Source organism: Azohydromonas lata, from assembly GCF_034427735.1.
Lineage (GTDB): Bacteria > Pseudomonadota > Gammaproteobacteria > Burkholderiales > Burkholderiaceae_C > Azohydromonas > Azohydromonas lata.
This window is the reverse complement of sequence record NZ_JAXOJX010000045.1, coordinates 1-57,671: the sequence shown is the minus strand read 5'-3', so window position 1 is coordinate 57,671 and position 57,671 is coordinate 1. Positions and strand designations below refer to the sequence as shown.

The 57,671-nt window shown below is 67.0% G+C and carries 48 protein-coding genes and 1 pseudogene (1 of these 49 running past the window's edge); 24 read left to right on the top strand and 25 right to left on the bottom strand.

Annotated elements, in window-relative coordinates; genetic code table 11:
- The 5 genes from SM757_RS23430 to SM757_RS23410 all read left to right on the top strand — a co-directional run.
- On the top strand, positions 1-551 hold the 3' portion of the coding sequence (locus SM757_RS23430) for a protein-disulfide reductase DsbD (protein ID WP_322467247.1). The gene continues 424 nt to the left of window position 1, outside the view; only the last 551 of its 975 coding nucleotides appear in the window; its start codon lies off the left edge, out of view; the stop codon is at positions 549-551.
- Positions 548-1,387, top strand: coding sequence for a TlpA family protein disulfide reductase (locus SM757_RS23425; RefSeq protein WP_066335508.1), 840 nt, complete (start codon positions 548-550; stop codon positions 1,385-1,387). The genes SM757_RS23430 and SM757_RS23425 overlap by 4 nt, the downstream gene beginning before the upstream one ends.
- Positions 1,384-2,025, top strand: a complete 642-nt coding sequence (gene dsbG, locus SM757_RS23420; RefSeq protein ID WP_322467246.1) for a thiol:disulfide interchange protein DsbG — start codon at positions 1,384-1,386, stop codon at positions 2,023-2,025. Before SM757_RS23425 ends, dsbG begins: the two co-directional genes overlap by 4 nt.
- A gap of 179 nt (positions 2,026-2,204) precedes the next feature.
- Positions 2,205-3,167, top strand: coding sequence for a c-type cytochrome (locus SM757_RS23415; protein WP_322467245.1), 963 nt, complete (start codon positions 2,205-2,207; stop codon positions 3,165-3,167).
- Between the two features lie 192 nt (positions 3,168-3,359).
- Positions 3,360-4,199, top strand: coding sequence for an OBAP family protein (locus SM757_RS23410; protein WP_322467244.1), 840 nt, complete (start codon positions 3,360-3,362; stop codon positions 4,197-4,199).
- Positions 4,200-4,319: 120 nt separating this feature from the next.
- Here SM757_RS23410 and SM757_RS23405 read toward each other — a convergent pair whose 3' ends face one another.
- The gene (locus tag SM757_RS23405; protein ID WP_322467243.1) at positions 4,320-5,075 is read right to left on the bottom strand and encodes a DUF3106 domain-containing protein; all 756 of its coding nucleotides are present in this window, start codon (positions 5,073-5,075) and stop codon (positions 4,320-4,322) included.
- 350 nt (positions 5,076-5,425) lie between these two features.
- Here SM757_RS23405 and SM757_RS23400 point away from each other — a divergent pair, with 350 nt between their 5' ends.
- Entirely contained in the window at positions 5,426-6,151 is a 726-nt protein-coding gene (locus SM757_RS23400) for a hypothetical protein (RefSeq protein WP_322467242.1), read from the top strand.
- Positions 6,152-6,516: 365 nt separating this feature from the next.
- Entirely contained in the window at positions 6,517-8,601 is a 2,085-nt protein-coding gene (locus tag SM757_RS23395; RefSeq protein ID WP_066335495.1) for an AAA family ATPase, read from the top strand.
- Between the two features lie 48 nt (positions 8,602-8,649).
- Here the strand turns inward: SM757_RS23395 and SM757_RS23390 are convergent, their stop codons facing one another.
- The 10 genes from SM757_RS23390 to SM757_RS23345 all read right to left on the bottom strand — a co-directional run bounded on the left by SM757_RS23390 (position 8,650) and on the right by SM757_RS23345 (position 20,264).
- The gene (locus SM757_RS23390; RefSeq protein ID WP_322467241.1) at positions 8,650-8,892 is read right to left on the bottom strand and encodes a hypothetical protein; all 243 of its coding nucleotides are present in this window, start codon (positions 8,890-8,892) and stop codon (positions 8,650-8,652) included.
- A gap of 18 nt (positions 8,893-8,910) precedes the next feature.
- A complete protein-coding gene (locus SM757_RS23385) occupies positions 8,911-9,951 on the bottom strand; it encodes a WD40 repeat domain-containing protein (RefSeq protein ID WP_322467240.1) in 1,041 nt (346 codons plus the stop codon).
- Entirely contained in the window at positions 9,948-10,964 is a 1,017-nt protein-coding gene (locus tag SM757_RS23380; protein ID WP_322467239.1) for a CobW family GTP-binding protein, read from the bottom strand. Before SM757_RS23380 ends, SM757_RS23385 begins: the two co-directional genes overlap by 4 nt.
- A 283-nt stretch (positions 10,965-11,247) precedes the next feature.
- Positions 11,248-12,243 carry a transporter gene (locus SM757_RS23375; RefSeq protein WP_322467238.1) on the bottom strand — a complete coding sequence of 332 codons (996 nt, stop codon included), beginning with the start codon at positions 12,241-12,243 and terminating at the stop codon, positions 11,248-11,250.
- 242 nt (positions 12,244-12,485) lie between these two features.
- Positions 12,486-13,895, bottom strand: a complete 1,410-nt coding sequence (locus tag SM757_RS23370; protein ID WP_322467237.1) for an Nramp family divalent metal transporter — start codon at positions 13,893-13,895, stop codon at positions 12,486-12,488.
- Positions 13,896-14,085: 190 nt separating this feature from the next.
- The gene (gene groEL / locus SM757_RS23365) at positions 14,086-15,723 is read right to left on the bottom strand and encodes a molecular chaperone GroEL (RefSeq protein WP_322467236.1); all 1,638 of its coding nucleotides are present in this window, start codon (positions 15,721-15,723) and stop codon (positions 14,086-14,088) included.
- Between the two features lie 256 nt (positions 15,724-15,979).
- The gene (locus tag SM757_RS23360; RefSeq protein ID WP_322467235.1) at positions 15,980-16,336 is read right to left on the bottom strand and encodes an MmoB/DmpM family protein; all 357 of its coding nucleotides are present in this window, start codon (positions 16,334-16,336) and stop codon (positions 15,980-15,982) included.
- A 24-nt stretch (positions 16,337-16,360) separates the two neighbouring features.
- A complete protein-coding gene (locus SM757_RS23355; protein WP_322467234.1) occupies positions 16,361-17,446 on the bottom strand; it encodes a ferritin family protein in 1,086 nt (361 codons plus the stop codon).
- Positions 17,447-17,466: 20 nt separating this feature from the next.
- Positions 17,467-18,528 carry an NADH:ubiquinone reductase (Na(+)-transporting) subunit F gene (locus tag SM757_RS23350; RefSeq protein ID WP_322467233.1) on the bottom strand — a complete coding sequence of 354 codons (1,062 nt, stop codon included), beginning with the start codon at positions 18,526-18,528 and terminating at the stop codon, positions 17,467-17,469.
- A gap of 68 nt (positions 18,529-18,596) precedes the next feature.
- Positions 18,597-20,264 (bottom strand): aromatic/alkene/methane monooxygenase hydroxylase/oxygenase subunit alpha, encoded by a 1,668-nt coding sequence (locus tag SM757_RS23345; protein WP_066335467.1) that lies wholly within the window; start codon positions 20,262-20,264, stop codon positions 18,597-18,599.
- A gap of 489 nt (positions 20,265-20,753) precedes the next feature.
- Here SM757_RS23345 and SM757_RS23340 point away from each other — a divergent pair, with 489 nt between their 5' ends.
- From SM757_RS23340 to gloB, 4 genes are all read left to right on the top strand, one after another.
- Positions 20,754-22,742 carry a sigma-54-dependent Fis family transcriptional regulator gene (locus SM757_RS23340; protein ID WP_322467232.1) on the top strand — a complete coding sequence of 663 codons (1,989 nt, stop codon included), beginning with the start codon at positions 20,754-20,756 and terminating at the stop codon, positions 22,740-22,742.
- Between the two features lie 342 nt (positions 22,743-23,084).
- Complete coding sequence (locus SM757_RS23335; protein ID WP_322467231.1) at positions 23,085-23,717, top strand: tat (twin-arginine translocation) pathway signal sequence; 633 nt, start codon at positions 23,085-23,087, stop codon at positions 23,715-23,717.
- 68 nt (positions 23,718-23,785) lie between these two features.
- A complete protein-coding gene (locus SM757_RS23330; protein ID WP_322467230.1) occupies positions 23,786-25,354 on the top strand; it encodes a GMC family oxidoreductase in 1,569 nt (522 codons plus the stop codon).
- A gap of 102 nt (positions 25,355-25,456) precedes the next feature.
- Complete coding sequence (gene gloB / locus SM757_RS23325) at positions 25,457-26,227, top strand: hydroxyacylglutathione hydrolase (RefSeq protein WP_322467256.1); 771 nt, start codon at positions 25,457-25,459, stop codon at positions 26,225-26,227.
- 290 nt (positions 26,228-26,517) lie between these two features.
- On the opposite strand, the gene SM757_RS23320 is transcribed toward gloB, so the two are convergent.
- The 3 genes from SM757_RS23320 to SM757_RS23310 form a co-directional block, all read right to left on the bottom strand.
- Positions 26,518-26,763 carry a hypothetical protein gene (locus tag SM757_RS23320; protein ID WP_322467229.1) on the bottom strand — a complete coding sequence of 82 codons (246 nt, stop codon included), beginning with the start codon at positions 26,761-26,763 and terminating at the stop codon, positions 26,518-26,520.
- 128 nt (positions 26,764-26,891) lie between these two features.
- A complete protein-coding gene (locus SM757_RS23315) occupies positions 26,892-29,888 on the bottom strand; it encodes a hypothetical protein (protein ID WP_322467228.1) in 2,997 nt (998 codons plus the stop codon).
- Between the two features lie 799 nt (positions 29,889-30,687).
- Positions 30,688-31,620 carry a LysR family transcriptional regulator gene (locus tag SM757_RS23310; RefSeq protein ID WP_322467227.1) on the bottom strand — a complete coding sequence of 311 codons (933 nt, stop codon included), beginning with the start codon at positions 31,618-31,620 and terminating at the stop codon, positions 30,688-30,690.
- Between the two features lie 124 nt (positions 31,621-31,744).
- Here SM757_RS23310 and SM757_RS23305 point away from each other — a divergent pair, with 124 nt between their 5' ends.
- The 3 genes from SM757_RS23305 to gcvA all read left to right on the top strand — a co-directional run bounded on the left by SM757_RS23305 (position 31,745) and on the right by gcvA (position 33,958).
- Positions 31,745-32,206: a VOC family protein gene (locus SM757_RS23305; RefSeq protein WP_322467226.1), complete on the top strand. Its 462-nt coding sequence runs from the start codon at positions 31,745-31,747 to the stop codon at positions 32,204-32,206.
- 26 nt (positions 32,207-32,232) lie between these two features.
- Entirely contained in the window at positions 32,233-32,910 is a 678-nt protein-coding gene (locus SM757_RS23300) for an SDR family oxidoreductase (RefSeq protein WP_322467225.1), read from the top strand.
- Between the two features lie 154 nt (positions 32,911-33,064).
- Complete coding sequence (gcvA, locus tag SM757_RS23295) at positions 33,065-33,958, top strand: transcriptional regulator GcvA (protein ID WP_322467224.1); 894 nt, start codon at positions 33,065-33,067, stop codon at positions 33,956-33,958.
- Here the strand turns inward: gcvA and SM757_RS23290 are convergent.
- The 6 genes from SM757_RS23290 to SM757_RS23265 form a co-directional block, all read right to left on the bottom strand.
- Positions 33,921-35,171, bottom strand: coding sequence for a CaiB/BaiF CoA transferase family protein (locus SM757_RS23290; protein WP_322467223.1), 1,251 nt, complete (start codon positions 35,169-35,171; stop codon positions 33,921-33,923). The two genes, gcvA and SM757_RS23290, sit on opposite strands and share 38 nt — an antisense overlap.
- 70 nt (positions 35,172-35,241) lie before the next feature.
- Entirely contained in the window at positions 35,242-36,225 is a 984-nt protein-coding gene (locus tag SM757_RS23285; RefSeq protein ID WP_322467222.1) for a tripartite tricarboxylate transporter substrate binding protein, read from the bottom strand.
- Positions 36,226-36,251: 26 nt separating this feature from the next.
- Complete coding sequence (locus tag SM757_RS23280; protein WP_322467221.1) at positions 36,252-37,055, bottom strand: enoyl-CoA hydratase/isomerase family protein; 804 nt, start codon at positions 37,053-37,055, stop codon at positions 36,252-36,254.
- An 11-nt stretch (positions 37,056-37,066) separates the two neighbouring features.
- Positions 37,067-37,831, bottom strand: a complete 765-nt coding sequence (locus tag SM757_RS23275) for an SDR family NAD(P)-dependent oxidoreductase (RefSeq protein ID WP_322467220.1) — start codon at positions 37,829-37,831, stop codon at positions 37,067-37,069.
- 2 nt (positions 37,832-37,833) lie between these two features.
- Complete coding sequence (locus SM757_RS23270; RefSeq protein ID WP_322467219.1) at positions 37,834-38,979, bottom strand: thiolase family protein; 1,146 nt, start codon at positions 38,977-38,979, stop codon at positions 37,834-37,836.
- Positions 38,980-39,000: 21 nt separating this feature from the next.
- On the bottom strand, positions 39,001-39,354 hold the full coding sequence (locus SM757_RS23265) for a Zn-ribbon domain-containing OB-fold protein (RefSeq protein WP_322467218.1): 354 nt from the start codon (positions 39,352-39,354) through the stop codon (positions 39,001-39,003).
- A 431-nt stretch (positions 39,355-39,785) separates the two neighbouring features.
- Here SM757_RS23265 and SM757_RS23260 point away from each other — a divergent pair, with 431 nt between their 5' ends.
- The gene (locus SM757_RS23260; protein WP_322467217.1) at positions 39,786-39,944 is read left to right on the top strand and encodes a hypothetical protein; all 159 of its coding nucleotides are present in this window, start codon (positions 39,786-39,788) and stop codon (positions 39,942-39,944) included.
- A gap of 13 nt (positions 39,945-39,957) precedes the next feature.
- Here the strand turns inward: SM757_RS23260 and SM757_RS23255 are convergent, their stop codons facing one another.
- The gene (locus SM757_RS23255) at positions 39,958-40,182 is read right to left on the bottom strand and encodes a hypothetical protein (RefSeq protein ID WP_066335462.1); all 225 of its coding nucleotides are present in this window, start codon (positions 40,180-40,182) and stop codon (positions 39,958-39,960) included.
- Between the two features lie 209 nt (positions 40,183-40,391).
- Positions 40,392-43,373, bottom strand: coding sequence for a CHASE domain-containing protein (locus SM757_RS23250; protein ID WP_322467216.1), 2,982 nt, complete (start codon positions 43,371-43,373; stop codon positions 40,392-40,394).
- A gap of 424 nt (positions 43,374-43,797) precedes the next feature.
- Between SM757_RS23250 and SM757_RS23245 the strand changes: the two genes are divergently transcribed.
- Positions 43,798-45,717 carry an ATP-binding protein gene (locus tag SM757_RS23245; RefSeq protein ID WP_322467215.1) on the top strand — a complete coding sequence of 640 codons (1,920 nt, stop codon included), beginning with the start codon at positions 43,798-43,800 and terminating at the stop codon, positions 45,715-45,717.
- Between the two features lie 51 nt (positions 45,718-45,768).
- Here the strand turns inward: SM757_RS23245 and SM757_RS23240 are convergent, their stop codons facing one another.
- Positions 45,769-46,581, bottom strand: coding sequence for a DNA-binding transcriptional regulator (locus tag SM757_RS23240; RefSeq protein WP_322467214.1), 813 nt, complete (start codon positions 46,579-46,581; stop codon positions 45,769-45,771).
- Between the two features lie 81 nt (positions 46,582-46,662).
- Between SM757_RS23240 and mhpA the strand changes: the two are divergent.
- The 8 genes and pseudogenes from mhpA (at position 46,663) to SM757_RS23195 (ending at position 54,622) form a co-directional block, all read left to right on the top strand.
- Positions 46,663-48,498, top strand: a pseudogene (mhpA, locus tag SM757_RS23235) (bifunctional 3-(3-hydroxy-phenyl)propionate/3-hydroxycinnamic acid hydroxylase MhpA).
- Positions 48,495-49,445 carry a 3-carboxyethylcatechol 2,3-dioxygenase gene (locus SM757_RS23225; protein WP_322467212.1) on the top strand — a complete coding sequence of 317 codons (951 nt, stop codon included), beginning with the start codon at positions 48,495-48,497 and terminating at the stop codon, positions 49,443-49,445. The pseudogene mhpA and the gene SM757_RS23225 overlap by 4 nt, the downstream one beginning before the upstream one ends.
- Positions 49,446-49,462: 17 nt before the next feature.
- Positions 49,463-50,251, top strand: coding sequence for a 2-keto-4-pentenoate hydratase (gene mhpD / locus SM757_RS23220; RefSeq protein ID WP_322467211.1), 789 nt, complete (start codon positions 49,463-49,465; stop codon positions 50,249-50,251).
- A 33-nt stretch (positions 50,252-50,284) separates the two neighbouring features.
- On the top strand, positions 50,285-51,265 hold the full coding sequence (locus SM757_RS23215; protein ID WP_322467210.1) for a Bug family tripartite tricarboxylate transporter substrate binding protein: 981 nt from the start codon (positions 50,285-50,287) through the stop codon (positions 51,263-51,265).
- 11 nt (positions 51,266-51,276) lie between these two features.
- Positions 51,277-52,221: an acetaldehyde dehydrogenase (acetylating) gene (locus SM757_RS23210; protein ID WP_322467209.1), complete on the top strand. Its 945-nt coding sequence runs from the start codon at positions 51,277-51,279 to the stop codon at positions 52,219-52,221.
- 14 nt (positions 52,222-52,235) lie between these two features.
- Positions 52,236-53,279, top strand: coding sequence for a 4-hydroxy-2-oxovalerate aldolase (gene dmpG, locus SM757_RS23205; protein ID WP_322467208.1), 1,044 nt, complete (start codon positions 52,236-52,238; stop codon positions 53,277-53,279).
- Positions 53,280-53,307: 28 nt separating this feature from the next.
- Complete coding sequence (locus SM757_RS23200; protein ID WP_066335440.1) at positions 53,308-54,171, top strand: alpha/beta fold hydrolase; 864 nt, start codon at positions 53,308-53,310, stop codon at positions 54,169-54,171.
- A 130-nt stretch (positions 54,172-54,301) separates the two neighbouring features.
- Positions 54,302-54,622, top strand: a complete 321-nt coding sequence (locus SM757_RS23195) for a hypothetical protein (protein ID WP_157118875.1) — start codon at positions 54,302-54,304, stop codon at positions 54,620-54,622.
- Positions 54,623-54,861: 239 nt separating this feature from the next.
- Here the strand turns inward: SM757_RS23195 and SM757_RS23190 are convergent, their stop codons facing one another.
- Both SM757_RS23190 and SM757_RS23185 read right to left on the bottom strand, forming a co-directional pair.
- On the bottom strand, positions 54,862-56,739 hold the full coding sequence (locus SM757_RS23190) for a tandem-95 repeat protein (RefSeq protein ID WP_322467207.1): 1,878 nt from the start codon (positions 56,737-56,739) through the stop codon (positions 54,862-54,864).
- Positions 56,740-57,228: 489 nt separating this feature from the next.
- Positions 57,229-57,671: hypothetical protein (locus SM757_RS23185; RefSeq protein ID WP_322467206.1), on the bottom strand; the 443-nt coding region annotated here is incomplete at its 5' end.

Here is a 57,671-nt window from a genome sequence, read left to right as displayed (position 1 = left end):
CAACCGCTCCTGCGGCATCCGTGGCGCCCGGCACTGCAGCGCCCGCGCCGCTGGCGCTGCTGTTGTGGGGCGCCCTGCTGCTGGGGGCGGCTGCCGGCGCCTCTGACCCCTGGCGCCCGCTGCCGCTGGGCGTGGCGTCGGCGCGTCCGGCGGCCGAGCTCCGCTTCGAGCCGGTGGCCAGCATCGACGAGCTGCACGCCCGGGTGGCGGCCGCCCGCGCCGAGGGGCGCGCGACGATGGTGGACTTTCATGCCGACGGGTGCATCTCGTGCAAAGCCATCAAGCGCGAGGTCTTCGCCGACGCGCAGGTGCAGCAGGCGCTGGCCGGCATGGTGCTGCTGAGCGCGGACGTCACGGCCAACGACGCGCACCACCAGGCGCTCATGCGCACGCTGCAGGTGGCCGGCCCGCCCACGGTGCTGTTCTTCGATGCCCAGGGCCGCGAGCAGCGCTCGGCGCGGCTGGTGGGCGAGTTCGATGCGGCGCAGTTGCTGCAGCGTCAAGCCGCCGCCCGCCGCAAGCCATCTGTCGTCCAGGAGCAGCCCGCATGACGCAGGTCCTGCAGTTGGGCCCCCTGGCCTTGTCCCTCGGCGTGCTGCTGACCGTGGCTGCCCTGGCCGTGGGCCACCAGGTGGGCATGCGCCTGGGCCGGCGCGCAGGCCTCGACGTGGAACGCGTGCTGTGGCGCATGTTGCTGGTGGGCCTGGCGGTGTCGCGGCTGGCCTTCGTGCTGCAGTGGCGCGGCGCCTATCTGGCCGAGCCGCTGTCCATCCTCGACATCCGCGATGGCGGCTGGGAGCCGGGATGGGGCCTCGCGGCGGCCTGCCTTCATGGCTTGCATGCGGTGCGCCACCAGGGCGCGCTGCGCCGCAGCGTGGTCGCCACCGTGCTGGCAACCGGCGCGACGCTGGTCGCCGGCCACCTGGCGCTGCTGTGGGTTGCGCGTCCCGCCCAACCGTTGCCCGCGCTGGCCTTGCGCTCGCTGGACGGCGCCACCGTGCCGCTGGCGAGCTTCGGCGGCCGGCCCACCGTGATCAACCTCTGGGCCACCTGGTGCCCGCCTTGCCGACGCGAGATGCCGGTGCTGCAGCAGGCACAGCAAGCGCATCCGGACCTGAACTTCGTGTTCGTGAACCAGGGAGAGGCTGCGCAGCTCATCGAGCGCTACCTCCGGCGCCAGGGGCTGGAGCTGCGCCACGTCCTGGTCGACGAGCGTCAGCAAGCCGGCCTCGCATTGGGCCGGCAGGCACTGCCCACCACCTTCTTCTTCGACGCCCAGGGGCGCTTGGCCGGCACCCGCGTGGGCGAGCTCTCGGCCGCCACGCTGGCACGGCAGCTCCAGCAGCTACGCCAAGCGTCCTCCCTCACCGGACCCACCACCCCATGACAATCTCCACGCTTTCCAAGACCCGCGGGCTCACGCGCCGACACCTGGGGTCGTGCCTGCTGGCCGCGTTCAGCCTGGGCTGGTCCACGGCCTCGCCGGCACAGGGCACGGACGCAGCCGCCAGCCGCGAGGTCCGGGCGCAGTTGGGCCAGAGCCGCTGGATCGCCGACGGGCGCGACGATGCGCCGCGCAAGGTCTACGTCTTCACCGACCCCAACTGCCCCTTCTGCGCCAAGTTCTGGGCGGATGCGCGCCCCTGGGTGGACAAGGGCAAGGTGCAGTTGCGCCACGTCATCGTGGGCATCCTCACGCCCACCAGTGCCGGGCGGGCCGCGGCACTGCTGAGCGCGGCCGACCCGGTGGCCGCGCTGGCCGCGCATGAGCGCGCCCACGCCGGGCCCACGCAGCAGGCCCTGGCCACCGGCACCCGCCCCAGGCCCCTGGGCGAGGCGGGCGTGAAGCCGCTGTTCAGCGTCCCGGCCGCGGTGAAGGCGCAGCTCGACGCCAACGCAACGCTCATGGCGGCCTACGGGTTGCAGGCCACGCCGGCTGCGGTCTGGCTCAACGACAAGGGCCAGGTCCAGGCGCGCCAGGGCATTCCCGACGGCGCGCTGGCCAGGGTCCTCGGACCCGAGTGACGCGGGCCTCAAGCGCCGCCGCTTCCGGCGGCATGACCCACCCGGCAGGCATCTCCCGTGAGCACCGCCCCAGGACCACCCGGCGCTGCGCATCCCGCTAGCCGAAACCACCCCTGCGCATCGCGTTGTCGTTGCCATCGCAACAAGCTTTATTCCCACACGGACGAGGAGACAGCACCATGAAGACGATCTTGTGCATGACCGCCCTGGCATTGGCGAGCACAGCCCCCCTGGCGGCCGCCCCCGGCATCAAGGACGCCGCGGCCTACGACGTGTCCAAGCTGCCTGACGACCCCTATGGCCGCCTTGTGCGCTACGGCAAGGAGCTCACCGAGAAGACGCCGGCGTACCTCGGACCCGAGGCGAAGAACGCGAAGCTGCGCTACGCCGGCAACAACCTCGCCTGTGCCTCCTGCCACGAGGCGGCCGGCACCAAAAGCTTCGCCATTCCCTGGGTCGGCGCGCATGCCACGTTCCCGCAGTACCGCGCACGTGAGGACGCCGTCAGCACGCTGCAGGAGCGCGTCAACGGCTGCATGGAACGCAGCATGAACGGCAAGCCGCTGCCGCTGGACGGTCAGGAGATGAAGGCCTTCATGGCCTACATGCACTTCCTTTCCAGGGACGTGCCGGTCGGCGCCCGCGTCGAAGGCCAGGGATTGCCCGCGTTCAGCCCGCCGGCACGACGCGCCGACACCCAGGCTGGCGCCCAGGTGTATGCGGGCAAGTGCGCGAGCTGCCACGGGGCTGACGGTGCCGGCGTGCGCGCGGGCCAGGCCGGTGACGGCCAGGGCTACCTGTTTCCCGCGCTGTGGGGCCCGGACAGCTTCAACAACGGCGCGGGCATGAACCGGCTGCTCACGGCCGCCGCGTTCATCAGGAACAACATGCCGCTGGGGACCACGCACGCCAGCCCGCAGCTCAGCGACGACGAAGCCTATGACGTGGCCGCCTACGTGCTCAGCCAGCCGCGGCCCGTCAAGGCGGGCCTGGACAAGGACTTTCCGGCGCGCTGGAACAAGCCCGTGGACGCCGCGTTCGGCCCGTACGTGGACGGCGCCCCGGCCGAGCAGCACAAGTACGGTCCGTTCCAGCCGCTGACGGAGAACATGAAGAAGTTGCGCCCTGAGGCCGCCAAGTAACCGGGCACTTCCGCGCAGGGCCCGTGCTGCCAATGAAGCGCGCCTGCCGGGCAGGTGAAGCCCCATGCGCCGCGCGGGCGCTCGCGGCATTCCCCGGCCCGCCCGGGAGCCATGCTTGCTGCTGCGCCCCGGGAAGCGGCGCCCGCCCGGGCAGCCGATCCATTGCAAGGTCCGAATGGCGAGGAGCGCCCCATGAGGCAGTCCGGAGATCCAGGCATCCACCGCTGGCGCGGCAAGGCGGGCGCGGAACGCCGCCCGGTGCCGCGCACGGCGGCCGGCATTGCGGCGGCGCTGCTGTGTGCCGCGTGCGCCCAGGTACCGCCAGGCGGTTCGCCCCCCGGCGACGAGAAGTCGGCCAAGACACGGGTGCTGGAGGCCGGTGCGCGCTTGCTGCAGGCGCAGGCGCCGCTGCGGCCCATGGACATCTACCTCGTGGGCTTCCACCCGATGAAGGACGATCCCGCGCAGCAGATGGAGGCGCACCACTACTGCCACCAGATCAACGAGGACTTCGCACAGTGCGTGCTCTTCGACGGCAACACCGCGCAGGCACGTCTCAACGGCATCGAGTACATCGTCTCGGAGAAGCTGTTCGCGACCTTGCCGCAGGCGGAGCGCAAGCTCTGGCACCCGCACAACGGCGAGATCCTCTCCGGCCAGCTCGTGGCGCCCGGCATCCCCGACGTGGCGGAGAAGGCCTTGATGAAGTCCAAGCTCAATAGCTACGGCAAGACCTGGCACGTCTGGGACACGGGCTCCCTGGGCAAGAGCGGCGACCCGCTCCCGCTTGGGCCGCCGATGCTGGCCTGGTCCTTCAACCGGGATGGCGAAGCGGTGCCGGAGCTCGTGGAGCAGCGGGACCGCCGCATGGGCGTGGACAGCAGCGCCAAGCGCGCGGAGCGTTCGGACCTCACGGGCCTGGCCCGGCCGCAGTCCGGCGTGGACGCCCTCAAGGGCCGCTTCGGACGGCCGACCGCCGACATTCCCGGCGTGACCGATGCCGCGGCGGCCACCGCCGTTCCGGCGCGCTGACGCGGCGATCCGTGCGGCGCCCCTTGTCCAATCTTGCTTCCCGGGGACAGCCCCGGGTGAATCACCGGGCAACGCTGCAAGGCGGTGAGACCGGGCCCCGCGTGCCCCGGGCGGGCGCCGTCACTGCACCGCAGCCGCTTGAGCGTCCGCAGCAGACGGGGCCATGGCCGCGGCCTGGACTCCCCGCTTGGGCAAGAGGGTGAGCTTGTCCACGAAGTCCGACGTGGCGGCCAGCTTGGGCAGTCCGGGCTGCTGGTACAGCGGCGGCCGGGCATGGCGGGTGACGCTGGTCGTGGTGGCGCCGGGCGCCGCCTGTACCAAGGTGGGCCCCACAGGCTTGACCGCCACGGCGGCTGGTGCGTGCACGAGGGAGGATTTGTTGACCGGCCCCGCGCTGGGCCCCGGCTTGGACGCAGCCGCAGCGGTTGCTTGCTTGGCCAGTTCGCGCCGCTCTTCAAGCGGCAGCGCCTGGTAGGCCTCCCAAGCGGCACGGCGCTCCTGGGGGCTGAGCTGGCGCGTTTGCTGGAACTGCAGCCGTGCGCGGCTGCGGGCCTCGGCCGACAAGTTGGCCCATCGATCCATGCGATGCTGCACGCGCGCCTGCTCCTGCGGCGACATGGCCGAAAACCGGCGCGCAATCCCAAGCCACTTGCTCTGGCGCGTTGCATCCAGCGAATCCCAATCCTGCTGCAGCGGTGCCAGCGCCGATCGCTGCAGGGGTGTCAGCGATGCCCAGGACGATGCGCGCTGCTCGCCCGCCATGGCGCCGCTGGCGCCCGCCTGGGGCGGCAATGCCGGCTGCGCTGCTGCAAAGGTGGCCGCGGCCAAGCCCGCAGTGGCCAGCACAACGCGCCAGCGTACAAAAATCATCGGCATGGTGGTCGTCTCTCCGGTCTCTGGCGCTGCGTACAACGGGGCTCGCGAGCCCCTGAAGGCTCCATCGTACAGAAGCGTCCTTTTGTAAATCCTGGCCTGAAGGACACGCTGCGCTGGCTCGGCCGCGGGCCATGGGGTCCGGATGCCTGCCAGCACTGGCGGCGCAACGGCAGGCGCAGCGGCGACAGGGCCAAGGCGCGCGGGGCATACTGAAGCGATGCGGCTGTCGCCAAGCCGCTCCTGCCCGCATGCCCGCGCGGGCGCGACGCGGTGTCCGGCTCATGCAGCCTGACGCTTCGCCGGCAAGGCCGGCTCGCCCTTGTTGACCTCCTCCTGTGAAATCCCTTGCCTTGCCCTTGCTGCTGATGGGCAGCCTTCTCTCGTGCCCGGCCCATGCCGCGGCCCAAAGCCCTTCGCTGCCTGCGCCCTGCATTGGGCGCGTCTGCGTCGGCGCCGATCTCCAGTCGCTGCTGGCCCTTCCCTGGCTGGAAGTGAAACTGCCCGCACCTTCGGCAACGCCGATGCGCGGCCAGCGCCGCATTGCCCGCGCGCTCAGAGGCGATGCGCGGGCTGTCGAGACGGCGCTGGCCTACTGGCCCTGGCGCTGGTTCAATGCGCCTGCGCTGCAGGCCCTGGCATCGCTGGACGCGGTGTGCGAGGACATGGGCTACTCCTGGCGCCCGCGCTCCATGCTCAAGGGGCCTGCCGGGTCGAAGCTGGTCGTTGCTTTCGAGCCCGTCGCCTCCGCGGGCGCGCATCAGCACTTCGAGGTGGCCACCATCACGCTGCAGTTCCCCAAGGGGGCTGACGCGGCGCAGTTGGGCCGCTTGCGCCAGGAGTTGAGCGATCGGTTCGGCCGCTACCCCAACTATCCGGACAAGGACAGCCCCGCGGTGCGCTGGCTGCCTGACGACCGGGGGCCGTCTTCGATCCGGCTCTATGCGCCGCTGCACAGCCCGCACCAGCAAAGCAGCCGGCTGCACCTCCAGCCGGGCTGCAGGCCTGCACCGGTTGCGAGCGAAACCACCCGGCCTGCCGCAGAGGCTCCGGACAACGCCATGGGCCGTATGCAGTGATGTGAGCCAGTGGGCTGGCCTGGGCCGATCAGGGCCTGGGCCTGGCGATCGTGCGCGAGCGTCGCGGGCTCTACCGCGGGGCGCTGCCGCTCTCCCGCGCCAGGTTGGGCGGACGCCAGGCGGCAATGCTGCTGCTCGTGGCGCGACCTGTCGAAGTCCCGTCATGGCGGCGGAGACGCAAATGCCGCAAATTTGCCCGGGCGTGCCGCCGGGTACTGATGCGGGCCGTGAAGCGCGCTGCGGACGGACTTGCGGGCTGCCTGCGCCCCGCAGGTAACGCCAAGCCGCCGAAACGACATAAAAATGCGTGGTGCCGGGCACTGAAGGTGCCAAGGTGAGTGCACGGGCAACACGGAGGTCAGGTCATGTCGGATACGTCCAAGAGCAACCGCCGCACGGATGGAGCCTGGGTGGCGCTGAAAAAGTCGGCCACCCGGCTGCAGGACTGGTTCGCGATGCAGCCCCTGGCCACCAAGCTCGGCGTGGTGGCCCTGGCGCTGCTGATTCCCGCCACGGCCATCTACTCGGCCATGCTGCTGCAACGGCGTGCCGCCCTGGCCGACGCCGTGCAGTCCATCCCCGTGGCCACGCCGGGCGGCGCCGCCGCGCTCAACGAGCGGCTGCCGGTGGTGCTGGGCGGCGGCTCGCTGCTGGGTTTCCTGGAGGCGCAGCCGCCGGAGCACGTCACGGTGATCTACCAGCCGCAGCTCTTCAGCGTGCGCGCGGGCATCGTGCTGGTGGAGTCGCAGGGGCGGCTGCATGCCTACTACCCCAGCGACATCGAAACCCGCATCTTTGCCGAGAAGGCCGTCACCGCGCCCTGGGGCGCCAAGCTCGCCTTCGTCCCGCGCGGCGAGCTCGGCGCGGCGGGCCAGGAGCTGCTGGACCGCCTCGACCAGCGCTTTGCCAATGCCCGCCCGCAATCCTCGGACGACGGCTGGCGCGCCACGGCCAGCGGCGCGCTGTCGGCGCTGCTGACCATCGGCCTGCTGGGCTTCCTGGCGTTCCAGCTCAAGGGCCAATTCAAGAGCCTGAAATTCATCGAACCGGCGCAGGTCAGCGGCTCCATCGACGAGCTGGTGGGCATGGACGACATCAAGGCCGAGGTCGGCCAGATCGTGGACCAGTACCAGCGCCGCGCCGAGTACGCCGAGTACGGCATCCGCAAGCCCTTCAACGTGATGTTCAGCGGGCCCGCGGGCACCGGCAAGACCAAGCTCGCGAGCTACCTCGCCCGCGAGCTCGGCCTGCCCATCCTGTTCCATTCCGCGGCCGCGCTGGAAACGGGCTACGTGGCCGGCGGCTCCAGCACGCTCAACCGCATCGTGGCCATCGCGCGGCGGCGCAAGCGCTCCATCGTCTTCCTCGACGAGGCGCAGGACCTGTTCATGAAGCGCGGCGGCCGCCGCAAGTTCGACGACGACACCGCCAACACGCTGCTGGCGCTGCTGGACGGCGTGCGCACCCGCGAGGACACCGAGATCATCTGGATCGTGGCCAGCAACTTCAGCAGCGCGTCCATGCAGATGGACGAGGCGATGCTGCGCCGCTTCCAGATGAAGGTGGACTTCAGGCTGCCCAACCGCGACGAGCGCCTGCACATCATTCACCACTATCTGGCGCAGCGCGCCGACAAGGTGGTGCCCAAGCTGGACCTGGGCCACCTGGTGGCCGTGACCGAGGGGCGCAGCCCGGCGGACCTGGAAACCATCGTCAACCAGGCCGGCATCATGGCCGTGCAGGCCGGCTCGCTGATCGGCGCGGACACGCTGATGCAGGCCGCCGAGCGCGTCCTGGTGGGCAACGTCAACACCAGCACCACCGACGAGCGCGAACGCGACCGGCGCATCATCGCCGTGCACGAGTGGGGCCACTTCCTGGTGGACCTGGAGCGCGAGCGGCGGGTGACGGGCGATGACTGGAACCGCATCCTGGCCGAGATGAAGACCATCAAGATCTCGCTCAAGGCCATTCCGCGCAACAACGCGCTGGGCTTCGTCTTCTACAAGCAGGGCAGCAGCCTGCTCAAGACCAAGGGCGACATCGAGCACGACGTGCGCGTCCTGCTGGGCGGCATGGCCAACGAGGAGCTGTTCTTCGGCGAGGACGGCACCACCAACGGTGCCTACAACGACATCACCCGCGTGACGCAACTGCTGCACCATGCCGTGGGCGAGATGGGCATGTTCCGCAAGACGCGGCTGAACTTCGGCGCGCTGTCCGACGGCGCGGGCGGCGGCCGCGCGCTGGACGAGGAGACGCGCAGCATCATGGAAGCGCAGAGCGAGCGCCTGTATGCCGAAACCAAGGCGCTGCTGCAGCAGCTCAAGCCCTTGAGCGAACACCTGGTGGGCAGGCTCATGCAAAGCATAGAGATGGACCTGGCCGAGGCGCTCGATGAGATCCGCCGCTTCGAGGCCGAGCGTGCACGCCCGTCAGCCGAGCCCTGACGCGCTCACGAAGGAGGCGGTGGCCGCGCGCCGGCCACCGCCCGGGGGCTACAGGGCGGCGGCCGGCCGGTCGCTGGCGTGGGCGTGGGCCTGCGCCGCCATCGCAGCGCCGGCGCCGGGTGGGGTGGCGTTGCGTTCGGCGATGTAGCGCGCGGCCAGCACCAGGGCGCCCATGGCGAAGTCGCGCCCGAGCTCCTTGACCATTTCTTCGGAAATGACGGCCAGGCGCTGGAAGTATTCGTCCTTGCGCTGATCCTCGTTCGACATGCTGTACTGGATGTCCTGTGCCATGTTGACCACTCCTATGTCTCACACCCGTGAGTTGCGGGCCGGGGGCGTCTGGAAATGCTCCACCGGCAATTTCAACCAGCCATAGCCACCGCTTTGGCTTCCAAATGCCAGCCGCTGGCCATCGGCCGACCAGCTCAGGGCATTGATCTCCCGGCCCCCGGGCGCCTTGACGGCGATGGCGCCTTCGGCGTCCGGCTTGCACAAGGCCACCGCGCCGTTGTGGTAGCCCACGGCCACCAAGGGCAAGTGCGCATGGCAGGCCACGCGCGTCACCGGGCTGGGGCTGGGCATGCCGCACTCACGGGGCGCGCCATGGCCTCGCGGCGGGCCGAACGGCCAGCACACGGGCCGCAGGGCACCGCTGGTCACCAGGAAGCGGCCCTCGCTCGTGAACGACAGCGACAGCGGTTGCCCCGGATAGCCGGCCATCTCGATGTCGCCTCCATCGGCCACGCGCCACCCGTGCAGGGCGTTTTCCTGCAGGCCGGCGACGAGGTAGCGCCCGTCAGGGCTCCAGGCCAATGAACGGCAGTAGCCCGGCGCCCGCAGCGTGCGCAGGCTGCTGCCCTCGCCGGACCAGAGGCTGACGCCGCCATGGTGTGCGGCGGCCAGCACGCGGCCGCTCGGATCGAAGGCGATTGCCGTCGCCGGGCTGGGAAGGCTGACGTCGCGCGTGGCCCCACCGGACAGGCGCAAGAGCTGCCGGCCCGCCGCACAGGCCCGCGCCCCGCGCGCACCGGCGGCCAGCAAGCCCATCCACGCCCCTGGCCGCTCGACCAGGGGAACGGACCGGCCGTCGCGCAGCACCTGCAGCACCCGCCCGTCATCGCCCGCCGACAGCCAGCCGTCCTCGGCATCGGCAACGAAGGCCAGGCAGGTCGCACCGTGCGGGGGCAGAGACACCGGCTCGGGCGCCATGGGATGGGCGGCCTGGGCCCAGGCCATGCGGCCGTCACCGAACGCGAAGCCCACGCCGCTGCCATCGCGCAGCCATTCGGCGGCCACGACGGGGGCCTGTGCTGTCCAGGACACCCCGAACAATTCCAGCAGCGGGGTCACGAGGCCTCCGCTTCCACGCCCGCACAGCAGCGCATCAGCTCATCGGTCAAGGCCTGGGCGTCAAGCTCCTGGCCAATGAAGACGAGCCTGCTGGTCCTGGGCTCGTCATCTCGCCATGGGGCGGCAAACTGAGTATCCACGGTCATGTGCACGGCTTGGAAAACAAAGCGGAGCCCGCAGTCCGCCAGCGCCAGAATTCCCTTTGCACGAGGAATCTTGCCGCTGCCTTCAACCATGAAGCGCTGCAGCCACGCGGTGAATCGTGCCTGGTCAAAAGGTTGGTCGAACGTGAGCGATACCGACCCCATGCCCGCACCATGCCGGCCGCCACCGACAGCGGCATAACGGTGCGCCTGGGACGATGCCGCCGGGCCCAATTTGGCGGCGGGCCATTGCAGGCGGGAAAGGTCAAAAGCGCCACGGTCCAGCAACTCGTGAAGCGGAACATCGCCCTGCACCGTGTGGAGCTGCTGCGCGGTGGGGTTCAATTGAAAAACGGTATTTTCCGCGAGCTCAATTTGTCGGCCATCGGCCAGATCCGTCTTGTTGAGAATGACCAGATCGGCCTGGGCAATTTGTTGGGCGGCCTCGACATGGCGCCGGACTTCGGTAGAGACATGGCGCACGTCCGCAATGCACACCACGCTGTCCAGGCGTGCATATTGGCGCAGCAGATCATCAAATACGAAGGTCTGGAGCACCGGCGCCGGGTCGGCCATGCCGGAAGTTTCTATCAGGATGCCGTCGAATTTTTCGCCGCGCCGGACCAGCCCGGACACCACGCGGATCAGGTCGCCCCTGACCTTGCAGCAGACGCAGCCGTTGTTGAGCTCATAAACCTCGTCTTCCACGCCCACGACCAGCGACCCATCGATACCGATCTCGCCATACTCGTTGACGATGACCATATACCGCCGGCCATGCCGCTCGGAAAGAATGCGGTTCAGCAGCGTCGTCTTGCCGGCCCCCAGGAATCCTGTGAGAACGGTCACTGGAAGTCGAGAATCTGCCATGGTGTTTTGTGAGGGTGTGCGTTTTCAGAAATTCGTCACGGACCGCGGCCTGTCCGCTTGAATGGTGCATCGCAAAGGCCATGCCACCGCGTGCATCGCCCCCGTTTCCCCTGTGAAGCCATCCATTTGTCCGCACAGGGGTGCGCGCGCAGGCGGCCAAGGAGTCCAAAATCCGTCGCAATATCGGACAGCGGCATGATCGAATTGCGATGCCGTGTCCGGGAATGGGTCACCTTCAGAACCTGCCCAAGCCTCCATGGGCAGGCGTGCCAGGCACCTGTCCTCAGAAGACGTGCAACAGCCTGAGTTGGATGCCGTTATTGATCTTGAAACCCTCGCGCACTTTCAAGTCGCGGTTGTACGAGGCCAGCAATTGGGTTTGCGGCGTCATGAAATGGCCGACGCCCAGTTTGATCCTGGTCGCCGATTGCCGGTTGTCCTGCCATTCGTCCGCGAGCTTGGTTTCACCTCCAAGGCTGTGCGCGACCTGGAAGCGCAGGTCGGTTGCCGCGTCGACGTGATACCGCAGGTGCGCCTGCAAATCGAACAGCGGCTTTTGCTTGAGCGTGGTGCGTCCTCCTGCGCCGTCATCGGCATCGTCGTTCTTGCCAAATACCGTGACATCGCCCATGAGGTCCATGGTGACCTTGGTGCTCAAGGGCGTGGAGTAGCCTGCCTGCAATGCAAATTTCCAGCGATTTTCACCGAGGCTGAGCGGATCGTTGCGGCTGTACTGCCCCGTGGGCAGCCAGACATAAGGCATCAGGGCAAAATGCGTTTTGTCCTCCGGCTTGGACGTGAAAAGGGCCGCAGCCAAAATCAAATCACCCACACCTGAATTGGAGCCCAGGTTTTCAAGATCACCCTTGCCGCGCAGTCGGCCAAAGGGCAGCAGAAACTGTGGGTTGACGATATATCCGCCAATGTCCATGAAATGAACGCCACGGGCAATACCGATGTCGGAGGACAGGCTGCCGTTGAGGGGCAACCTGTTCCCCTGTGCATACAACTGTTCCCGCCTGGCATGTTGGTAATACAAGAGGCCCACATTGGTATCCGGTGCCAATGCGGTGTAGTCGCCTGCGTCGAGATCAATGGCATGGGCCGGCGCGAAGGACAAACCTACCGCATTCGTGATGAGCGCGGCCCAAACAGCCCGACGGGCATGGATTTTTTGCCTCATATTTTGTCTGCCTCTGGTGTAGGAGTTGAAAAGTGCATCCCGCTTCGGGACGCCATGGAGCGCCTGGTACTGGAAGGGTGTTTCGGCTTGAAACACAGCCTGGCGCCGTCGGTGCGGGAGCCGCCAGACGAGTAAATCCGATGCCGAAATTGAAATCCCCTGATCAATTTTTCAGGGAAACGCTGGTCTTGCAGGCCTCATATTCGGTGCGGACTGCGCCAAATTCGAGCGTGGCGGTGCGTTCAAACCCTGGGCATGGGACGCCATGCCCACCAGCCATCAGCAAGGCGGTGCGGATGCACCGGCCCGGCTTCAGCCACGAGGCCGCACGAAGCGGGTCAACACACGGTGTCGCCGAGGCCCTCAGGCTCTTGCCGGCTGCTGGTGGCCGTGCTGCGCAAAGGCACCCAGGCCACCCAGGCCAGCAGGCCGATGTAGCCCAGCGCCAGCAGGCCCATCAGCACCCGCGCAGGGCCGGACGCCGTACCGCTCAAGGTCTCGCTGACCAGCCACAGGTTCAGGCCGGTGATCAGCACGCACGCGCTCCAGCCCAGAGCGCGCACCCAGCGCGCGCTGGCAAATGCGCCCATGAGGCGCTTGTCGCTGGTGCAGCGGATGAGCGGCACCACGGCAAAGGGCAACTGCAGGCTGAGCACCACCTGGCTCAGCACGAGCAGTTGCAAGACGCCCGCCTCGCCTGACGTCGCGAGCACGGCCACCGCGGGGCCTACCGCCAGCAGCCGCGTGAGCAGGCGGCGCTTCAAGGGGCTCATGCGCAGCCGCACGAAGCCTTCCATCACGATCTGCCCCGCCAAGGTGCCCGTGATGGTCGAGCTTTGTCCCGCGGCCAGCAGCGCTATGGCGAACACGAGCGATGCCAGCGTCGTGCCCAGCAGCGGCGTGAGCAACTCGTGCGCCTGGCGCAGCTCGGTGATCTCCAGGCCGCGCGCATGAAACGTGCCGGCCGAGAGAATGAGGATCGCCGCGTTGATGAACAATGCAATGTTCAATGCCACGACGGTATCGATGCGGTTGAACCGAAGGGCTTCGCGGATGCCTGCCCGGCTGCGGTCTATGCGCCGCGTCTGCACCAGCGAGGAATGCAGGTACAGGTTGTGAGGCATCACGGTGGCGCCCAGGATGCCTATGGCAATGTAGAGGCTCTTGTCATCCAGCCGGGGCACGAAGCCGCTGGCCACCGCGCTCCAGACCGGCTGCACCAGCAACAGCTCCAGGACCATGCAGACGCCTATGGTGAGCACCAGGGCCGCGACGATGGCTTCGAGCTTTCTGACGCCGTAATGCTGCAATGCAATGATCAGCATCACGTCGAATGCCGTGATGGCGGCGCCCCAGGCCAGCGGAATGCCGAACAGCAGGTTCAAGGCGATGGCGCTGCCCAGGATTTCCGCCAGGTCGCACGCAATGATCGCGGCCTCGCACAGCAGCCACAGCAGCAGCACGACCGGCCGCGCGTAGGCCGCGCGGCAGGCCTGGGCCAGGTCGAGCCGGGCGACGATGCCCAGCTTGGCCGCCAGGCTTTGCAGCAGCAACGCGATCAGGTTGGACACCAGCAGCACCCACAGCAACTGGTAGCCGAAGCGTGCGCCGCCTTCCAGGTCGGTTCCCCAGTTGCCCGGGTCCATGTAGCCCACGCTGACCATGGCGGCCGGTCCGATGAAGCCGAGCAGGCGCCAGCGCACGGGGGCCGCCAGGCGCATGTCGACGCTTTGTTCAAGTCCGGTCATGGCGCCACCCTGCAGCTCGGCGAGCTGCCCACCGTGCAATGGGAATGCCCATCGGTATTCATCTCGCCTCCTCAGCAGAGACCGCGCCACAGCAGGCTGGCCCCATGGGCCATCCCGCCGAGCGTGATCAGTAGGCCCAGGGCCAGCTTGAGTTGCCGGCGCAACCTGTGCGACTGCATCGCCGCCGACCTCAGGAGCGGCCGAGCAGCTCGGCACCGCCGCCCAGCGCCGGGCCGGCGGTCGGGTCCAGCAGGTCGGGCTTCTTGGCGATCAGCGTCTGCGTGGTCAGGATCAGCCCGGCCACCGACGCCGCGTTGCGCACGGCGCTGCAGCTCACCCGCACCGGATCGATGATGCCGCTGGCCACCAGATCGACGAAGCGGCCGCTGTGCGCATCCAGGCCGTGGCCAGGCTTGGCATCCAGCGCCTGGCCCAGCACGCTCTTGGGGTCCAGGCCGCAGTTGCGGGCGATGTGGTGCAGGGGCTTGTACAGCGCCCGCTGCACCAGTTGCGCCCCTTGCTGCGCGGCGCCCGCGCTCTTCTCGATGACGCGGGACAACTCGCCCGCGACCTGCAGCAGCGCCATGCCGCCGCCGGGCACCACCCCTTCGGCCAGGGCGGCACGCGCGGCATGGATGGCGTCCTCGATCAGGTGCAGCCGCCGCTTCTGCTCCACCGGCGTCGCCCCGCCGGCCAGGATCACGGCCGTGCCGCCGGACAGCTTGGCCAGCCGCTCCTTGAGCTTGTCGCGCTCGATGTTGGGCGGTGCCAGCTCGTGCTGGCGCGTGACCTGCTGGCGGCGTGCGTCAATCGCCACGGGGTCGCCGCCCCCGGCGGTGATGATGGTCTGGTTGGAAGAGATGCGGACCTGCCGGGCCTGGCCCAGGTCGCGCGGCTGCACCGCCGCGACCACGCCGCCCAGGTCCCGTGCGATGACACGGCCGCCGGTGACGATGGCGATGTCTTCGAGCATGGCCTTGCGCCAATGCCCGTACTCCGGCGGATGGATGGCGGCCACGGGCAGGCCGCCCTTCTCGCGCCAGGCCAGCAGGCTCACGACGCACGCCGGCGCCACCTCGTCGGCCACGATCAGCAAGGGCCGCTTGGCCTGGGCCGACAGCGCGCACAAGGCGGCGACCTCCTCCTGTGTCTGGATCCGTTGATCCGTCATCAGGATCAAGGGATTGTCCAGCACCACCTGCATTTTCTCGATGTCGGTGACCATGTGGTGGGAGAGGTAGCCGCGCTCGAAGGCCATGCCGTCCACCACCTCCAGGATGGTCTCCACCGTGCTGCCGTACTCGACCTCGACGATGCCGTCGGCCCCCACGCGCTGCAGCGCCTCGGCCACCAGCCGCCCGGTCGCTTCGTCGCTGGCGGCCACCACCGCCACGGCACACACGTCCTCGTGGCCGCGCACCGGCGTGGCCATGCGCTTGAGCGCGGCGATGACCTGCGCGGTGGCGGCCTCGACGCCCTGGACCAGCTCCACCGGGTTGGCGCCGCGGGCCAGGCAGGCCAGCCCGTCCTGCACCAGCGCATCGGCCAGCACCGTCGCCGTGGTGGTGCCGTCGCCGGCCACCTCGTTGGTCTGCTTGGAAACCTCGCGAACCACCTGGGCGCCGATATTCTCGAACGGGTCTTCCAATTCGATTTCGGCGGCAATGCTGACGCCGTCACGCGAAATGATGGGCGTCCCCAATGGGCGGTCGATGATGGCGTTCATTCCACGCGGCCCCAGCGTGCCGCTGACGGCGCGCGCCAGTTTGGCAACCCCCCGGCCCAGCGCGGCACGGGCCTCGTCATCATGCAGCATGATATTTGCCATGAATGTCTCCTAAACCGCTTCTGGCGGCAAGTTGATAGGGAACGCGCACGCCAATGGCGAGCCACGCACGTTTGCCCAATATCTTGTTTTGAGTCGCCACGCTACGCAGGCGCGAGGCTGTTAATTTGAATTTGCCGGCGCCACGCGTGGCGCCTGGTCTGGTGCAGGCTTGATTGAACGAGAGCGATGGGAAAATCGCCGCTGCCGCAATGAAGGCGACCGCCTGTTTTATCGGACAGGCGGCGCCCCGCCGGCCTTACTCGTAGGCCATGGCCTCTTCCATGTTGCCGAACAGTACCACGGTATTTTCGTCGACCATCACCATTCGACCGTAATGCGTCGAGGTCGAGATTTCAAACAGGTGCGGCGTCATTTCGCGCCCAAGCGCCTCGGCGATCTCGTCCATTTTGAACGTGATACGGCCCTCCCCGTCGATGCGGATCATGGCCGGCAGGTAAGTGACGCGAATCCCCTCCTTCGTGGCCATGAGCTCGGCGATGGCGCGGGCTTCGACACTGTCGTTCATCGTGACCCCACACTGGTGGGACACGGTATCCTTGAACTCCAAGTCGTTCATCGACTTGAAAATGTTTTCGTTCACCTTGGCGGACATGATGATTCCTCTTTATCGTCGAAATTACTTCGTCATGGAAGCCGGCAATTGCAGGCCGAGCTGGGCGGAAATGGTCAGCATGCGCTCCAGTGCCGAATCAAAGGCCGCTTCGAATTGCGCGACCTTGGTGCGCGGCAGCGACCAGACCGGCTGCAGGTTCAGCGCGGCCCGCACGGCCAGGTCGCCATAAAACACCATCCACTTGTTGAAGAGTGCAATGTTGTGGGCTGAATGCTGGGGATCAGTCACCAGCATGTGCAGCAGCTCGATGGAGTTGGCCAGGTTGCGCTGGTAGTCGCACTCGGCCGAAGAAACCACGGTCGGCGTGAGAAAGTCATTCTGCGCCGCCGCCATCTGCATGAAAAAGCCGCTGCGGAACAACTCGCCGATCAAGGGCTCGAAAACCACGTTGATGGCAAAAACCTTTTCCAGGTAATCCGTAGCCCCGCCTATGCTTTCCACGAGTTGGCGCGTCGGCTGCCAGATGGGAGATTCCAGCCACTCTTGTTTACCGATTTCGGCATCGAATCCGGGAATGTCGACACCAATATCGCCGAGATACAGCGTGAGGTCCTGGGCAAAACGCAGCTTGTACGACGCATTGGTGAGAATCGTCGAATTGATCATCTGCGTGTAGCCATAGCGCTGCGCATGCATCAGGGCCGTGGCCACGCCAAACTCGGCATGCTTGTAGGCGCCCAGATGCTTCTCCAGCACCTTGACCCAGGTCTTGTCGATGCGCGCGGGCGCCCCAGCGCGGCGCGCGTTCTCCACGGCCTGCGCGATCATCCCGACGATGGTCGACTGGCGCTGGTAGTGGGTGCGCTCCCACTCTTCATCGACCGAGCGGTACTTGTGCCAGTCGCTGCAGCGGGCCAAGGTCCATTTCTCGCTGTAGGTCGGCGTGCCGTCCCCGAACGAGAGAATCCAGTCCTGCAGCAAATAGCGCTTGGGGTCGGGCTGCACGTCAAGGGTCATGTCCTCGTAGTGCGTCGGCTTGCGGCCCTTGGGCGTGAAATAATTGAATTTCCGGCTGTCCGAACCCGCGAATTTTGCCGCGCCTGCGGCTCCGGATTGGACGGCTTGATTTTCGACCGTGGCGGTGCTCATCGTCTTGTCTCCTCGATAAATCAGTGGGCAAGCTCGACCGGAGTGGCGCTTGCCTGGGTAAATTTGTCGACGTGCGTGTTTTCCAACGCAACACCCACCCGTTGAAGCACGGGCAGTACGGCATCTATCATCGGCGGCGGCCCACAGGTATAGGCATCCATTTCACCTTCGAGTTTCTGGGCCGTGAGAATGCGCTCGACCGCCGTGTGCACGAAACCCGTTTCCCCGCTCCACCCGCAGGCCTCGGTGGCATGGGAGAGAACAGGGATAAACTCGAAATCCTGAAGCTGCTGGGCAATCCGCTCGAATTCTTTCAGGAAGAACAGGTCTTTTCTCGTGCGGGCGCCGTAGAAAAACCGTATAGGCCTTTGCTCTTTGCTCAAAATATGGTCGTTCAATATCGACCACAGCGGCGACATGCCGGAGCCGCCACCCACCAGAATCATGGGGCCCGTACGCTCCTCCCGGCGGAAACAGCTCCCGAACGGCCCCTTGATCTTGACCTCGGTGCCCGGCTGCAAACTGCCGTCGAGCAAAGAGGAAAATCTGCCGTCCGGGTATTTTCGAATGATGAACTGCAGCCTGTCCGGCGTGGCCTGCGTGCTCGCCATGGAATAGGAGCGGGTCACGTCCGCATCGGGCACGGTCAATTCGACGTATTGCCCGGCCCAGAACTTCATGGGCTGCGACAACTGCACGTCCAGCAAACGGATGTCGTGGGTCAGCGTCGTGATGCCGAGCAGCACGCCGTCGAAATCCTTCACGGCAATGGAGCGCCGCAAAAGGCCTTCGTCGTAATTCAGCAATTCGACCGTCAAATCGCTGAAGGCCTGCGTCCGGCACAGCAGCACGTGACCGCTGTCCCGCTCATAATCGGGCAACGCAAACGTGGAATGCCCATTGACCTCGGCATCGCCTTCGAGCACGACGCATTTGCAACTGCTGCACCGGCCTTCGCGGCAACCATGGGGCAGCGCAATACCCTGGCGGAACGCCGCATCCAGCACCCATTCACCTTCCTCGACCTCCAGCTCCACGCCGACCGGCTCCAGGCGCACGGTATGAGTCACCTTTTCAGACATGACTTCTTTCTCCACTGTTCAAAATCGCTTTCCCGGTCAAAATCGACATGCCGGGAAAGCGGTGGGAGTTAGAGGGATTTGATCTTGAAGCCCTGGCGATACTCGGCAATATGCTTTTCGCGGGCTTCCGGCGTCATGGCGCGCAGCAGGGTCAGCGGACTTTGCAGCGTGTGGCCGCGCAGGTGGTCCAGCGTCCACATGTGCCTGTCGTCGAATTTCAGATGCGGCTGCGCGATCAGCGTCTTGCCGTCAGGCCGCACGAAGCCCAGGTCCTTGATGGCATCGGCCAGGTCCCAGCCGTGATAGCACTCCTCCCACTCGCGCCGGCCGCTGAAGCGGCCCATCGCCGGCGTGGCGCGGCCTTCGTACTCGTCGGAGAAGGCGACCTTGTGCGTCCAGCGGCACAGGTCCGAGCAGTAGGTGTAGAGCTGGCCATCGACCTCGTCGACCACCATCTCCTCCCGGATGACGCAGGGCACCATGCAGCTCCAGCAGCGGTGCGGGTACACGTAGCCGTTCTCCTGGTCGAACAGCATGTTGGTTTCGCCGGGCTCGCTCTTGCGGGCGTACCACTTCCAGAAGTCGCCGAACTCCGCGTACCAGCCGGGGTACTTGTGCTCGAACCACTCGAAGTCCTTCTCCGTCTGGGCCTCGATGCGCCAGAAGTTCACCGGCCAGCCCACGGCAAAGAACTGCGCGACCTTGTGCACGTAGTTCTTCTTGACGATGCGGTCCCAGGCCGCCGCCACGTCGTCGTGGTGGATCTTGACGCCGTACTTCTCCAGCGGCAGCAGGTAGGTGCGGTAGTAATCTTCGTAGATCCAGCGGTGCCACAGCTCGGCGTAGGATTCCTTGTTCTTGCTGCGGTCCGTCGTCCCGTACTCGATGATGGTGCCGATGGCCGCGTCGACGATGGCGTGGTTCTGCCAGAACGCATAGCGTATGTCGCGCTCCAGCAGCAGGTGGTTGTCCGGATCGTTGATGATGGACATCAGCAGCGAGTGCCCGTTGCCGATGTGGCGCGACTCGTCCGACTGCACCGACAGGAACACCGACGAGAGCGCATAGTCGCCATTGCGCGCCGCCTCGGAGGGCATGGCCACGAAGAGCGTGTTGGTGAAGCCGGTCTCGGCCACGACCTGCAGGTAGATGTTGGCCGAGGTCAGCGCGTCACCGGTGATGAAGGCTTCGCCGAATTGCCGGCCGATGGTCGTGGCGTAGCACTTGCCGAACGCCGCCTCCGTGATGTCGAAGCCGGCGGGGTCGATGTAGTTCTCCATGTACCACTTCTTCAGGTTCATCTGAATGGTGGAATGGCGGAACTCGTCGACCATCTGCATGGTGAAGCCGGTGCGCAGCTCCTCTCCCGGCGCCAGGCGTCCGAGCATGGACATGGAGCGCGCCGCCGAGATCTCGGGGAAGGGAATGATGGCCAGGAACAACTTCATCCACTCCACCCAGCGCGGCTGCGTGTTGCGGAACATGTCCCCGCGCAGCGCGGCGTCCAGCGCACCGTAGACGCGGTTGTCCTTTTCCTCCTGCATCGGAAAGTAGGAGCGCAGCACCTGCTTCATCGGATCGCGCGGGGCCTTGCTGATCTTGTAGTCGGTCGGGAAGGTCATCGCCTCCTGGACATAGCTGGGTTGCCAACCCAGGTCGGCAATACGGCGTGCCGCCTCGGCAATGCTGATCCCCTTCTGCGAAGTGATCTTGTTGAGTGTTAATCCACCGGACATCGTGCTCTCCTTAACTTGGCAAGGTCAACAGATGCGGAACCCATGGCACGAGGCACCCGGCGGTGCTTCGTGATGTCTCCATCTGCTCTTGTTGGCTGTCGTCGGCTTGCGGGCCAATCGACCAGGCCCGGCTTCATTTAGCGAGAGCTGTGCCAAGCATCGCCGCGGCCGCGTAACAGCAGCCTTCACGGGGGAAGACGCAGCCAAGCCGCTGGTGAGCAAGGTGCCGGCGTAGTGTTCTGCGACACCCGCCCGTCCGCACGGCGACCGATCCTGGGACGCTGGCGCCGCCCAGGGCGCCTCGCGGCAGCGCCAGCGCGTCCTGCCCCGGACGGTTCACTAGGGATAGGACTGAATTGATGCGAGTCAATCGCAAAGCTAGCATCCGCCGCCTGCGAAGCGGGCTGCCTTGGCAGCACAAGACGATGCCGCGCCGCTTTGCAGCTTGCAATGAACATGAAAGCCGTCGCAACGGCCAAGGAGACAAAGATGTCGCCCCAGGACAGAACACAGGCATGGCTGCCTTTCCAGGCGCTCAGCGTCGATGACGTGATGAAGGCCTGGGAGCGCTTCCTGGCGGGCGAGGTGCTGGTGACCTCCGTGATCTCCACGGCGCTGCTGAACTCCTGGCAGCGCAGCCTCAAGTCCGGCGTGGACCCGGTGAGCCGCGCAGCGCCCCTGGCCGTGCGTGGAGACCGGCTGCAGCGCCTGCGCGAGCGCAACCACGAGCTGCTGGAAGCCGCGCGGGGCCTGTTCGACTCCGTCTCTCAGGTGCTGTCGGAGTCCGGCTCCATCATGCTGCTCACCGACGCCGACGGCATCGTCCTGGAGGCCGCCGGCAACCTGGGCACGCTGGAAGCCGGCCAGGAAATCCGCCTGGTGGAAGGCGGCAACTGGCACGAAGATGCGGTGGGCACCAATGGCATAGGCACCGCGCTGGCGACGGCCGCGCCGGCTTACGTGCATGCCGCCGAGCATTTCTGCGAAGGCATCAAGAGCTGGAGCTGCGCGGCCGCACCGATACGCGCGCCCGTCAGCAACAAGATCATCGGCGTGGTGGACATCTCCGGGCCGCCCAATACGTTCCTGGTCAACAACCTGACGCTGGCCATGACGGCGGCGCAGCAGATCGAGCGGGTGCTGGCCGAGGGTGCGATGCGCGACCGGCTGCAGTTGCTGGAGGTGTGCCTGAAGCGGGTATCGGCCTCCGACGCGGCGGGCATGATCGCGCTGGACCGCTTCGGCCGCCTGGTGCATGCCGCGGGCCAGTTGCCCACGCGCGGCATTCGCATCGGCGAGCCGCTGCCGGGGCTCGATGCCAGCGGCGAGGTCGAGGCCTGGGCCGAGCGGCTGCCCGCGGGCTTTCGCGCCGACCTGTTCCAGCCCGTGGTGGCCGACGGCAAGGCCATAGGTGCGCTGGTCATCGTGCCGCAGCGGCCTGTGCGCTCCTCCTCCCCCATGGAGATGAAGTCTGAGGCCGACAGCCAGCGCAACAGCTTCGCGTACCTGGCGGGCCGCAGCCCTGCGCTGCAGGCGGCCATGGATAGGGCCCGACAACTGGCGGCGCGGCGCGTGACGGTGCTCATCGAAGGCGAGACCGGCACGGGCAAGGAGCTGTTTGCGCGGGCGCTGCACGGCCGCGAAAGCGAGAACGGCCCGTTCATCACCTTCAACTGCGGCGCAGCGACCAAGGAGCTGATTGCCGGCGAGCTGTTCGGCCACGTGCGCGGCGCCTACACCGGCGCCACGTCCGAGGGCCGGGCGGGCCGCTTCGAGCTGGCGCACGGCGGCACGCTGTGCCTGGACGAGATCGGGGAGCTGCCCGCCGAGCTGCAGCCGGTGCTGCTGCGCGTGCTGGAGGAAGGCGTGTTGTACCGGTTGGGCGACACGCGACCCCGCCGCGTGGACGTGCGGCTGCTGGCCATGACGCACCGCGACCTGCGGGCCGAGGTCGAGGCCGGCCGCTTCCGCCGCGACCTCTACCACCGCATCGCGGTGACACGGCTGAAGATCCCGCCGCTGCGCGAGCGCGGCAACGACGTCGACCTGCTGATCGAGCACTTCAGCCAGCAACTGGCCGAGCGCCATGGCGTGCCCAAGCGGCACTTTCCGCCGGACGTGCTGGACGCGCTGCGCGCCTACGCGTGGCCCGGCAACGTGCGCGAGCTGCGCAACGTGGTCGAGAGCCTGCTGCTGGTGGGCGACGCGGTGAACGTGTCGTGCGAGGAGCTGGACGAGGAGATCGTCGCCGAGCGAGCGCCATCCAGACCCGTTGCGACAGCACCGGCCACGCCGGCCGCACCGGAGCCGGCCAGCCTGGAGGCCGCCGAGCGCCTGACCATCACCCGTGCCATCCAGTCGGTGCAGGGCAACCTGGCGCAGGCCGCGCGCCACCTGGGCATTTCACGCAGCACGCTCTACCGAAAGGTCGAGCGCTACGGCCTGGAAAGCATCGTCCGCCACGCGGACGAGGCCTGAACGCCGCCCGCGACGCCGGCCCAGGCGCTCGCGACGGCCCGCTGTTTCACTATCGGACGCCTGCCTCAATATGAGTCGCCGCAACCCCGCGGCGCACAGCGCGCCATTTGCGCTCTCCAGGGCCGGCGACCCCGTCCAGCACGGGTTTCATCGACTGGCATGGTCCGTGCATTAAATCGCACGCGACGCTTTTCGAGCGTTGAAAGAAACCACTGAACAAGACCCTGCCTGCTTGCGGGCGGCGTGAGCACGCCTATTCACGTCCGCCGCCGAGAAGCGGCGCTTATTCAGCGCGCGATGGCTTTCACGGCCAAGCCCATGACCCACCACGAGGAGACCCGAATGCGCACGATTTCCATCCAACCCGCCACCCACCACAGCGCCGAACAGGCGACGGAGGAAATTGGCGCGGTTCGCAAGGTGAAGTTGCCATTGACCCGCCGAGAGCTGTTGAGGGGAACCGGCGTGATTTTCGGCCACATCGCGGCCGGCAGTGCGCTGGCGGCGTTGGCACCGTCAACCGCTTGGGCCTTGGAGCTCAGGAAACTCAACGAAAAGGAAGGCAGGACGCTCATGGCGATGGGGAAAGTGCTTTATCCCCACAAACAATTGCCTGACGCGGCGTATGCGCTGCTGGCCAAGGATCTGGACGCCAAGGCCCGGAAAGACGCAGATACCGCCAAACAGCTCGTGGCAGGCATCCGTTCGCTGCACCAGGCTGCCGGCGGAGATTTCTTGAGGGCGTCGCCGGAAATTCAGCTTCAGATTGTCAAAAGCCTGGAGGGCAAGCCGTTTTTCGCCACCGTGAGGGGACAGTGCATCACGTCGCTCTACGACAACGATATTGCATTTGCCGCCTTCGGCTATCCGGGCGCCTCTTGGGACAAGGGCGGCTACATCACCCGCGGCTTCCAGGACCTGCAATGGCTGCCTGAGCCCCCGCTGGAGATCAGCCCCAAGCCGTATTTTGGCTGATATGGGCTGACCGGAGCTGACTGCATATTCCTTCCCGACGACATTCATTTTTATATTTGGAGACAGGCATGGCGAAGTTCAATGACAACGATGATTCGGTGGTGGTCATCATTGGCTCAGGTGCCGGCGGCGGCACGCTGGCCAACGAGCTCTGCCAAAAAGGCATCAAGGTCGTGGTATTGGAGGCTGGCGCGATGCAATCGAATGCCACCTTCATCAACGACGAGTGGAAAGCCTTTCAGCAGCTTTCCTGGCTCGATCCTCGCACCACGTCCGGCACCTGGCGTGTCGCCAAGGATTTTGCAGGCTTGCCCGCCTGGATATGCAAGACCGTGGGCGGAACCACCACGCACTGGGCGGGCGCCTCGCTGCGGTTTCAGGCCCATGAATTCAAGACAAAGACGCACTATGGCGATATTTCCGGCGCCAACCTCCTGGACTGGCCGCTAACGCTGGAGGAACTGGAGCCTTATTACGCACGCGCCGAAGACAAAATGGGCGTGACCCGGACGAACGGAATTCCGGGGCTGCCTGGCAACAACAATTTCAAGGTCATGTATGCCGGCGCCAGCAGTTTGGGCTACAAGGAAGTGCATACTGGCCGCATGGCCATCAACAGCGAGCCGCGCGACGGGCGGGGACGCTGCATGCAACTCGGCTTCTGTTTCCAGGGCTGTAAAAGCGGCGCCAAATGGAGCACGCTCTATACCGAAATTCCCAAGGCCGAGGCTACCGGGAATTTTGAATTGCGACCGCAATCGCATGTGGTGCGCATCGAGCACAACAACAAGGGCAAGGCCAGCGCTGTCGTCTACTACGACAAGGACGGCAAGGAGCGGCGCCAGAAGGCACGCATCGTCTGCGTGGCCGGAAATTCCATAGAAACGCCGCGACTGCTGTTGTTGTCGGCCTCGAACATGTTCAAGGACGGTTTGGCCAATTCGTCCGGCCAGGTTGGGCGCAATTACATGCGCCACGTCACCGGCTCGGTCTATGCCGCTTTCAAGGACCCCGTGCACATGTACCGCGGCACCACGATGGCCGGCATCGTCCGCGACGAGGCCGGGCATGACACCAAGCGCGGGTTTGCCGGCGGCTATGAAATGGAGACGCTTTCTCTGGGTTTGTCCTTCATGGCGGCATTCCTCGAACCCGGCGGCTGGGGAGAGGATTTTGCGTGGTGGATGGAGCGCTACACGAATCTGGCCGGCATGTGGATCGTGGGAGAAGACATGCCGCGCGAAACCAACCGCGTGACCCTGAATACGAACGTCAAGGACAAATGGGGCAACCCGGTGCCCAACGTGCATTACGACGATCACGCCAACGACCTGGCCATGCGCGAGCACGCTTTCACGCAGGGTGAGCGGGTATATCAGGCGGCCGGCGCGATCCGCACTTACCGCACGCCGCCCTACCCCTCCACGCACAATCTGGGAACGTGCCGCATGGGTGAAAAGGCGACAAACAGCGTTTGCAACAAGTACGGCCAAACCCACGATATGTCCAACCTGTTCATTTCGGATGGCAGCCAGTTCACCACGGGCGGTGCGGAAAATCCCACGCTCACCATCGTGACGCTCGCCATCAGGCAGGCGGATCATATTGCCAAGCTCATGAAGGAACGCGCGGTCTGAGATACAGGCCAGCACGCCGGCCGGTGCTCTAAAGGCAGCCGGCCGGTCCATTGCATCGGGCTCATGGGGCTTGATGGACCAACCCAGGAGGGCAAGAAGCTCATGTGGACGTTTTCGCCGATCAGGGCATTTCAGAACAACTACATCTGGTTATTTCAAAACGGGTTGGAAGCATGGGTCGTCGATCCGGGCGAGTCCACAGGCGTGCTGGATTACTTGCATTTTCACGGCCTGCAACTCCGGGGCATTTTCATCACCCACCACCACGCTGACCATATAGGTGACGTACGGCATCTTTGCGAGGCCACCGGAGCGGCTGTATTCGGCCCCGCCACCGAGATGGCCGGACAATTGTTCCACAGGCTCTCTGAAGGGGCTCGGGTGTCCGCGCTGGGCATCGAGTTCCACGTGCTGGATGTGCCTGGCCATACGGCCGGCCATATCGCCTATTACGCGCCCGATTTTGACGGCACCCCGTTGCTGTTTTGTGGCGACGCACTTTTTTCCGCCGGGTGCGGAAGATTGTTCGAAGGCACGCCGGAGCAAATGCTGCGCTCCCTCGACAAGCTTGCAGCACTGCCTGGTTCGACGAGAATCTGCTGTGCCCACGAGTACACCTTGGGCAATCTGAAGTTTGCGCTGGCCGTCGATCCCGACAATGAAGACATTGCCACGAACATCAAGCACTGCGAGGCTTTGCTGGCGGAGGGGCTCCCCACCGTGCCAAGCTCGATAGAGAAAGAACTGCGCATCAATCCCTTCCTGCGGAGCCGGCACGCCGCCATCAAAAAAGCCGTCAGGCGTTTCCATCCCGACGCATTCAATGAAGTCGAAATATTTGCCGCGCTGAGGGCCTGGAAAGACAGGTTTTAGGCAAGCTCACGATGGCGTTAAAAGCCGGCTCCTTTCAGAGCGGCATCAGCGCTGCCTTCACCCGGCCATCCAGCCAGGTTTCGCAGGTCTGGCCCGGTATGAAGGCTGTCGGTGTGAGAGGCGGCCGGCCGGGGCTCTGAACAGCAAGGCCGAACGTTGCGGGTGTCAACGAATGTGCCCCCTTTCAATGCCGCAGGGCTGGCGGCATCCGGTCGACGCCGCCAGCTCCGTGGTCACCTTGCGCACGCAGCGATGGGCGTGCCACCGGGCCGCGTGCGTCAGGTCCGTGCTCAGCGCGCCGCCTCGCCTCGGCGCACCCGCTCGCTCTTCACGCGGGCGTCGTTGGTCTTGTGCGCCAGCGCCAGCGCGCGCTCCAGCGCGGGCGACGGCTTTTGCGCGCTGGCCGCGGCGGCTTGCTCGGCAGCCGGGGTGGCGCGGCTGGCATCGGCCGAGTCGGCTCCGCCGCAGCCGGCCAGCACGGCGCCGGCCAGCAGCACGATGGCGACACCTCGCCCGCTGTGGCTCTTCATGCTCAAGGGATGTCTCATGGTCGTTGCGCTCCAGTTGCCGGCCTCCGTGGAGGCCGGGTAAGCAAGTCGAAAGGGTCCGGTGGAGGGGCCCGGCCGGCCCTTGCTGAGGGCTTGCCGGGCCACCCTGGACCTGCTCAGCGGTTGTTGTTGTAGTCGTCCAGCGTCTTGGCCAGGTTGTTCATCGTGTTGGCATCGGCCGCGCCGATCGCCGTGTGGGTCTTGCCGTTGAACGCGTACTTGCCCAGCAGCAGAACCGCCTGGTTGACAGCCGTGGTCGCCGCACCAGTCCTGCCCGCGCCCGCAAGGTAGTTCAGCTCGGCTGCCACCAGTTGGGCCGCCAGGTTGAACGCCGGGTCGCTCGCCATCTTCTTGCCCGTGTCGGTGGTGGACTTGTTGAGCAAGTTCACCGCGGCCGTGCAACTGGGCGCCACGTTGGGCGTCGCCGTGCTGCCGGACAGGGTCAGGTAGTAGGTCGCTGCGAAGGTCGGGTAGACACCGCTTTGCGCCGAGACCACCAGGCCCGGAGACGCGGCCTTGGCCAACGTCTGGTCGAGCACCGGCTTCTGGCTGCCGCCGCTGCAGGAGGCCCAGTTCTTCCAGTAGCCGATGGTCAGCGCCCGCCCGCCCGGAGGAGGCGTGTTGTCCACGGCGAAGGACTTGGTCTGGCCAGCCTGCACCGTGAAGTTCACGCACAGGATGCTGTTGTCCACGTTCGGATTCGTCGCCACGCCGTCAGGCGGCATGAACGAGCTCGGTACGAAGGACCCCAGCGTTGTCTGCCAGCCCGGCATCGTGCTCTCGCAAAGCTGGTAGGTGTCGCCAGGCACCAGCCAGGTTGTGAACGCGATGATGCCGCCATTGAGTGCGGTGGCTTGGCCGCTTTCCAGCGTCGTGCCGACTTGCGTCGTGGAAGCGCCCTGCCGGAGCTGGAACGTGAAGGCCTGCGTGCTCGTGAGCGGCAGCCCCTGGACGGTCTTCACAACGCGGGCCTTGCCCTGCTTCTGGTTGTTGAAAGTGCACGAGAAAACGCGGCCGTAGTCCTCGGGATAGTCGACCGTGAACTCGCAGACCTTGTCACCGTTGGCGTCAGGCGATGCGCCGGTGAGCAGCCAGGCCGGCGACTTGGTGGTCTCCGTCACGGTGTAGGTGCCCTCCGCCAGCACCTTGGCGAACGCTGCATAGCCCGCACCCGCCTGGACCGTGATGGCCTCGCCCGCGGCACTGAGCCCCGGGCCGCGCAGCGTGAAGGTCCAGTTCAGGTCCGGATCGCCGCTGGGCAGCAACGGGTCGGTGATCTTCTGTACCCGCGCAGCGGCCAAGCCGTTGGCTGGCACGTTGTTGAACGCGGCGGTGCCTTCGCATTCCAGAGCATCGAAGACGTCGTCGCCATCGGCACCGGCCTTGAGGTGCAGCACCTGCTGGTCGCCGCCTTGCGGTTGCAGCCCGGAAGGGACACCGGTCGCCCCGGCGCTGGCAAAGAAGGTCGAGGACAGCTCCGTCACCGTGTAGTCGTCCGGGACCAGTCCGTCGAGCTGCAGCGACTGCATGAGGCCACTGCTGGCGTTGAAAGTCAGCGTCTTGTCGACCTGGTAGCTGGCGTCACCACCCCGGGTAATGCGGAAAACGACTTCCAGCCGCTCGCCGCTGTCGAAGGTATAGCTGGCCGGAATGGTCTTCTGGAGGTTGAGCTTGACTGCCGCGCTCGACGTGATCGCCACGTTGATCGGGCCGGCAACCAGCTCGTAGGTCGGCGACGGCGCTTCGGCCACCAGGGTGGCGGTGTCGGTCAGCACGCCGTCAACGATGCGGCGTCCATCCAGGTAGACCGTCTTCCTGAACAGCACCGTGTTGGTGTTGGTCTGGCCCGCCACGCCCCAGTCCACCTCGCCGTCAGTGCGCGTGCCCGCGACGTAGCCGTTCGTGAAGGCACCAAGGACCGGCGCCGCCACGGCGTAGCTCAGATGTGCACCAACGATGGACTCGACATCGGCAATGGCCACCGAGGCGTTGTTCACCGTGCCGGAGGTGATCTGCGCCTGCGCTGCCGCGCTGGTGGTGCCCGGCACGGGCACACCGGTGACCGTGTCCGTGTAGCTGCCAGTGACGACGTCGTTGAGGTAGTCCCCCACGGTGCCAGCATCACTGGACAGCGTGGCCGAATGCGTCGCCACCAGGATCTGCTGATTCGCCGGCACGTCCACCGGGCCGAACGAGGCCTGGTCCAGCAGCGTGGTCTGGGCCGTGCCCTTGTAGATCTTGTCCGTCACGCTGACGGCAATCGTGCGGGCCGCCGGATTTTTGGCGTAGATGTTGGTGATGACGTGCACGCCACCCGCGACCGTCCCGACCTTCTCGTACTTGACGGTGAAGGTGACTTCCCTGGACTGCTCGCTCGAAGGCGCCGCGCAGACGTCGCCGAAGTTGAGCGACAGCTGGTCGGGCGACTTGGTAAGGTTCCACTGCACGGTGGAGTCGGCGCTGGCCGCCATGTCCTTGTGCAGTTCCTGCGGCAGGATCTCCTTCACGGGGATGGAGACGTCACGCGCACCGATGCCGTTGGTCGTGAGACCACCGCCGGTCGTGGGCAATGCCAGGTTCGCGTGCAGCGAGGAGCCTGGGAACAGGTGCGAACCCAGCGCCAGCCGCGCGTAGTAGTCGAACACACAGGTGGTGTCCTTGGGCTGCGTCACCGTCAGCAGCCGGTACAGCGAGCGGCTGATGCCGCCCAGTCCCGGGTTGGCCTCCTGCTGCGGACCGACGGTCGCAGGACAAGTGGCGTCGGACAGCGCCGTGTTGAGCACGGGCGCGGAGATCACGTCATAGCCCGGCCGCTCCGGGTTGCCGTCGGCGCGGTCCACGACCACGGCGATGGTGTAGGTCTGCGTCGCCGGCGCGGAGTTGCCCGCGTTCAGCGTGACGCGGTACGGCACCAGGTCCAGTTCATTCCAGCCCTTGCCCAGGTTGCCGCTGGTGTAGACCGTGTTGGGACACACGAACTGGCCGCTGCCATTGGGCAGCGTGACCGTGCCGTCGTTGCGACAGCCTTCCAGTGTCGCGCTGACCTTGTCCGGGTCGGCCGCCTGTGCCGCGGGTGCGCCCGTCGCCCAGACAATCACCGCCAGCAATGGCACGGCAATGCGTCTCATTAAATCGACCATGACTACCCCTTTCTGCCGGCCGGGAGCCGGCATAGTGGTCGTGAAGCAGGCACGGTCACACCAAACCCTATTTAGGGTTTTGGATGGCTAACCTGCATTATTTGGCGCTTGAGCGCCCAACCCTCACGGGTTTTTCGATGCTGGTTGTTTACTGAGTTGCAGCATGGCAGAGCCCTTTCGGCAATAAATTGCACCGACGCGTTGCGCCGTGCTCGTGCCTCGAAACGCCAAACGGCTCAGCGTTTCGACTGGGAACTCTTCAGAATTGCAGTCATGAGCAGCCCCTTGCCGCCGCACATGCCAGTGCGCGCTCACTATGGGCCTGACCTGATCTAAATTTTGTTCTTATGCTCGGAAGAACATCAGCCTATAACAAATCGCTCAAAGTATCAGCAGAAATATTCGTAAAGCAGAGTGTGCGCTCCTGACTTCTTGTAACGTCAATTCAAAAAAACAGTTTTTTCATTCGGATGATGTGTTTTACCGCTGAAGCCCAAACAAACGGCACACAGACAACCGCCTGCCAAAATTCCTCAGAAAGCCAATAGATACCTTTTATAGCTATGAGACGTTGCGACAAACGCCTTTATCGCCACACGTTGCTTGAATTTTTCGCTTTCCCGCCTTAACCGGCTGGCCAGCATGTGTGCTTCAAGCGATCGCAATTCTCTATTGCAGCACCAGAGCAGCGGTGAATACGACCAATATTTTCCCAAACGAACATTCACTGGTCTTTATGCCAAATAAATTCAATATTTGGCCGCATTGAATCTCAAATGCGATCCCGTTGTTGCAAAAAGTCGATCAATGCCCGCAGTTTGCCGGGAATCTGCGATCGGTTTGGGTAATAGAGATAGAAATGCTCTCCCGCAGGGCCGTGGCGCTCGAGTACCGCTGTGAGCTCTTCCGCAGCAATGGCCTCTGCCGCAAAGGGCTGAAATACGTAAGCCAGCCCACACCCCTGACGGGCTGCGTCCAAAACGCAGCGCATTTCGTTGAAGGTGAGTCGTCCACGAACCGCGATGGTTACTTCGCGGCTGCCCGAGCCGAAACGCCAGTCGAGATATCGGCCGCGATGGCCGATGCGTTGGCGAATGCACTCGTGGTCGAGCAAATCGGCCGGTTTCGTTGGCACGCCATGATCGCGCAGATAACCGGGATTGCCGACGACCACCATCGGCTGGCGAGGGCCGACCGGGACCGCGATCATGTCGAGTTGCAAGGCATGGCCGAGGCGAATACCGGCATCGCTGCCGCTGGCCACGATGTTTGCCAGCCCGTTATCGATCTGCATATCCAATTCGATGTCGGGAAATTCGGCCAAAAAGGCCGGCAATCGAGGTTCGAGCAGCGTTTTGTAGGCCACGTACGACGTATTGAGCCTGAGCACGCCCCTCGGCCGGGTTGAGGCCTCACCGACTTGCTGCACCGACAGGCGAACCCGCTCCAGTGCCGGCACGATACCTTCGAGCATCTGGCTGCCTGCTTCCGTGAGCGCCACGCTGCGCGTGGTGCGGTTGAACAGCCGCACGCCAAGCTGCTCTTCGAGTTGCTTGATGGTCTTGGAGATTGCGGTAGGCGTGACGGCCATCTCCGCGGCAGCGCGCGCGAAGTTCAGATGCGCGGCCACCCGCTCGAAAGCCATGAGCGCGGGCCACGGCGGCGACGTGCGAGCGGGGCCTGGGCGGCTGCGGGACGGCGGCATGGTGGGCTCCTCGGATGCTGCTCAATTATGAACTTCCAGTTCATTCGGCATGGTCCATTGCAGAGATTCACGGCATCAATGCGGCTGCCTACCCTTACGCCTGCCAACTCAACGAAGCCCAACCATGTCGCTGACCCACATGCCCGCCACCCGCACCGACAGCCCCTTTGCGTCGATGCGGGGCCACCACGTCGCCATCCACGTACCGGATTTCCAGGAGGAAGTCCGCTGGTTCGTCGAGGCGCTGGATTTCCGCGTGATCCACGAATGGCCCTATGCGGACCAGCAGTTGGCCTACCTCGCCCCGCCCAACGACAACGCCTTCTTCGTCGAGGTGCTGGGTGGCGGCGATCCCAAGCCGATTCCCAAACCCGTGTACGCCGATCTGGGCGACAGCCTGCGTCTGGCGGGCCTGCACCATTTCTGCCTCAACGTCGATGACATCGAGGCGACGGTGGCGGAGCTGCGGCGCCGCGGCGTCCACATCGTCACCGAGCCCTTCGAGCTGCCGGTGATCAACCGCCGCCTGGCCTTCCTTGCCGACCCCTTCGGCAACCTGATCGAACTGGCCCAGGTCCTGGGCTGATGGTGCGCGACGCAAGGAGGTCCATCATGAGCAAAACGATCCTCACGCTGGGCGCCGGCCCCGGCATTGGGCTGGCGACAGCCCAACGGTTTGCCCGCGAGGGCTATGCCGTCGTCCTTGCCGCGCGCGACGGCAAACGGCTGGAACGCCAGGCCGCCGTCCTGCGCACAGCGGGCGCCGACGTGCAATCCGTGGCGCTGGACGTGTCCGACGCCAGCGCGGTCTCGGCACTGATACGCGACCTCGGCGACCGCCTCGACGTGCTGCACTACAACGCAGGCATCCTGCGCTACGACGCCCAGGGGGCCTTGCAGACCCATGCGCTGGAAGATCTGGCCGAGCGCGACCTGGAAAGCGACGTCCGCATCAACATCACGGGAGCGCTGTACGCGATCCGAGCCGCCATGCCAGGCATGAAGGCGCGCCAGCGCGGCACCATGCTCCTCACCGGCGGCGGGCTCGCCACCCATCCCGCAGCCGAGCTGCTCACGCTGAGCGTCGGCAAGGCGGGGTTGCGCACCATCGCCCAGGCGCTGTTCCAGCCCCTGAAGGCCAGCGGCGTCCACATCGCGGTGCTCGACGTCGCCACGCTCGTGAGCCCGGACTCCGCCCAGGCGCACGGCGTCGGCGAGGCGTTCTGGCAATTGCACGCGCAGCGCGAGCAACCCGTGGAGAGCTGGAGCTGGGAAGCCCGCTATTCATGACGTCCCGGCGCGGGAGTGGCCATGCGTCGCCCTGGTTGATCCCTGTGCGGTCCTCGGCCCCGCCGCGCCGGCACGGCAGGGCCCGGCGGGGCAGCGGCACGCGTAGTGGCTGTCTCGATTGATCCAGCCTCGATCCACGCCTACCGTCACGGCCATGGACCGCCTCCCGCCGCTCAACGCCATCCGGGCCTTTGAGGCTGCCGCACGCCACATGAGCATCACGCTCGCGGCCGAGGAGCTGCATGTGACGCCCGGTGCGGTCAGCCGCCAGATCAAGACGCTCGAAGACGCCCTGGGCGTCCAGCTCTTCACCCGCGGCCATCGCAATATTTCCCTGACCCGCCAGGGACAGGACTACTGCCGAGCAGTCACACGCGCTATCGAGGTGCTGCGCGAGGCCACGCGCAAGCTCCAGCGCAGGCGCCAGCGCAAGCAGCTCAAGATCCGCGCCTACACCACCTTCGCCATGCGCTGGCTGATCCCGCGGCTGTCGGGCTTCCATGCCGCGCACCCCGACATCGAGGTGCTGCTCAAGGCTTCGCTGGAACCCGTGGACTTCCGCAACGAGGACATCGACGGCGCGATCCGCCTGGGTGACGGCCACTGGCCCGGCGCCCACGCAATCCGCCTGGTGGACAACGTGCTGGTGCCCGTAGCCAGTCCCGCGCTGCTCGGTGCCGGACCGAAGCTCAAGCGCCCCCCGGATCTGGCGCACCACACGCTGCTGCACAGCATCGCGCGGCCGGACGACTGGGGCTACTGGCTGGAAGCTGCCGGCGTCAGCGAGCAGATCGATGCCCGGGCCGGGATGACCTATGAGAGTTCCGCAATGAGCTACGCGGCGGCCGTCGAAGGCCAGGGCGTGGCCATCGCACAGCGCTTTCTGGTCGAGAAGGACTTGCAGGAGGGCCGGCTCGTCACGCCGTTCAAGAAGGCCCTGGACATGGGCGACTTCACGTACTACCTGCTCACGCCCTCGCACCGCGAGGAGTCGGCCGACATGCAGCGGTTCAGGCTGTGGCTGCTGGAGCAGTTCCACGCTGCTTGAGCGCCGGGCCGGCAGGCTCGGCACAGCACACCGCCCGCGAGTGATGCAGCGCGTCGATGTCCACGTCGCTGAATCCGCAGTCCTTCAACACCTGCCGCGTGTCTTGGCCGAGCGTGGGCGCGGCGCGATGTGCCTGCGCGTTTGCCTGGGCACTGTTGACCGGGAAACCGGGCAACCTGACCGCGCCGACTTGCGCATGGTGCACCTCGGCCAGCATGCGATTGGCCGCGACCTGCGGATGGCGTGCCACGTCATCGTAGCTGGCCACGCGGGCGCAAAGGATGTCTGCAGCCCCCAGCAGCGCCAGCCATTCGTCGGTGCCGCGCGTGCGAAACACGTCGGTGAGCAAGGGCACCAGGGCTTGCCGATGCGCCACGCGCAGCGGCGAGGTGGCAAAGCGCGCATCGGTCGCCAGGTGCGGCACGCCCAGCAGATCGCACAGGCGCGTCCAGCGTGCGGGCATGTAGGCCGCCACCATCACCCAGCCGTCCCGCGTCTGGAAGGCCTGGTTCGGTGCCGAATAAGGCGCTGCGCTGCCCACCCGCTCGGGCAGCGCGCCATCGGCCAGCCAGCTCGTGAGCGAGGACTGCTGCAGCGCCAGCGCGCAGTTCAGCAGGTTCACGTCCAGGTGGCCGCCCTGCCCGTCGCGGGTGCGCTGCGCCAGCTTGGCCAGCACCGCCATGGCCGCAACGTAGCCCGTCATCACGTCCACCACCGGCGCCTGCACCTTGCACGGCTCCGCGCCCTCCAGGCCGATCAGCCCCATCAGACCGGAGTCCGCCTGGATGATGCCGTCCACGCCGGCATGTTCCGCACAGGGTCCGGTCTGTCCGTACGCGGAGATCGAGCAGTAGATGAGCGCCGGCTGCGCCTGCAGCAACTGCTCGGGGCCCAGGCCCAGGCGAGCCATCACGCCGGGACGCATGCTCTCCACGACCATGTCCGCACCGGCGACAAGGCGCCGCGCCACTGCCAGGCCAGCGTCGCTCTTGAGGTCCAGCGACACGCCCAGCTTGTTGCGGTTGAAGCCGTGGAACAGCGCGGCGTCTTCGCCGATCCAGCCGGGTCCCAGGCCGCGGCCGAGCTCGCCTCCCGGCGGCTCGATCTTGATCACGCGGGCCCCCATGTCGGCCAGCAGCATGGTGCAGGTCGGCCCGGCGCCGATCTGCGTGAAGTCGACGACGGTCAACCCGTCGAGCGCATTGCGCAGCATGTTCACTCTCCTGAAGCGTTGTGGGCGCGCTTGAACGCGCCCTGGGCTGGCGCGACCTTGAGCATCACCGTCACGGCGACACCTTGATGTGGTTGTCGGCAATGACACGCTCCCAGCGCTTGAGCTCCGTGCCGATGAAGGACTTGAGCTCCGCGGGCGTCGACACCTGCTTCTCGAAGCCCTGCTGCGCGAGCTGCTTCGCCACGGCCGGGTCGTTCAGCGCCTGGACCATCGCCTCGTTGAGCCGGGCCACCACCTCCGGCGGCGTCTTGGCCGGCGCCAGCAGGCTGTACCAGAGGCTGGCGTCGTAGTTCTTCAGGCCGGCATCTCCGAAGGTGGGCAGCTCCGGCGCCAGCGGCGTGCGCTTCTGGCCCGCAATGCCCAGCGCCCGCACCTTGCCGGTCTGGATGTGCTGCGCCACGGAGGCGTAAGTCGCGAACGACACCTGTATCTGGCCGGCGATCAGGTCCGTGATCGACAGGCCCGTGCCGCGGTAGGGCACGTGCAGCATCTCGGTCTTGTTGAGTTTCGCGAACACCTCGCCGGCCAAGTGCTGCGGTGTGCCGTTGCCCGGGCTGCTGTAGCTGAGCTGGCCCGGATGGGCGCGCGAATAGGCCAGGAACTCCTGCAGCGTCTTGTAAGGCTCCTCGGGATGGCTCACCAGCACCATAGGCACTGAGGCCAGCAGGCCCACGGGCTCAAAGTCGCGCTCGATGCGAAACGGCACCTTCATGCCCAGGAACGGATTCATCGTCACCTGGCTGGAAGCGATGACGAGGGTGTAGCCGTCGGGCTCGGCACGCGCCACCAGTTCCGTGCCCAGGTTGCCGCCCGCGCCGGGCTTGTTCTCGATGACGATGGTCTGCCCAAGCAACTGGCCCATCTTCGGCGCCACGGCGCGGGCCAGGATGTCGTTGCCCCCGCCGGGCGAGAACGGCACGATCAGGGTAATGGGCTTGTGCTTGGCGAAGCTTCCTTGGCCCAGGGCCGGCGCAGCCAGCAAAGCGGCCACGCAGGCGGCCAGGACGGTGCGGCGACGGGAAGTGGTGTTCATGCTGGTCTCCTTCAGGTCGTGGCGGCTCAGCGGCCGGTGTAGACAGGCGCACGCTTCTCGGCAAACGCCCGGCGTCCTTCCAGGCGGTCGGCCGTGTCGCGCAGCACGCCCCAGGTCATCTCCGTGAGCTGCTGGGCATCGGCGTCGCTCAGGTGGGGCGTCTGGCGCGACAGCCGCTTGATGGCCTGTACCGCCAGCGGGGCGTTGGCGGCGATGCCCCGCGCCAGCGCCAGGGCGCGTTCGCGCAGCGCCCCGGGTTCCAGTACCTCGCTGACCAGGCCGATGCGCCGGGCCTCATCCGCACCCACGCGCTCGCCCGTGAGCGCCATCTGCAGCGCATGCGCCGACGGCACGGCACGCAGCAGCCGGTGCAGGCCGCAGACGGCCGGAATCGAGCCCACCTTCGCCTCCGGCAGCCCGAAGCTGGCGTTGGCCGCAGCCAGGCGCAAATCGCACTGCAGCGCGATCTCCAGCCCGGCGCCCAGGCAGTGGCCGTTCACGGCCGCGATCACCGGCTTGCACAGACCCAGGTCCGTCAGGTCCATGAGCCGGATGTACAAGCCCAGGTCCGCAGCCCGCTCGGGGCTTTGGAACGCCGCTTCCGGGTAGGTGGCCGGCGAGCGCTGCGTGCCCTTGAGGTCGGCACCCGCGCAGAAGGCCTTGCCGCCCTCGCCCGTGAGCACGGCCACGCGCAGGTCATCGCGATCGCGCACCGCGGCCAGGTGAGCGCGCAACTCGCGCAGCGTTTCGACGTTCAACGCATTCAGCGCTTCGGGGCGGGCGATAGTGAGCACCGCGACGGCGCCGAGGGTCTCGAATCGGACGTTCATGTCGGCTCCCCTCACACGCTGGGCGAGGACAGGCTGCGACCGCCGCACACGTACAGCGTCTGGCCCGTGACGTAGGACGACACGGGGTCCAGGAAGAAGGCCACGGCGTTGGCAATGTCCCGTGCCGTGCCGACGCGCCGCACCGGCACCGAGGCCTGCAGCCGCGACTGCACTTCCGGCGCGAAGTTGCGGAACAGCGGGGTGTCCACGATGCCTGGTGCCACTGCGTTGACCGTGACGCCTTTGGCCGCGAACTCGATGGCCAGCGAGCGCGTGAGGCTGACCACTGCACCCTTGGCCGCCGAGTAGTTGGCCTGGCCGAAGCCGCCCAGCCAGGCACGCGACGAGATATTGACGATGCGGCCGAAACCGCGCTCGACCATGCCCGGCAGCACGGCGCGGCAGCACAGGAACTGCGAGCGCAGGTTGGTGTCGATCACGAAATCCCAGTCCTCGTCGCGCATTTTCAGGAAACGCATGTCGCGCACGGCGCCGGCGTTGTTGACCAGGTGGTCTATGCGGCCGGCTTGGGCAACGACCTTGGCCATGGCGGCCTCGACCGCGGCCGCATTGGTGAGGTCCGCCGTGGCGCCCAGGACATCCAGACCCTGCGCGGCAAGCGAGGCGACCGCTTCCTCCAGTGCCGCGGCGTCCCTGTCCAGCAGAGCGACGGTCAGACCGTCCTGCGCCAGGCGCTGCGCCAGCCCCAAGCCGATGCCGCGGGCGGCACCCGTGACGACGGCCACCTGGCCGGCTTCGAATCGGTTGCTGCGCATGCTCAGACTCCCAGCAGGTGCACGGAGGACGCGGCGTGGTCCACGCCGGCGATGCCGCCGCCGGTGCACTGCGTCAGGCCGATCCTGGCGCCGGGCACCTGGCGTGCGCCGGCACGCCCCTGCAACTGCCACAGGATCTCCACCATCTGCGCCACGCCAGTGGCGCCCAGCGGGTGTCCCTTGGCCAGCAGCCCGCCGCTGGGGTTCACCGGCACCCGGCCGCCCAGCGCCGTGGCGCCGGAGCGCAGCAGCGGCACCGCCTCGCCGCGCCGGGCCAGGCCCAGCGCCTCGTAGTACAGCAGCTCGGCGATGGTGAAGGCATCGTGCAACTCCACCACGTTCACGTCGCCCGGACTCACGCCGGCCTGCTCATACGCCTGGCGCGCGGCGCGGGCCGTGATCTCGGCGTCCAGGATGTCGTCACGGGCATCCTCGCGCAGGCCAGACACCACCGCCGAGGACAGCACCTTCACCGCCCGGCGCTCGCCACGCCGGCGTGTGCCCAGCACCACCGCCGCGGCGCCGTCCACCTGCGAGGGACAGCACTGCAGCAGCGTCAGCGGGTCGGCGATCATGCGCGAGGCCAGCACCTCCTCCAGCGTGGTCTGGCTGCGCTGCTGCGCATACTCGTTGAGTGAGCCGTGGCGGCGGTTCTTCACCGCAACGGCGGCGAGGTCTGCGGGCGTGGCGCCGCGCTCGTGCAGGAAGCGCGTGCCGCGCATGGCGTACACCGCCGGCAGCACCATGCCAGCCCGGGCATAAAGGTCCGTCTTGTGGTCGTTGCGCTGCAGCGCGATGGTGCCGCCGCCCAGGGCGGTAAGCTGCTCGATGCCCAGCACCAGCACGGTGTCGTACTGTTGCGCGAGCAACGCGTGGCGCGCCAGGTGCACGCCGGTGGCACCGCTGGCGCAGGCGTTCTCGACGTTGTAGACCGGGATGCCCTTGAGCCCCAGGTCGCGCACGATCAGCTGGCCCAGGATCATGCCGCCGAGCACGTTGGCGCAGTACACGGCCTGGATCTCGCTGCGGGATACGCCCGCGTCGTCCAGCGCCTTCACAATCGCCTGCTGCGCCAGCTCGGGCGCCAGCACGCCGGGGTGCTTGCCAAAGCGCGTCATCGCGCCGCCGTGGATGTAGATCTCTTGCATGGTGTGCTTCCTCGTGTGGCGTCAGCCCTGCACGGCCTCGAAGACGTAGCCGAAGCGCTTGTCGGCCTTGGCCGCGTAGCGGTCGCCAATGGCCGGGCGCGGCTTGCCGCACAGGCGCCCAAACAGGCGCACGGGACCGGGCAGATCCACGTAGCCCAGCGCGTAGGGCGCCTCGCCGCTCTTGGGACTCGGGTGGATGACGGTGAAGCTGTAAACCTCCCCCACACCGGCCAGGGGCACGGTTTCGTGTTGCCGTATCAGCGGGGAGTCGGCACTCAGTGCCGGAAACACCAGCTCGCCGGATTCGAGATCACGGGAAGCCACAAGCGTGGGCGCGGGCGCGTTGCGCCACAGGGGATAGGAAAGCTCGGACACGACGTCTCCTTGGAAGAGAGCTCAGAACTTGCTGCGACTGCAGTGCTGCAAGTTTTCGTGCACGCAGGGGGTGCCGACAAACGAGATTTGCGACGTGCTCGCTTGAGGAAATTGCAAGCCAGGGCGAAGGCCGCCGCGGCAACGTCCATGGCTCAGGCGCGGCCGCGCGCCTGCAGCCGTTCCACCACGAAGTCGAAAAACAGACGCGCCCGCGCATCGTTGTCAACGAATATGGCGGCGGCTTCGTGCAGAACCCGTGTGGAAGCTACAAGCAAAGCGGCTACGGCCGCGAACAAGGCTTGGACGCCCTGGCCCACTATACCCAGCCGAAGTCGGTGATTATCCGGCGATGGGTCTGCGGGCGAAATCAAGGTCAAAACCAGCCGTGGCTGTAGCCTGCAGACCATCGAGCTCTGTAACCAGTAAAAATAATGAGCAAGAACAACAGCTGGCTAATACGGCACGCCGCAAATGCCGGCGTTGAATGGGGCATCGATATTGTCAGCCCCAAACGCGCCGCTTCCGACCGCGCGAGCACAATCAGGAAGATTTTCTTTTACTTTAAAAAGAACCCGGACTGGGCAAGATAATCATTGATCGTCATTACGCACTGTCTTCGTCGCCATAGCCTTCTTCTTCATCCTCGTCATCGTCCCCCATTTCCTCCTCCCCACTGTCCTGGACGTCGAAGTTATAGCTATATTTTGGTGTGCCATCACCCCCGCTCATGTCGCCACCCCGAATCAGGCGAAACACTTCCTTGACTGCTTTTTCCACGTCCGCCTCGGTTTTTCCTTCGATTTGAATATTTATCTCTCTGCTGAGCATGACTTCTCCTGTAGTTGACGATATGGGGCACCACAGATTGCAATTTTGCATTTGCGGCGCGCATTGAAGGGGATCAGTTTTTACCATCAATGAGCGGGCAGTGGCACCCCTGCACCTTCAGCAACGAACAGCAGGCGTTACAGATAGGGCCGTCGCTAAATAGGCACAAATAGCCCGCTCCGGTTTGACGGGCCGGCGCTGCAGTCCATTCAGGCGGTGGCGGCATCGCGGCGGTCGAGCCACTTCAGCAGCGTCGCGTAAAGGGCTTGGGGCTGCACCGGCTTGGCCACGAAATCGTCCATGCCCGCGGTCAGGCAGGCGTTGCGGTCCTCGTCGAAAGCGTTGGCCGTCATGGCCAGGATCGGCAGGGACTGCAGCCCGGGCAGCGCGCGCAATGCCCGCGTGGCCTGCAGCCCGTCCATGACGGGCATTTGCATGTCCATGAGCACCAGGTCGTAGGGCGCCCGGCGGGCGGCCTCCACGGCGGCCTGGCCGTCTTCCGCGAAGTCCACCCGCAGCGCCACCGCACGCAGCAATGCCAGCGCCACTTCGCGGTTGACGATGTTGTCCTCGGCCACCAGCACCCGCGCGCCGGCGTGGCGCTTGCGCAGTTCAACGTCGGCCCGCAGCGGCCGGGCCTCCTCGCGAGGCTGCACACCGGCGCCACGGCCCAGGCAGGCCGTGAACCAGAAGATGCTGCCACCGCCCTCGCGCGGCTGTGCGCCGGCACTGCCGCCCATGAGCTCGGCCAGGCGCCGCGTGATGGCCAGGCCAAGCCCCGTGCCGCCGTGCTCGCGCGTGGTCGATGTGTCGGCCTGTTCGAAGGCCTCGAACAGTCGCGCGACCTGCTGCGCATCGATGCCCACGCCGGTGTCCTCGACCTCGAAGCGCATCAGCAGGGCGCCGTCCTCACGCTGTTGCAGCAGCCGAGCCCGCAGCACGATGTGGCCGGCCCGGGTGAACTTCACGGCATTGCCCGCATAGTTGAGCAGCGCCTGTCGCACCCGCGTCTCGTCGCCGCGCAGCCACGGCGCCGCCTCATCAGCCTCTATCTCCAGCCTCAGCCCCTTCGCTGCGGCCCCCTCGCCCACCATGGAGCGCACCTGCTCAAGCAGCGCGGACAACTGGAAGTCGCGTTCCTCCAGCCGCAGTTTTCCAGCGTCGATACGGGACAGGTCCAGGACGTCGTTGATGATGGACAGCAGGTGCCGCGCCGCGTCGTCGATGCGGGCCACCTGCTCGGCCTGGCGCGGCGCCAGGCCGTCCTGGCCAAGCAGGTGCGCCAGTCCGAGGATCGCGTTCATGGGGGTGCGCAACTCGTGGCTCATGTGTGCCAGGAAGGCACTCTTGGCCAGGCTGACGGACTCGGCCTGCTCGGTGCGCTGCTGCAGGGCCGCCTCCATGGACTTGCGCTCGGTGAGGTCGCTGATCACGCTCAACAGGCCGCGGGCCTCGCCCTGCGCGTCGCGCAGCACGCTCACGGCAAGCAAGCCGGAAAAGCGCGTGCCGTCGGCGCGGACGTAGGTCCAGTCGCTGCGCGGGCCTTGGCCGGCGTCAACTGCGGGCGGCGGGTCGGTGCGGTGCATGGGCTCGCTGAAGGCCGGCGGCAGTGCGCTCGCATGCGCCTTCACGTCGCTGGGCATCGCCTGGGCCTTGTGTTCCAGCTCCCGCGGGTCGCAAAAGTCCAGGACGGAGCGCCCAAGCGCCTGGGCTGCCGGCAGGCGGAACATCGCTTCGGCCGCGGGGTTGAACATCGTGATGCGGCCCTGGAGGTCGGTGGCCACCACGGCGCTGGCCGCACAGTCCAGGATGGACTGCAACTCGCCCGTGCGCTGGTGCACCTGCTGCTCCAGCGTGGCGTTGAGCTCGACGATGCGCGCCTGCGCCGCCTTGCGGGCCCGGATGTCGTGCAGCGTGGTGGCCACGGCCACCACCTGGCCCTGCTCGTCGCGGATCGGGGCCATGGACACGGTGACGTCCAGGCGCTGGCCGCTGCGGTCCAGCCGCACGCTGTCGAAAGGCGTCACCGGCTCGCCTTGCTGCACGCGCTCCAGCGCGCGGCGCTGTTCCTCGCGCAGCTCGGCCGGCGTCATCAGGTCACTCAGCCGCTGTCCTCGCAACTCGTGCGCCTGCCAGCCCAGCAGGCGCTCGGCGGCGGCGTTCCAGCCCAGGATCTCGTCTTGCAGGCCGTGGATGACGATGGCGTCCTGCGCGCTGTCCACCACGGCAGCCCGCACCGTCCGCTCGCGCCGTACCAGGCGCCGCTCGTGCTCGACCTGCAGGCCGCCGTACAGCAGCAGCGCCAGCAAGGCCGACAGCGTCACCACGGCGCCCGCCAGGTTGACGGGCGAGCGCAGATTGAGCCGCTCGACAAAGGGCGGCAGCGCCTGGGCTTGCACCAGCCAGTCCCGGCCGGCCAACCGAATCGTCGCCTGCCGCACCAGCGTGTGGGGAACCGGCGCGAACCACGTCGCCGAGGTGAAGAAGCGCTCCGGTGCCTGCGGCTGCGTGACGTCCGTCAGCGTGATCGCGAAGGCGCCGCGGTCGTCGTCGAAGTCTTTCAGCACCTCCTCGGCCACCATGGGCACCACGCTCCAGCCCAGGGTCCGGCGTTCGCGCAACCGGGCATCGCCAGGCATGGCGCCCTCGTAGATGGGCAGCATCAGCAGGAACGCGCGCTCGCCCTCGTGGCGAGCCTGCACCAGCCGCAGTGGCGCGCTCAGCTGGACTTGGCCGCTCAGTGACGCCGCGCGCGCCGCGTCGCGCCGGCGAGGCTCGGACGCCAGGTCGAGCCCCAGGGCATCCAGGTTGCGCGGCAAAGGCTCGATGAACTGGACCACGACATGGTCGTCCGCATGCGGCGCCAGCTCACGGATGTGGAAGTCCGGCATCTCGCGGCGCCGCGCCGCCAGGAACTCCGCTTCCCGGCCCGCCTCCACGCGGCGGGCATAAGCCAAGCCGCGCGCGCCCGGGAACTCCTGCTCCAGCGCCAAAGAGTCCACGGCCGCCCGGAATTGTTCGAGCGTGATGGCCTCGGCCCCGGCCGCCAGCACGACGGCCCGCGCGCTGCGCACGCCGGATTCGTAAAGCTGCATCCGGCCGCGCAAGCGTTCGGCAGCGCGTTCGACGACCACGGAGAAGCGCGCGTTCTCCTCCTCCGCATTGGCCCGCACCTGCCATTGCCAAGCCATGCCGGCGCACGCGATCCCCACCATCAAGAGCACCGCAGGCCACCGCAGCGGCGATGCGTGCGCGGCCGGCAGCGCATTCATGTCGGCGCACGCACTGCAGATACCGCGGAGCAGCCCATCACGCCTCCTGCCGTCTCGCCGTCCCCGGAGCACCGTAGGGCTCGCCTGTGCGGGCAGCAATGCCGGGACTGAATTGATGTAGACCAGCAGTTTACGCGCGGCTGCCTTTCACCAAATGGGCCATTCCTACCCGTGCACCACCCGCGCAGCGCCTCATTCGTGCAGAAACTCCCCGCGCCAAGCGCGTCGGAAGCGCAAGCCACGCGCAAGCGACAATCCGCGCGCCCTGGCATAGGAAGCGCACATCACCGTGACACATTCGGACGTCGTAGAGGATCTGGCGAGCCGCTCACAGCAGCGATTGGTGTTGCTGCTGACCATCGCAGTCCTTGGATTGGCTGCGCTGATGCTGCCGTTCGCCGCGCATCCCTTCGCGCCGCTTCCTCACATCAGTGGCATGTACGGGACAGCGACCGCCATAATCGACCTGGCCACGTTTTGGCTGCTGGCGTCAGCGCCAAGACAACCGCGCTCGCACGCCATCATTGCTGCGGCCTATCTCTTTGGCGCCCTGATGGCGATGGCTCACGTGCTGACCTACCCTGGCGCGGTGCTCGATGACCGGGCTGTCGTTGGATCGCCGCATGCGGTGAGCTTGTTGTTCATCGCCTGGCGGGCCGGCTTTGCAGGATTCGTTCTTTGGGCTGTCCTGGCCTCATCCCGGGACCAGATGGCCGCACGCAGCAAAACCAGCTCGCTGCCGTCTGTCTTGGCCGTCTTGTCGGCGGTTGCGTTCTTCTTTGCCTCCCAACTGACGGACGCTGCAGCCTTGGCAACCGTATCCGGCCGAGAGATGTTCAGCGCGCTCAGCCGCCAGGGGTCGTATGCGGCGGCAGTGCTGGCGGTTGCCGCCGTGTTGATGATCTGGCGGCTGCGGCTTTGGAGCCGCTCCATATTTGTCTGGCTGGTTTTTGTGCTGGTGGCTGAAGCCACCGCTGTCTGGCTGAGCACGTTCAGCGGCGGCAGGTACACGCTGGCCTGGTACGCCACCCGGGTCGAGGGCGTCATTGCGAACGCCGTCGTGCTGGTGCTGTTGGCAAGGCACTTCCGCAACTTGCAGATGGACCTGGCCAGCACGGTTGCCATGCTTCAACTTCGCACGGAAGGGCTTCAGGCGGAGATCCATCGCCGCGAGAGCGCGGAGGTCAAGCTCGCACAAGCCAAGAAACTCGAAGCGGTTGGGCAGCTGGGGGCCGGCCTGGCACATGACCTGAACAACATCCTTCAAGTCGTCATCGCGCGCCTGGCGCTCTTGCAGCGACGCGCAGGCAGCGCCGTCGACGCCGATGTGGAAGTGATCCGGCGCAACGTGCGCAAGGCAGAGGCGCTCACCCGCCAGCTCACGCTGCTGTCGGGCCGGCGCCATCACAACGCCCGGCCGCTGGACCTGACCGAGATATTCCTCTCCATCGCCGAAGGCCTGCGGGCGCTGCTGGCAAAGCGGCATGAGCTTCTCATCGACGTCGAGCCGGGTCTGCCACACATCGCGGTGGACGCTCTGGAGCTTGAGATCGCCTTGACCAACCTGGTCACCAACGCTCGCGACGCCATGCCCGAGGGTGGGCAAGTGGCCATTGGGGTGCGACAGGTTCCACGCCCCGATGGCACGGTGAGCATCGACATCCAGGTACGCGACACCGGCTACGGGATGACGGCGGAGCTGCGCGAACGGGCATTCGAGCCCTTCTTCACCACCAAGGAGCCCGGCAAGGGAACCGGTCTGGGCTTGCCGCAGGTGCATGGGTTCGTGTCCGCCAGCGGCGGCAGCGTCAGCGTGGAAAGTGAGCCAGACCGCGGCACGGCAGTCACCATGTCCTTTCCCATTCATGCCGAGCCGACGAATCACGACCTCTCGCCGCGAGCCGCCCACCCGCTGCGGACGGGCCAGGTCGTGCTGCTGGTGGACGACAACGACGATGTGCGGGAGGCCTCTGCACAGCTGCTTCGCGCAAGCGGCTGCATCGTGCGCCAGACCTCGGATGCGTCCGTGGCACTGGCGCTGCTGCATGACGGCTTTCGTCCGGGGCTGCTCATCTCCGACATCGTCATGCCTGGTGGCCTCGACGGCGTCGAGCTGGCACACCGCGCCAGAGCCGTGCAGCCGGATCTCGTCATCCTGCTCGTAACAGGCTACAGCGACGCTGCCGACACGGCCAAGGCGCGAGGCTTCCCCGTCATGCGCAAGCCCTACGACTTGGCTTCGCTGGCGCGGGCACTTTCGTAGTGGTCGGACGGCTAACGCGGACACGGCGCCTCGGTCGGAGGCTGCCATCGACTACTCGATCCACGCCCGGCTGCCGCGGCCGATGGCGTCCCCCAAGCGCCGCAGTGCCGGCACGAAGCGTTCCTGCAGATCGCGCTCGGAAACCGCGGCCTTGGGGAAGACCAGGTTCAGTGCTGCCAGCAGCCGCTGCCCGGCATGCACCGGCACGGCCACGGCGGCGAAGTCGGCTTGCTGCAGCCATTCGCCTTCGTTGATGGCGTAACCGCGCTCCAGCGTCTGCGCGATCAGGCGCTGCACGAAGGCGCCGTCGCGCGCGAGCTCGCCCAGGCGATCGCCACGGCGGCGCAGCAATTCCAGCAGCGCCTCGCGCTCGGCCTCGTCGGCCGCGGCCAGGTAGGCGCGTCCAATGGCCGTCTCCAGCAGCGGCATCTTCTCGCCGATCATGGCCCGGTGCTGCGACAGCGCGCTCCAGCGGTGCGTGGACTCGCGCACCACCATGAAGCCCGCCTCGGCCGTGCCCAGGTCGCAGGGCCAGACCAGCTCGCGCACGGCGGCCTGCATGGCCGGCGAAGCAATGCGCGCCACCCACGCTTCGTCCTCGAACCCTTCGCTCAGCCGCCGAACCTCGAAGGTCAGGTAGTACTGCCCTTCCTTTTCGCCCTGGCGCACGAAGCCCTGCGCGCGCAGCGTCTCCAGCAGCCGCTTGGTGGTGGTGCGGTCCAGCGCGCACAGGCGCGCGAGCTCGCTGGTGCTGCCGATGCCCCCGGGCAGCCGGTTCAAGGCCTTGAGCACCGCCAGGCCGCGCGAGAGGCCGCGCACCTCCTTGTAGATGCCTTCGTCGTCGTCGCCGGCTGTGGAGGGCATGGCGGGCTTTGCTCCGGGTTAACCCAGGCGCAAACGTGCACCTGGTGCACGCAGTTTACGCATTGATCCAGCGCAAGGACATTGCGGCCACCGCGGCGCGACGCCGCTCGGATCCTGAAGGAGACCGCCGTGTCCACCCACCCCACCCGCTTCGACGCCGACGTGCTCATCGTCGGCGCCGGTCCGGTCGGGCTGACCATTGCCAACACCCTGGGCCTCTACGGCGTGCGGGTGCTGGTGGTGGAGAAGCTTGACCGCATCATCGACTACCCCCGCGCCATCGGCATCGACGACGAGTCGCTGCGCACGCTGCAGGCCACCGGCCTGGCCGCGCAGGTGCAGGCGCACATCACGCCCGACCATGCGATGCGCTTCGTCACCGGCAGCGGGCGCTGCTTTGCCGACATCGACCCGCGCACCGACGAGTTCGGCTGGGCACGCCGCAACGCCTTCATCCAGCCGCAGATCGACGAGCTCCTTTTCCAGGGCCTGGCGCGTTTCGCGCACGTGCAGGTGCTGTTCGGCCACGAGGTCGCGTCCTTCACGCAGGACGAGGCCGGCGTGACGCTGCAGCTCCAGGGTGCCGCAGCGGCGCGGCAGGCGCGTGGGCGCTACCTGGTGGCCTGCGACGGCGGCAACAGCTTCATCCGGCGCGGCCTGGACGTGCCCTTCGAGGGCCGCACCAAGCCCAACCAGTGGATCGTGGTGGACGTGCGCAACGACCCGCTGGGCACGCCGCACGTCTACATGCACTGCGACCCCGAGCGCCCTTACGTCTCGGCAGCGCTGCCGCACGGCATCCGGCGCTTCGAGTTCATGGTGATGCCGGGCGAGACGGAGCAAGAGCTGTCCCGGCCCGAGAACATGGCGCGCCTCATGCGCCAGGTGGTGGCCGATCCCGACAAGGTGGACTACATCCGCAAGCGCGTCTACACGCACAACGCGCGGCTGGCGGCCACGTTCCGCGTGCAGCGCGTGCTGTTGGCGGGGGATGCGGCGCACATCATGCCGGTGTGGCAGGGCCAGGGCTACAACAGTGGCCTGCGCGACGCCAGCAACCTGGCGTGGAAGCTGGCGCACGTGGTCAAGGGCCTGGCCGGTGAACGGCTGCTCGACAGCTACACGCAGGAGCGGCGCAGCCATGCACGCTCGATGATCCACCTCTCGGAGGTTGCGGGTGACATCTTCGCGCCCCCAAGCCGCTGGGGCGCGAAGCTGCGCGACGGGCTGACGCTGGCGCTCAACCGGCTGCCCTCGGCCAAGCGCTACATCGTCGAGATGCGCTTCAAGCCCATGCCGCGCTACCGGCAGGGTGCCGTGCTGACGAGTGTCGCGGCGGCGCCCAACGGGCTGCTGGCACGGATGCTGGAGCGCGCGGGCGGCTCGGCCCTGGGCCGCCTGCTCGGCCTGATGGCCGAGAAGGAGGGCTCGCCCGTGCACCGCCTCGTCCACGGCCGGCAGGCCGACGAGGGCACCGCCGTGGGGCGCATGTTCATCCAGCCCCGCGTGCTCTGCGCGGACGGACAGGCGCGGCTGCTGGACGAAGTGGTCGGCCTGAATTTCGCCATCGTGGCCTGGGGCACCGACCCGACCCACGGCATGAGCGCGCCGTCGCGGGCCTTCTGGGAGCGACTGGGGGCGCGCTTCATCACCGTCAAGCCCGCGGTACAGATGGCGCACCACGGCGACCACCGCCGCGGCGTGACCTGCATCGGCGACGTGGGCAACCGGCTCAAGGCCTGGTTCGCACAGCAGCCCAGCTAGGTGGTCTTCATCCGCCCGGACCGCTTCGTGGCCGCCCTGTGCTCGCCGCAGGAAGTGGACGCCACCACCCGCGCGCTGGCCGACGTGATGGCCATGCCGCTGGTGGCGCAGCCCGCCGCCGCATCGCTGCCTGCGCTGGCGGAGGCCGCATGAGCATGGACCGCGCCTTCCTGGGCTTGTCCCATTCGCCGCTGATGGGCCTCAACCCGGTGGCGGCGCCGGTCGAGGCCGCGCTGCAAAACGCCATCGCGCAGGCACGCGAGCAGGTGCAGGCCTTCAGGGCCGAGCTCGTGGTGCTGGTGGCGCCCGACCACTACAACGGCTTCTTCAACGAGTTGATGCCGCCGTTCTGCATCGGCACGGCCGCGCGCTCGGTGGGCGACTACCTCACGCCGCCCGGCAAGCTGCATGTGGACGCCGACATGGCGCTGGCGCTGGCCGAGCGCCTGATGGACGAGGACTTCGACCTCGCCGTCTCGCGCCGCATGCAGGTGGACCACGGCTTCGCGCAGGCGCTGCAACTGATGTGGGGCAGCCTGGACACGCCGCCGGTGTTGCCCCTGTTCGTCAACGCCGTGGCCCAGCCGGGCATCCCGCGCCTTCGCCGCTGCCGCCAGCTCGGCCAGGCCATCGGCCGCTTCCTGGACGACTGCCCCAAGCGCACGCTGCTCATCGGCTCGGGGGGCCTCTCGCACGAGCCGCCGGTGCCCACGCTGGCGCATCCGGACCCGGCTGTGCGCGAGCGCATCACCTTCCGTTGCGAGCCCACGCCGGCCGAGCGCGATGCCAAGACCCAGCGCGTGATGGCCGCGGGCCGCGCGCTGGCCGCGGGGGACGGCTCCATCAAGCCGCTCAACCCGGCCTGGGACGCGCGCTGGATGGATGCGCTGGAAACCGGCGGCGCCGCGCTCGATGCGCTGTGCGCACTCAGCGAGGACAGCATCGAGCGCGAGGCCGGCCTCTCGGCCCACGAATCCAAGAGCTGGCTGGTGGCGCGCAGCGCGCTGCCTGCCGGCCGCGAACCGCGCTGCACTTTGCGCCACTACCAGGCCATCCCCGAATACATCGCCGGCTTCGGCCTGCTGTGCCTGCAGGCCTGAACCACCCAGGAGAAGACATGGATCCCCGCATCACCGAATGGGCGCAGCGACTGCGCCAGGCCGAGTCCCAACGCGAGCCCGTCGAGCCGCTGCGCGACGAGATCGGCCCGGACCCCGAAGGCCGCATCGCCTACGCCATCCAGCAGGCCAACGTCGAGCATGCGCTGGCGCAGGGCCGGCGCATCGTCGGCCGCAAGATCGGCCTGACCTCGCCCGCTGTCCAAAAGCAGCTCGGCGTGGACCAGCCCGACTTCGGCACCCTCTTCGCCGACATGCTCTATGGCGACGACGAGGAGGTGCCGCTGTCGCGCACGCTGCAGCCCAAGGTCGAGGCCGAGGTGGCGCTGGTGCTCTCGCGCGACCTGCCCGCCGCCGACACCACGCTCGTCGAGCTGATCAACGCCACGGCCTACGTGCTGCCGGCCATCGAGATCGTGGGCAGCCGCATCGCGCGCTGGAACATCCGCTACACGGACACCGTGGCCGACAACGCCTCCAGCGGACTGGTGGTGCTGGGCGGCGTGCCCACGAAGCTCGACGGCCTGGACCTCAAGCTGTGCGCCATGTCCATGGCGCGCGGCGAAGAGACGGTTTCCAGCGGCAGCGGCGCGGCCTGCCTGGGCCACCCGCTCAACGCCGCCGTGTGGCTGGCACGCAAGCTCGCCGCGCTGGGCCAGCCGTTGCGCGCGGGCGACCTGGTGCTCACCGGCGCCCTGGGCCCCATGGTCGCCGTACAGCCGGGCGACCGCTTCGAGGCCCGCATCGAGGGCGTGGGCAGCGTGCGCGCGCGCTTTTCCGCCGCCTGACACCTCTTCAGAGACCACCCCAAAGGATTCGCCATGAACCCTACCCGTCGTTTCACCCTGGGTGCGCTGGCCGCCGCGGCCACCCTGGCGCTGGCCGGAGCGGCCGTCGCCCAGGATTTCCCGAGCAAGCCCGTCACGCTGGTCGTGCCGTTTCCGCCTGGCGGCGTCACGGACCAGATTGCGCGCGTGCTGGCCGGCAAGCTGCAGGAGGACCTGCGCCAGACCGTCATCGTGGACAACAAGCCCGGCGCCGGCGGCCAGATTGCCGCGCAGACCGTCAAGGGCGCACCGGCCGACGGCCACACGCTCTTCATCGCCGCCACGGAGATGTTCGCCGTCAACCCGACGCTGTTCCGCAAGTTCACCTACGACCCGCTCAAGGACTTCCAGCCCGTCACGGCGCTGATCTCCTCGCCGCTGGTGCTGGTCGTGCCCAAGAACAGCCCGGTCAACTCGGTAGCCGATCTGGTGGCCGCCAGCAAGAAGAAGGACGGTGGCCTGAACTTCGCCTCGCAGGGCGTGGGCTCCATCGGCCACCTGCTGGGCGAGCTCTACCGCAGCCGCAGCGGCGGCGATTTCCACCACGTCGCCTACAAGGGCTCGGCGCCGGCGCTGCAGGACCTCATGGGCGGCCAGGTGGACCTGATGTTCGACCCCGTCATCACCACCGCGCCGCTGATCCAGAGCGGCAAGCTCAAGCCCCTGGCCATCGCCGCGACGAAGCGTGCGGCGCAGTTGCCCGAGGTGCGCACGCTGCAGGAGCTGGGCACCACCGGCGTGGACGCCAGCGTGTGGTTCGGCGCCGTGGTCAAGGCCGGCACGCCCGCGCCCGCCGTGGCCCGGCTCAACGAGTCGCTGGCCAAGGCGCTGCGCAGCCCGGACGTGGTCAAGCGCTTCACCGACCAGGGCCTCCAGCCCATGCCCATGAGCCCCGAAGCCTTCGGCAGCTTCATGAAGGAAGAGATCACGCGCTGGAGCGCGCTGGTCAAGACGAGCGGCGCGTCCGTCGATTGAGGAACCCACCCATGAACAGCACCAAGCTCAAGGCCGCCATCATCGGCAGCGGCAACATCGGCACGGATCTGATGATCAAGATCCTGCGCCACGGCAAACACCTGGAAATGGGCGCCATGGTGGGCATCGACCCGGCCTCCGACGGCCTGGCGCGCGCCGCGCGCCTGGGCGTGGCGACCACCCACGAGGGCGTCGAAGGCCTGGCACGGCTGCCGCAGTTCGCAGACATCGACATCGTGTTCGACGCCACCTCGGCCGGCGCGCACGTCAGCAACGACGCCTTCCTGCGCAGCCTCAAGCCCGGGATCCGCATGGTGGACCTCACGCCCGCGGCCATCGGCCCGTACTGCATTCCCGTGGTCAACGGCGAGCAGCACCTCGACGCCAGGAACGTCAACATGGTCACCTGCGGCGGCCAGGCCACCATCCCCATGGTGGCGGCCGTCAGCCGCGTGGCCAAGGTGCACTACGGCGAAATCGTCGCCTCCATCTCCAGCAAGAGCGCCGGCCCGGGCACGCGCGCCAACATCGACGAGTTCACCGAAACCACCTCCAAGGCCATCGAGGCTGTGGGTGGCGCTGCCAAGGGCAAGGCCATCATCGTGCTCAACCCGGCCGAGCCGCCGCTGATGATGCGCGACACCGTCTACACGCTCTCGGACTTCGCCGACGAGGCCGCCATTGCCGCCTCGGTCGAGCGCATGGCCGCCGACGTGCGGGCCTACGTGCCCGGCTACCGGCTCAAGCAGCGGGTGCAGTTCGACCGCATTGAAGAGCCGCTCCTCATTCCCGGCGTGGGCCGCATCGCGGGCCTGAAGACCAGCATCTTCCTGGAGGTCGAAGGCGCCGCGCACTACCTGCCGTCCTACGCCGGCAACCTCGACATCATGACCAGCGCCGCGCTGCGCACCGCCGAGAGCATGGCGGCCAAGCTGCTGCAGCCGCTCACGGCCTGAAGGAGACCACCACCATGAACGGCAAGAAGCTCTACATCTCCGACGTGACGCTGCGCGACGGCAGCCACGCCATCCGCCACCAGTACAGCGTGGCGCAGGCCGCGCAGATCGCCAAGGCGCTGGACGACGCCAAGGTGGACTCCATCGAGGTCGCCCACGGCGACGGCCTGCAGGGCGGCAGCTTCAACTACGGCTTTGGCGCCCATACGGACCTGGAGTGGATCGAGGCCGTGGCCAGCGTGGTCAAACACGCCAGGATCGCCACGCTGCTGCTGCCGGGCATCGGCACCGTGCACGACCTCAAGGCCGCCTACGAGGCCGGCGCGCGCATCGTGCGCGTAGCCACGCACTGCACCGAGGCCGACATCTCCAGGCAGCACATCGAGTACGCGCGCCACCTGGGCATGGAAGCCGTGGGCTTCCTGATGATGAGCCACATGACCACGCCGCAAAAGCTCGCCGAGCAGGCCAAGCTCATGGAAAGCTACGGTGCCACCTGCTGCTACGTCGTGGACTCGGGCGGCGCCTTGGGCATGCAGGACGTGCGCGAGCGCTTCCGCGCCTTCAAGGACACGCTGAAACCCGAGACGCAGACGGGCATGCACGCGCACCACAACCTGAGCCTGGGCGTGGCCAACTCCATCGTCGCGGTGGAGGAAGGGTGCGACCGCATCGACGCCAGCCTGGCCGGCATGGGCGCTGGGGCGGGCAACGCGCCGCTGGAGGTGTTCATCGCAGCGGCCGAGCGCCTGGGCTGGAACCACGGCACGGAGCTGATGCGGCTGATGGACGCGGCCGACGACATCGTGCGCCCGCTGCAGGACCGCCCGGTGCGCGTGGACCGCGAGACGCTGGCGCTGGGCTACGCGGGCGTGTACTCCAGCTTCCTGCGCCACTCCGAGGCCGCGGCGAGGAAGTACGGCCTCTCCACCGTGGACATCTTGGTGGAGCTGGGCCGGCGGCGCATGGTCGGCGGCCAGGAGGACATGATCGTGGACGTGGCGCTGGACCTGCTCAAGGCCCGCGACAAGGGCCGCACGGCCGCGCAAGCCGCCTGATCGCTCTCCACCTTTTGAAAGACACGCCATGAGCAACACCCCCCTGACCGAAGCCTCCACCAGCCGCTTCGTGCGCATCCAGGAAGGCGACCTCGATCTCCAGCTCCACTACAACGACTGCGGCAGCGGCGACGAGACCGTCGTCATGCTGCACGGGTCGGGCCCCGGTGCCAGCGGCTGGGCCAACTTCAACCGCAACATCGAGCCGCTGGTAGCCGCGGGCTACCGCGTCCTCCTCATGGACTGCCCGGGCTGGAGCAAGAGCGACCCCATCGTGTGCACCGGCTCGCGCTCCGAGCTCAACGCCCGCGCCCTCAAGGGGCTGATGGACGCCATCGGCCTGGACAAGGCCCACTTGGTCGGCAACTCCATGGGCGGGCACAGCGCCGTGGCCTTCGCGCTCGCCAACCCCGCGCGCGTGGGCAAGCTGATCCTCATGGGCGGCGGCACCGGCGGCGCAAGCTCCTTCGTGCCCATGCCCACCGAGGGCATCAAGCTCATCGGCGCGCTGTACCGGCAGCCCACCATCGAGAACCTCAAGCGCATGATGAGCGTGTTCGTGTACGACACGAGCAGCCTCACGCAAGCGCTGTTCCAGGCCCGCCTGGACAACATGCTCACGCGCCGCGACCACCTGGAGAACTTCGTCAAGAGCGCCGAGGCCAACCCCAAGCAGTTCCCCGACGTGGGCCACCGCCTGGGCGAGATCAAGGCGCCGGCGCTGGTGATCTGGGGCCGCGACGACCGCTTCGTGCCGCTGGACACGGGCCTGCGCCTGGTGGCGGGGCTGCAGAACGCGGAGCTGCACGTCTTCAGCCGCTGCGGCCACTGGGCGCAGTGGGAGCACGCCGACAAGTTCAACCGCATGGTGCTGGACTTCCTGGCGCACTGAAGGGCGGGCGGCGGGTCACGCTGCGCCCTTCTCTTCCTCCATACGCATGCGCCGTCGCGCGCCCGGGGTCTCCGTGGCGACGACGGCGCTGCAGCCGTTGCGCTGCAGCCGTTTTGCACGAAAGGCGCCCATGAATTTGACAAGGCTGCACCGCCGAGGCGTGCTGGCGCTGCTGGCAAGCCTGCCGCTGATGGCAGCTCGCGCTGCGCCAACCCAGGCCACCAACGTCGACCTGGCGCGCAGGTTTGCCTACGACCTGCCCGCGCCTATCCAGGCGCGGCTGTACGCCGAGATCGACAAGGCCCTGGCGGACGATGCCGTGCGCTCGTCCCTGGAGCAGGCCGGACTGGTGCCGCCCGCCAGCACGCCGCAGGCGCTGGCCGAGCTGGTGCGGGGGGAGCTCGCCACGCGGGGCAGGCTGGTCAAGGCCGCGGGCATCGAGCCGGAGTAGGCGCACGAAAAAGCGGCACTGGTGACGGGCACCGGCACCGCAAGCCGTTGCGATGGTCAGGCAACGGCTCCCCTGGACATCGTGGCCCGCCTCATTCGACTTCTCGTTCGAAGCTGAGATTTTTCCCGTCATGCCCGCGAAGGCGGGCATCCACGCACGCCGGGAAGCCGCCCGGTACTCGTGGACACCCGCCTGCGCGGGTGTGATGAGGTCATTTCAGTGTGGAGAACGAATTGGAATCAGATCACCGCCACCGCCGATGCCACGTAGACCGTGGCCAGCGCGGTGTTGTGGCTCCAGATCGCGTAAGTGGCACGGCTGAAGGTGCTGGTTCCGGCCGACGTCCAGCCCACGGTGCCCGCGCTGTCGGCCAGGTTCACCGTGTCGCCCGCGGCCGCGCCGGCCACTTTGGTGAGGTCCAGCGCCAGGCCCGCGCCTGAGAGCGCGATCGAGTCCAAACCCCCACCGCCGTCCACGCGCGCGAGCCGGTCCGCGTTGCCGCCGCTGCCCAGCGGCGCCTGCAGCGCCTGCACCATCGTCGCGTCGATGACGAAGCGGTCGTTGCCCGCGCCGCCGTGTAGCACGCTGGCAGCCGTGGCCGTGAGCGTGTCGTCGCCCGCGCCGGCCACCAGGGTCTGCGCCGTGCCGCCGTCGCTGAGCGCGTCCGCCCCGGCCGTGCCGAGCTGGTCCACCGCGCTTTGCTGGAACGCCCCGCCCGTGCTGCCGAAGATCACCCAGGTGCGCCCGGCGCCCAGCCGCGTGCCCACGGCGGCGCCGGGCGCGCTCACCATCAGGTCGGCCACGCCGTCGCCGTTGACGTCGCCCGCGCTCCTGACGTTGAGGCCGCTGGCGTCGTCCGGGGACTGCCCGGCGATGGCGAAGCCACCGCGCCCCTCGGCCACGGCCGACAGCTCCATCGGGTTGATGACGGCCAGCGTCAGCCCCAGCTTGGCTGGCGTGGTGAACGTGCCGTCGCTCACGCCATAGCTCAACGCGATAGGCCCGGCGTAATTGGCATGTGGCGTGATGGTCCAAGTGCCGTTGGCGTTCTGGGTCACCGTGCCGTGGTCACAGGCAAGGTTGACGGGAGACAGCGCATCGCCGTCCCCGTCCGTGAAGCCCTGCAGCAATTGCGCCTTCGTGACCGTATAGGGCACGTTCACGTTGCCCACGATCAGCCGGGGCTGCGGCCCCGTCAATGCCGGCGCATCGGCAACAGGCGCCAGCGCCAGCCCCAGCGTGGCGGACGTCGATGCCTCGCCGTCGCTCACGGCGTAGCTCAGCGTCAGTGCCCCGCTGTAGTTGGCCGCCGGCGTGACGAGCCAGCTGCCGTCGGCGTTGAGCACCGGCGCGTCGTTGGCGCCCGTCACGCTCACGCTCACTTCCTGCGTGGCGCTCTTGCCGCTGCTGTCCGTGATGGTGACGTTGAATCGCTCCACCACCGTCTGCCCCGCGGCCAGGCGCTGCGCCGCGACGCGGTCCAGGCTGTAGCTCCACGCCACCTGGCCTTGGCCGTCGCCCGTGGCCGCGTCGGCCACCACGCCGGTAACGCTGCCACCCAGCGCGTTGCCCGCCACCACGCTCACGCTCACCGTGTGCGACTGCAACAGATCCACGTCGCTGAAACCCACCGTGCCTTGCGCCGAAAGCTGCGCTGACGCGCCTTCGTCCTCGCCCACGGCCGCGTCGGTGTGGCCGGTGATGCGTGGTGCGTCCACTTCCACCAAGCGCCCGTCCACCGCCACCTGCAGCGTCTCCACCATGGACACGCTAAGCCGCGTGCCGCCGCCAAAGTCGAAGGCGAAGTCCCGCCCAACCCCGCTGGACACCTCGCCCGTACTCAGGCGCACCACCGAGGCCAGGTGCGCCGCGTAGCGCGCCACTTCCGACTGCACCACCGCGCTGGCCCACTGCGCCGCGGCGAACTCCAGCCGCAGCGTGTCCAGCCCCAAGGCGCCGCTGTAGACGTCCGTGCAGCCCGCGTTCTCGGCCAACCGGTACACCAGCACATCCGCGCCGGCATAAAAGGAGTCCGCGCCGCCTTGCCCGTTGAACTGGTCCGCGCTGGTGGTGCCGGTGTATTTGCCGCCGCCGGCCGCAGCCGTGTAGGTCGCCATGGTGAATCGACCCTGTCAGGATTTCGACGCCAGCGGAACGCGGGTCCAACACGTGCTAGCGCCTACGCGGCGGCACGGGCGTCGTTGCTTGAATGAAGACCGCCCTGCGTTGCGACTCGCCGCTTTCCGACTGCCGGTTCAGCCTCAGCCAGGGCGCGCACGCCATGTCGAAACGAGCTTGGGCGACGGCCGCCACCGAAGCTCCGGGCTCATCGCACGCAGCTACGATTGCTGCCCTGAGCTCAGCGCCATGGCGCCGCCGCGGGTTGGATCTTGAGTACATGGATGTCCATCAAACTTTGATGGACGTCATCGTTGGCTTATGGCCCAAACCGCTCAAAATGGGAGAAGTAGTCTTTTGAGCTTGGCAATAGTGGCCGTAGTTTTATAGTTGCACTGTCCACGGCCTCAAATTTCCCCAAGAATGTGCAACCCTTTTGTATTTGCCAATTATTTTACCCATGTTTCTATGGGGACTTAAAGATGCGGTCAGTCAAGCTGCAATTTTAAATCCGAGCATTCCGCATCATATTCTTTTGTCCAATATATTTTTGATAACTTGTCTCCAACCATGGCATAGTCTCGGATAAGCCGACAGTTCCATAAATGTGGGTTGGCTGCTTTCTCCTCGCTAACACGGCTTGCAAGTTCGGCGGAATATGAAGCAGTATAGGTGGTCCTGATATAGTCATCTCCACAAGCTTTTGAAATTTGAGCGTCATTTCGCTCGACCATCATTTCTTTAAGTCGCTGATCTTTTCGATCAATACAGTATATCTGATGGAGTCGGCTCTGCTCTTGGTCAATGATGGATCCAATTTCCAAAAGGAATCGATTGGGACAATTTTGCACATTGAAGGAGGCGCCATCCGGCAAGATAATAGCTCCCTTAAAATCAGATGACGTAAGCGTTGCGTGCAACTGCTCCATGT

Coding starts and splice junctions, on each gene's coding strand:
- SM757_RS23425 (WP_066335508.1), top strand. CDS start 548: ATGACGCAGGTCCTGCAGTTGGGCCCCCTGGCCTTGTCCCTCGGCGTG.
- dsbG (WP_322467246.1), top strand. CDS start 1,384: ATGACAATCTCCACGCTTTCCAAGACCCGCGGGCTCACGCGCCGACAC.
- SM757_RS23415 (WP_322467245.1), top strand. CDS start 2,205: ATGAAGACGATCTTGTGCATGACCGCCCTGGCATTGGCGAGCACAGCC.
- SM757_RS23410 (WP_322467244.1), top strand. CDS start 3,360: ATGAGGCAGTCCGGAGATCCAGGCATCCACCGCTGGCGCGGCAAGGCG.
- SM757_RS23405 (WP_322467243.1), bottom strand. CDS start 5,075: ATGCCGATGATTTTTGTACGCTGGCGCGTTGTGCTGGCCACTGCGGGC.
- SM757_RS23395 (WP_066335495.1), top strand. CDS start 6,517: ATGTCGGATACGTCCAAGAGCAACCGCCGCACGGATGGAGCCTGGGTG.
- SM757_RS23390 (WP_322467241.1), bottom strand. CDS start 8,892: ATGGCACAGGACATCCAGTACAGCATGTCGAACGAGGATCAGCGCAAG.
- SM757_RS23380 (WP_322467239.1), bottom strand. CDS start 10,964: ATGGCAGATTCTCGACTTCCAGTGACCGTTCTCACAGGATTCCTGGGG.
- SM757_RS23370 (WP_322467237.1), bottom strand. CDS start 13,895: ATGACCGGACTTGAACAAAGCGTCGACATGCGCCTGGCGGCCCCCGTG.
- groEL (WP_322467236.1), bottom strand. CDS start 15,723: ATGGCAAATATCATGCTGCATGATGACGAGGCCCGTGCCGCGCTGGGC.
- SM757_RS23360 (WP_322467235.1), bottom strand. CDS start 16,336: ATGTCCGCCAAGGTGAACGAAAACATTTTCAAGTCGATGAACGACTTG.
- SM757_RS23355 (WP_322467234.1), bottom strand. CDS start 17,446: ATGAGCACCGCCACGGTCGAAAATCAAGCCGTCCAATCCGGAGCCGCA.
- SM757_RS23350 (WP_322467233.1), bottom strand. CDS start 18,528: ATGTCTGAAAAGGTGACTCATACCGTGCGCCTGGAGCCGGTCGGCGTG.
- SM757_RS23345 (WP_066335467.1), bottom strand. CDS start 20,264: ATGTCCGGTGGATTAACACTCAACAAGATCACTTCGCAGAAGGGGATC.
- SM757_RS23340 (WP_322467232.1), top strand. CDS start 20,754: ATGTCGCCCCAGGACAGAACACAGGCATGGCTGCCTTTCCAGGCGCTC.
- SM757_RS23335 (WP_322467231.1), top strand. CDS start 23,085: ATGCGCACGATTTCCATCCAACCCGCCACCCACCACAGCGCCGAACAG.
- SM757_RS23330 (WP_322467230.1), top strand. CDS start 23,786: ATGGCGAAGTTCAATGACAACGATGATTCGGTGGTGGTCATCATTGGC.
- gloB (WP_322467256.1), top strand. CDS start 25,457: ATGTGGACGTTTTCGCCGATCAGGGCATTTCAGAACAACTACATCTGG.
- SM757_RS23310 (WP_322467227.1), bottom strand. CDS start 31,620: ATGCCGCCGTCCCGCAGCCGCCCAGGCCCCGCTCGCACGTCGCCGCCG.
- SM757_RS23305 (WP_322467226.1), top strand. CDS start 31,745: ATGTCGCTGACCCACATGCCCGCCACCCGCACCGACAGCCCCTTTGCG.
- SM757_RS23300 (WP_322467225.1), top strand. CDS start 32,233: ATGAGCAAAACGATCCTCACGCTGGGCGCCGGCCCCGGCATTGGGCTG.
- gcvA (WP_322467224.1), top strand. CDS start 33,065: ATGGACCGCCTCCCGCCGCTCAACGCCATCCGGGCCTTTGAGGCTGCC.
- SM757_RS23290 (WP_322467223.1), bottom strand. CDS start 35,171: ATGCTGCGCAATGCGCTCGACGGGTTGACCGTCGTCGACTTCACGCAG.
- SM757_RS23285 (WP_322467222.1), bottom strand. CDS start 36,225: ATGAACACCACTTCCCGTCGCCGCACCGTCCTGGCCGCCTGCGTGGCC.
- SM757_RS23280 (WP_322467221.1), bottom strand. CDS start 37,055: ATGAACGTCCGATTCGAGACCCTCGGCGCCGTCGCGGTGCTCACTATC.
- SM757_RS23275 (WP_322467220.1), bottom strand. CDS start 37,831: ATGCGCAGCAACCGATTCGAAGCCGGCCAGGTGGCCGTCGTCACGGGT.
- SM757_RS23270 (WP_322467219.1), bottom strand. CDS start 38,979: ATGCAAGAGATCTACATCCACGGCGGCGCGATGACGCGCTTTGGCAAG.
- SM757_RS23260 (WP_322467217.1), top strand. CDS start 39,786: ATGAGCAAGAACAACAGCTGGCTAATACGGCACGCCGCAAATGCCGGC.
- SM757_RS23255 (WP_066335462.1), bottom strand. CDS start 40,182: ATGCTCAGCAGAGAGATAAATATTCAAATCGAAGGAAAAACCGAGGCG.
- SM757_RS23250 (WP_322467216.1), bottom strand. CDS start 43,373: ATGGCTTGGCAATGGCAGGTGCGGGCCAATGCGGAGGAGGAGAACGCG.
- SM757_RS23240 (WP_322467214.1), bottom strand. CDS start 46,581: ATGCCCTCCACAGCCGGCGACGACGACGAAGGCATCTACAAGGAGGTG.
- SM757_RS23225 (WP_322467212.1), top strand. CDS start 48,495: ATGAGCATGGACCGCGCCTTCCTGGGCTTGTCCCATTCGCCGCTGATG.
- mhpD (WP_322467211.1), top strand. CDS start 49,463: ATGGATCCCCGCATCACCGAATGGGCGCAGCGACTGCGCCAGGCCGAG.
- SM757_RS23215 (WP_322467210.1), top strand. CDS start 50,285: ATGAACCCTACCCGTCGTTTCACCCTGGGTGCGCTGGCCGCCGCGGCC.
- SM757_RS23210 (WP_322467209.1), top strand. CDS start 51,277: ATGAACAGCACCAAGCTCAAGGCCGCCATCATCGGCAGCGGCAACATC.
- dmpG (WP_322467208.1), top strand. CDS start 52,236: ATGAACGGCAAGAAGCTCTACATCTCCGACGTGACGCTGCGCGACGGC.
- SM757_RS23200 (WP_066335440.1), top strand. CDS start 53,308: ATGAGCAACACCCCCCTGACCGAAGCCTCCACCAGCCGCTTCGTGCGC.
- SM757_RS23195 (WP_157118875.1), top strand. CDS start 54,302: ATGAATTTGACAAGGCTGCACCGCCGAGGCGTGCTGGCGCTGCTGGCA.
- SM757_RS23190 (WP_322467207.1), bottom strand. CDS start 56,739: ATGGCGACCTACACGGCTGCGGCCGGCGGCGGCAAATACACCGGCACC.